The organism is Chryseobacterium gregarium DSM 19109 (genome assembly GCF_000430845.1).
GTDB lineage: Bacteria > Bacteroidota > Bacteroidia > Flavobacteriales > Weeksellaceae > Chryseobacterium > Chryseobacterium gregarium.
This window is the reverse complement of the sequence record NZ_KE387264.1, coordinates 233,435-291,105: the sequence shown is the minus strand read 5'-3', so window position 1 is coordinate 291,105 and position 57,671 is coordinate 233,435. Positions and strand designations below refer to the sequence as shown.

General features: G+C 37.2%; 44 protein-coding genes and 1 tRNA gene (2 of these 45 running past the window's edge). 19 read left to right on the top strand and 26 right to left on the bottom strand.

Annotated features, from left to right (window positions below):
* From H561_RS0121565 to H561_RS0121545, 5 genes are all read left to right on the top strand, one after another.
* Positions 1-1,764, top strand: the 3' portion of a protein-coding gene (locus tag H561_RS0121565) for a glycoside hydrolase family 2 TIM barrel-domain containing protein (protein ID WP_228372328.1). Its footprint begins 1,377 nt before the window's first position; the window shows 1,764 of its 3,141 coding nt (coding positions 1,378-3,141); its start codon lies off the left edge, out of view; it ends in the stop codon at positions 1,762-1,764.
* Positions 1,765-2,024: 260 nt separating this feature from the next.
* Positions 2,025-4,784, top strand: a complete 2,760-nt coding sequence (locus tag H561_RS0121560; RefSeq protein ID WP_034763039.1) for a TonB-dependent receptor — start codon at positions 2,025-2,027, stop codon at positions 4,782-4,784.
* An 18-nt stretch (positions 4,785-4,802) separates the two neighbouring features.
* Positions 4,803-6,038 carry a DUF4876 domain-containing protein gene (locus tag H561_RS0121555; protein WP_027388822.1) on the top strand — a complete coding sequence of 412 codons (1,236 nt, stop codon included), beginning with the start codon at positions 4,803-4,805 and terminating at the stop codon, positions 6,036-6,038.
* 1 nt (position 6,039) lies between these two features.
* Positions 6,040-7,572, top strand: coding sequence for a DUF6850 family outer membrane beta-barrel protein (locus H561_RS23535; RefSeq protein ID WP_051349494.1), 1,533 nt, complete (start codon positions 6,040-6,042; stop codon positions 7,570-7,572).
* 1 nt (position 7,573) lies between these two features.
* Positions 7,574-8,722 carry a cytochrome-c peroxidase gene (locus tag H561_RS0121545; protein WP_027388820.1) on the top strand — a complete coding sequence of 383 codons (1,149 nt, stop codon included), beginning with the start codon at positions 7,574-7,576 and terminating at the stop codon, positions 8,720-8,722.
* 72 nt (positions 8,723-8,794) lie between these two features.
* Here the strand turns inward: H561_RS0121545 and H561_RS23130 are convergent, their stop codons facing one another.
* Both H561_RS23130 and H561_RS23125 read right to left on the bottom strand, forming a co-directional pair.
* On the bottom strand, positions 8,795-9,220 hold the full coding sequence (locus H561_RS23130) for a DUF2141 domain-containing protein (RefSeq protein WP_228372327.1): 426 nt from the start codon (positions 9,218-9,220) through the stop codon (positions 8,795-8,797).
* A 19-nt stretch (positions 9,221-9,239) separates the two neighbouring features.
* Positions 9,240-10,304 (bottom strand): NAD-dependent epimerase/dehydratase family protein, encoded by a 1,065-nt coding sequence (locus H561_RS23125; protein ID WP_034763126.1) that lies wholly within the window; start codon positions 10,302-10,304, stop codon positions 9,240-9,242.
* A 211-nt stretch (positions 10,305-10,515) separates the two neighbouring features.
* On the opposite strand from H561_RS23125, the gene H561_RS0121530 reads away from it, so the two are divergent.
* The gene (locus H561_RS0121530) at positions 10,516-11,067 is read left to right on the top strand and encodes a TetR/AcrR family transcriptional regulator (RefSeq protein WP_027388819.1); all 552 of its coding nucleotides are present in this window, start codon (positions 10,516-10,518) and stop codon (positions 11,065-11,067) included.
* A 279-nt stretch (positions 11,068-11,346) separates the two neighbouring features.
* Here H561_RS0121530 and H561_RS0121525 read toward each other — a convergent pair whose 3' ends face one another.
* The gene (locus H561_RS0121525; RefSeq protein ID WP_081411717.1) at positions 11,347-12,735 is read right to left on the bottom strand and encodes an MAC/perforin domain-containing protein; all 1,389 of its coding nucleotides are present in this window, start codon (positions 12,733-12,735) and stop codon (positions 11,347-11,349) included.
* A gap of 694 nt (positions 12,736-13,429) precedes the next feature.
* Here H561_RS0121525 and H561_RS0121520 point away from each other — a divergent pair.
* From H561_RS0121520 to H561_RS24550, 7 genes are all read left to right on the top strand, one after another.
* Positions 13,430-14,443, top strand: coding sequence for an SDR family NAD(P)-dependent oxidoreductase (locus tag H561_RS0121520; protein WP_027388817.1), 1,014 nt, complete (start codon positions 13,430-13,432; stop codon positions 14,441-14,443).
* Positions 14,444-14,531: 88 nt separating this feature from the next.
* Positions 14,532-15,173, top strand: a complete 642-nt coding sequence (locus H561_RS23120; RefSeq protein ID WP_051349492.1) for a DUF2652 domain-containing protein — start codon at positions 14,532-14,534, stop codon at positions 15,171-15,173.
* A 150-nt stretch (positions 15,174-15,323) separates the two neighbouring features.
* Complete coding sequence (locus H561_RS0121510) at positions 15,324-16,139, top strand: AraC family transcriptional regulator (protein WP_027388816.1); 816 nt, start codon at positions 15,324-15,326, stop codon at positions 16,137-16,139.
* A gap of 154 nt (positions 16,140-16,293) precedes the next feature.
* Positions 16,294-16,863: a Crp/Fnr family transcriptional regulator gene (locus tag H561_RS0121505; RefSeq protein ID WP_027388815.1), complete on the top strand. Its 570-nt coding sequence runs from the start codon at positions 16,294-16,296 to the stop codon at positions 16,861-16,863.
* Between the two features lie 62 nt (positions 16,864-16,925).
* On the top strand, positions 16,926-17,306 hold the full coding sequence (locus tag H561_RS0121500; RefSeq protein WP_051349491.1) for a DUF4260 domain-containing protein: 381 nt from the start codon (positions 16,926-16,928) through the stop codon (positions 17,304-17,306).
* 83 nt (positions 17,307-17,389) lie between these two features.
* Positions 17,390-18,367, top strand: a complete 978-nt coding sequence (locus tag H561_RS0121495; protein ID WP_027388813.1) for a bifunctional helix-turn-helix transcriptional regulator/GNAT family N-acetyltransferase — start codon at positions 17,390-17,392, stop codon at positions 18,365-18,367.
* Complete coding sequence (locus tag H561_RS24550) at positions 18,357-18,587, top strand: DUF2000 family protein (RefSeq protein ID WP_081411715.1); 231 nt, start codon at positions 18,357-18,359, stop codon at positions 18,585-18,587. Before H561_RS0121495 ends, H561_RS24550 begins: the two co-directional genes overlap by 11 nt.
* Positions 18,588-19,160: 573 nt before the next feature.
* On the opposite strand, the gene H561_RS0121490 is transcribed toward H561_RS24550, so the two are convergent.
* The 4 genes from H561_RS0121490 to H561_RS0121470 all read right to left on the bottom strand — a co-directional run bounded on the left by H561_RS0121490 (position 19,161) and on the right by H561_RS0121470 (position 25,922).
* A complete protein-coding gene (locus tag H561_RS0121490; protein WP_027388812.1) occupies positions 19,161-20,270 on the bottom strand; it encodes an NAD(P)/FAD-dependent oxidoreductase in 1,110 nt (369 codons plus the stop codon).
* Complete coding sequence (locus H561_RS0121485) at positions 20,267-22,207, bottom strand: LodA/GoxA family CTQ-dependent oxidase (RefSeq protein WP_027388811.1); 1,941 nt, start codon at positions 22,205-22,207, stop codon at positions 20,267-20,269. The genes H561_RS0121490 and H561_RS0121485 overlap by 4 nt, the downstream gene beginning before the upstream one ends.
* A 174-nt stretch (positions 22,208-22,381) precedes the next feature.
* On the bottom strand, positions 22,382-24,154 hold the full coding sequence (locus tag H561_RS0121480; RefSeq protein ID WP_027388810.1) for an FAD-binding oxidoreductase: 1,773 nt from the start codon (positions 24,152-24,154) through the stop codon (positions 22,382-22,384).
* A 1,120-nt stretch (positions 24,155-25,274) separates the two neighbouring features.
* Positions 25,275-25,922 (bottom strand): hypothetical protein, encoded by a 648-nt coding sequence (locus tag H561_RS0121470; RefSeq protein WP_027388809.1) that lies wholly within the window; start codon positions 25,920-25,922, stop codon positions 25,275-25,277.
* Between the two features lie 2,294 nt (positions 25,923-28,216).
* Between H561_RS0121470 and H561_RS0121440 the strand changes: the two genes are divergently transcribed.
* Both H561_RS0121440 and H561_RS0121435 read left to right on the top strand, forming a co-directional pair.
* Positions 28,217-29,623, top strand: a complete 1,407-nt coding sequence (locus H561_RS0121440) for an aminotransferase-like domain-containing protein (protein WP_027388808.1) — start codon at positions 28,217-28,219, stop codon at positions 29,621-29,623.
* Between the two features lie 164 nt (positions 29,624-29,787).
* Positions 29,788-30,306 (top strand): hypothetical protein, encoded by a 519-nt coding sequence (locus H561_RS0121435; RefSeq protein WP_027388807.1) that lies wholly within the window; start codon positions 29,788-29,790, stop codon positions 30,304-30,306.
* A gap of 679 nt (positions 30,307-30,985) precedes the next feature.
* Here the strand turns inward: H561_RS0121435 and H561_RS0121425 are convergent.
* The 10 genes from H561_RS0121425 to H561_RS0121380 all read right to left on the bottom strand — a co-directional run bounded on the left by H561_RS0121425 (position 30,986) and on the right by H561_RS0121380 (position 44,449).
* The gene (locus H561_RS0121425; protein ID WP_027388806.1) at positions 30,986-31,882 is read right to left on the bottom strand and encodes an HNH endonuclease; all 897 of its coding nucleotides are present in this window, start codon (positions 31,880-31,882) and stop codon (positions 30,986-30,988) included.
* Positions 31,882-34,080 (bottom strand): hypothetical protein, encoded by a 2,199-nt coding sequence (locus H561_RS0121420; RefSeq protein ID WP_027388805.1) that lies wholly within the window; start codon positions 34,078-34,080, stop codon positions 31,882-31,884. Before H561_RS0121420 ends, H561_RS0121425 begins: the two co-directional genes overlap by 1 nt.
* A 26-nt stretch (positions 34,081-34,106) precedes the next feature.
* Positions 34,107-36,242: a DEAD/DEAH box helicase gene (locus tag H561_RS0121415; protein ID WP_027388804.1), complete on the bottom strand. Its 2,136-nt coding sequence runs from the start codon at positions 36,240-36,242 to the stop codon at positions 34,107-34,109.
* A complete protein-coding gene (locus tag H561_RS0121410) occupies positions 36,239-37,555 on the bottom strand; it encodes an ATP-binding protein (RefSeq protein ID WP_027388803.1) in 1,317 nt (438 codons plus the stop codon). The genes H561_RS0121415 and H561_RS0121410 overlap by 4 nt, the downstream gene beginning before the upstream one ends.
* The gene (locus tag H561_RS23115) at positions 37,548-39,644 is read right to left on the bottom strand and encodes a tellurite resistance TerB C-terminal domain-containing protein (RefSeq protein ID WP_051349490.1); all 2,097 of its coding nucleotides are present in this window, start codon (positions 39,642-39,644) and stop codon (positions 37,548-37,550) included. Before H561_RS23115 ends, H561_RS0121410 begins: the two co-directional genes overlap by 8 nt.
* A 3-nt stretch (positions 39,645-39,647) precedes the next feature.
* Positions 39,648-40,544 carry a BRCT domain-containing protein gene (locus H561_RS0121400; RefSeq protein ID WP_027388802.1) on the bottom strand — a complete coding sequence of 299 codons (897 nt, stop codon included), beginning with the start codon at positions 40,542-40,544 and terminating at the stop codon, positions 39,648-39,650.
* A 264-nt stretch (positions 40,545-40,808) separates the two neighbouring features.
* A complete protein-coding gene (locus H561_RS23110) occupies positions 40,809-41,162 on the bottom strand; it encodes a hypothetical protein (RefSeq protein WP_228372326.1) in 354 nt (117 codons plus the stop codon).
* A 15-nt stretch (positions 41,163-41,177) separates the two neighbouring features.
* Entirely contained in the window at positions 41,178-41,438 is a 261-nt protein-coding gene (locus H561_RS0121390) for a helix-turn-helix domain-containing protein (protein WP_034731777.1), read from the bottom strand.
* 1,099 nt (positions 41,439-42,537) lie between these two features.
* A complete protein-coding gene (locus H561_RS0121385; RefSeq protein WP_027388800.1) occupies positions 42,538-43,632 on the bottom strand; it encodes a hypothetical protein in 1,095 nt (364 codons plus the stop codon).
* A 1-nt stretch (position 43,633) separates the two neighbouring features.
* Positions 43,634-44,449: an RNA polymerase sigma factor gene (locus H561_RS0121380; protein WP_027388799.1), complete on the bottom strand. Its 816-nt coding sequence runs from the start codon at positions 44,447-44,449 to the stop codon at positions 43,634-43,636.
* Between the two features lie 378 nt (positions 44,450-44,827).
* Here H561_RS0121380 and H561_RS0121375 point away from each other — a divergent pair, with 378 nt between their 5' ends.
* Positions 44,828-45,109, top strand: coding sequence for a helix-turn-helix domain-containing protein (locus H561_RS0121375; protein WP_027388798.1), 282 nt, complete (start codon positions 44,828-44,830; stop codon positions 45,107-45,109).
* A 137-nt stretch (positions 45,110-45,246) separates the two neighbouring features.
* Positions 45,247-45,519 (top strand): M15 family metallopeptidase, encoded by a 273-nt coding sequence (locus tag H561_RS23105; protein ID WP_228372325.1) that lies wholly within the window; start codon positions 45,247-45,249, stop codon positions 45,517-45,519.
* Positions 45,520-45,569: 50 nt separating this feature from the next.
* Here the strand turns inward: H561_RS23105 and H561_RS0121365 are convergent, their stop codons facing one another.
* The 3 genes from H561_RS0121365 to H561_RS0121355 form a co-directional block, all read right to left on the bottom strand.
* Positions 45,570-46,151 carry a hypothetical protein gene (locus tag H561_RS0121365; protein WP_027388797.1) on the bottom strand — a complete coding sequence of 194 codons (582 nt, stop codon included), beginning with the start codon at positions 46,149-46,151 and terminating at the stop codon, positions 45,570-45,572.
* A gap of 157 nt (positions 46,152-46,308) precedes the next feature.
* The gene (locus H561_RS0121360) at positions 46,309-46,899 is read right to left on the bottom strand and encodes a hypothetical protein (protein WP_027388796.1); all 591 of its coding nucleotides are present in this window, start codon (positions 46,897-46,899) and stop codon (positions 46,309-46,311) included.
* A 19-nt stretch (positions 46,900-46,918) separates the two neighbouring features.
* Positions 46,919-47,608 carry a hypothetical protein gene (locus H561_RS0121355; RefSeq protein ID WP_027388795.1) on the bottom strand — a complete coding sequence of 230 codons (690 nt, stop codon included), beginning with the start codon at positions 47,606-47,608 and terminating at the stop codon, positions 46,919-46,921.
* A 206-nt stretch (positions 47,609-47,814) separates the two neighbouring features.
* Between H561_RS0121355 and H561_RS0121350 the strand changes: the two genes are divergently transcribed.
* The gene (locus tag H561_RS0121350) at positions 47,815-48,717 is read left to right on the top strand and encodes a hypothetical protein (RefSeq protein WP_027388794.1); all 903 of its coding nucleotides are present in this window, start codon (positions 47,815-47,817) and stop codon (positions 48,715-48,717) included.
* A gap of 34 nt (positions 48,718-48,751) precedes the next feature.
* Here H561_RS0121350 and H561_RS0121345 read toward each other — a convergent pair whose 3' ends face one another.
* From H561_RS0121345 to H561_RS0121325, 5 genes are all read right to left on the bottom strand, one after another.
* Complete coding sequence (locus tag H561_RS0121345) at positions 48,752-50,428, bottom strand: response regulator (protein ID WP_027388793.1); 1,677 nt, start codon at positions 50,426-50,428, stop codon at positions 48,752-48,754.
* 5 nt (positions 50,429-50,433) lie between these two features.
* Positions 50,434-51,063, bottom strand: coding sequence for a hypothetical protein (locus H561_RS0121340; protein ID WP_027388792.1), 630 nt, complete (start codon positions 51,061-51,063; stop codon positions 50,434-50,436).
* Positions 51,063-53,135, bottom strand: a complete 2,073-nt coding sequence (locus tag H561_RS23530; protein WP_051349489.1) for a reverse transcriptase domain-containing protein — start codon at positions 53,133-53,135, stop codon at positions 51,063-51,065. The genes H561_RS0121340 and H561_RS23530 overlap by 1 nt, the downstream gene beginning before the upstream one ends.
* Before the next feature lie 952 nt (positions 53,136-54,087).
* The gene (locus tag H561_RS0121330) at positions 54,088-55,326 is read right to left on the bottom strand and encodes a site-specific integrase (protein ID WP_027388791.1); all 1,239 of its coding nucleotides are present in this window, start codon (positions 55,324-55,326) and stop codon (positions 54,088-54,090) included.
* A gap of 252 nt (positions 55,327-55,578) precedes the next feature.
* Positions 55,579-55,663, bottom strand: a tRNA-Ser gene (locus H561_RS0121325).
* Positions 55,664-56,067: 404 nt separating this feature from the next.
* Between H561_RS0121325 and H561_RS23780 the strand changes: the two genes are divergently transcribed.
* A complete protein-coding gene (locus H561_RS23780; protein WP_081411713.1) occupies positions 56,068-56,238 on the top strand; it encodes a DUF4236 domain-containing protein in 171 nt (56 codons plus the stop codon).
* A 61-nt stretch (positions 56,239-56,299) separates the two neighbouring features.
* Here the strand turns inward: H561_RS23780 and H561_RS0121310 are convergent, their stop codons facing one another.
* Positions 56,300-57,671, bottom strand: partial view of a hypothetical protein gene (locus H561_RS0121310; RefSeq protein ID WP_027388790.1) — the 3' portion only. 425 nt of this gene lie beyond the right edge of the window; only the last 1,372 of its 1,797 coding nucleotides appear in the window; its start codon lies beyond the right edge, outside the window; the stop codon is at positions 56,300-56,302.

Here is a 57,671-nt window from a genome sequence, read left to right as displayed (position 1 = left end):
GCACACACGGACAGGATTGTAAGAATGGTGGAGCGTGACAAAAACCACGCCTCCATTATTATCTGGTCCCTGGGCAATGAATGTGGCAACGGACCTGTATTCCACGATAATTACAAATGGATCAAAAGCCGGGACGCTTCCAGGCCGGTACAGTTTGAACAGGCCGGGCAAGACTGGAATACCGATATTGTAGCTCCGATGTACCCGCGTATCGCCGATATGAAAAAGTATGCTGCCGATACCACTAAAACAAGGCCTTACATCATGTGCGAATATTCACACGCCATGGGCAACAGCAATGGTAATATGCAGGCCTATTTTGACATTATGCGGAAAAGCAGGAATATGCAGGGCGGGTTCATCTGGGATTGGGTAGATCAGGGCATTAAAACCAAAGATGCCAACGGTAAGCCATTCTGGGCTTATGGCGGTGATCTGGGTGGATTTTACCGGCAGAATGATGAAAATGGCATTGCCGATGGGATCATCAGTTCCGACCGCACGCCTGACCCCGGTGCTTATGAGGTGAAAAAAATGTATCAGAATGTGATCTTTACGGCAAAAGACCTGAGCAAAGGATTGGTTACTATTGAAAATATCTTCGATTTTACCAACCTGAACCAATATGTATTTAAATGGGAACTGCTGAAGAATGGCGAAAAAGTCAATGAAGGTGCATTTGATGTTCAACTCGCTCCTCATCAGTCAAAAAACCTGAAGCTTAACCTTCCCCGATACAAATCGGCTGCGGGAACGGAGTATTTCCTGAACCTGTATGCCTATACGAAAACCGCGACAGAAATGCTGCCTGCCGGAGCAGAGATCGCCAAAGAGCAGTTCGGTTATGCAGGTTCTTATTTTGATAAAGAGGCTGCTGCAGCTCCAAGATTAGTCATCACAAAGGATGATAAAAAGCTGAGTTTCACTGCGGGTGACGTAAAAGGTGAATTTGATCTGCAAAAAGGAAAATTTACTCGATACAGCAAGAACAACAGCAATTTCAATAATTTCCCGGAACCGTATTTCTGGAGGGCACCTACCGATAATGATTTCGGAAACGGCATGCCTTCAAAATTGGGACTTTGGCGCTCTGCCCATGACCAGAAAAGATTAATAAAGGTTACGGTGGCAGAACAGACTGAAAACGGAATAGGCATCCAGGTCGAATGGCAGCTGGCCGGCATCGATGTGCCTTACCAAATTAATTATTTCATCCGTAACAACGGTGACATACAGCTGACCTCAACAATGGATATGACCGGTAAAGAGCTTCCTGAACTGCCGCGCTTCGGAATGCGCAGCACATTACCCGGCAGCTATCATAACCTGAGCTATTATGGAAGAGGCCCGTACGAAAATTATACCGACCGGAACAGCAGCTCTCTTGTCGGAATCTATCAGGATAAGGTAGAGAACCAGTATTACAAAGGATACATCCGCCCGCAGGAGAGCGGCAATAAAACTGATGTCCGCTGGTTTACGCTGACCGATGAATCGGGCAACGGAATAAAGGTGGAAGGTATCCAGCCTATTGCTTTCACTACCATTAACCATAGTGTAGAAGATCTAGATCCGGGTCTGACCAAAAAGCAGCAGCATCCTACAGATTTGCCGCGAAGGCATCAGGTGTTTTTAAACATTGACCTTAAGCAACGGGGGCTTGGCGGTGATGACAGCTGGGGTGCCTATCCGCATGAGGAATACCGCCTGCTCGACAAAAAATACAGTTACGGCTATACGGTCAGTCTGCTGAGCGAAAAATAAACTTTACCCTGCCTGAAAGCGTTTAGATGTCCAGGTCTTTCGGGCAGATTTTTCAATTTTACCCGTTGTAAATTTTTAACTTATGCTAATTCAAGAAAATATTAAGATTCTCTTGAATTAGCATAAGTTTTTATCAGAATAAGTCTTAAGGCCCATCAACAATGATTTTTATCAGTTATTTTAATTTGTTCTAAATAAAATGTAGATCCATGAATTAAATTTCTATTTTTGCGGCTGATTGGTTTTAGAAAACTAAAATAATGACACTCAGGATTTTATCATTTTTATTCTTATTGCCTTTCGGCACCTTACTTTTATTCTCCCAAAGTGAGAAAATACAGCTCATCATTCATACCTCCGCTGAAAACCAGCAGGAACTCGGCGGTGTTTCTGTAAAAAGCACCGAAAATTCATCAGTCACCAATGAGAAAGGAGATGCTATCCTTTTTTTAAGCAAGGGGAGGCATCACATTATAATCATGCATTCAAATTACCAGGAAAAAGAACTGGATGTGAATGTAGATGTTCCAAAAACGCTGAATGTCCAGCTCCAGGCAATAGACAGACTTGAGGAAGTGGTGATGTTTTCGAAAGAGAGCACAGGACTCACGACAAAGTCTGTAATAGACCGCAAGGCAATGGAGCATTTGCAGCCGTCAAGCTTTTCAGATCTGATGGAGCTTCTTCCGGGAGGATTGGCAAAGACCCCTGCCCTGAGTATTAACAACAGGCCCATCATCCGCGAAAACCGAGGTGACCTGAGCAACGGACCCGGACAGTACGACACCTCATCTCTCGGTGTGCAGTTTATGGTTGACGGGAATGTCATCAATTCCAATGCAGACATGCAGGTTTCTTTAGATAGATCACAGTTCGGCTATTCACCCCAAGCCAGAGAAACGGCAACCACAGGAGTTGACATGAGAACGATCTCAACCAATGACATTGAAAGGGTTGAAATCATCCGCGGGATCCCCTCTGCATCATACGGGGACCTGACTTCAGGCCTGATAAAAATTGAAAGGAAAATCGGAGCCTCCCCTTTGCAGGCAAGGTTTAAAGCAGACGGCTTCAGCAAACAGTATTATGTAGGAAAAGGCTTTAAGATTACCGACAGCTGGCAGATCAGTGCCGGCGCAGACTTTCTGGATTCTAAGGCAAACCCTACGGATGATTTTGAAAATTACAAGCGTGCTACGGCCTCCATCCGTTCAAGAAAAAAGGGTTTTCTCTGGTCTAAACCGTTGGAATGGCGCTCAGGCATCGACTTTTCCACCAATATTGATGTTAAAAAAAATGATCCGGACAACGGCGTTCCCGATATTGACCGCTACAAGCAGACCAGAACGAGAGTCAGCTTTACCAACAACTTCGTGTATAGCTTAGATCCATCCTCCGTCTTCAATAAGGTTATTTTAAACACCGCCATCCGTCAGGGATTCGAAAAAATTGACCAGACCAAACTGGTACAGTTATCCGGGCCGAGATCTTTTTCATTAGCTACCGAACAGGGTGAAAATGTAGGGGTATTCCCGGCACTGCGTTATATTAGCGAGTACAGCACAGAGGGAAAACCACTGGATATCACAGCACTTCTTCAGGCTACAGGAAGCAGGAATATGTTTGGTGTTACGCATGATTATGAAGCCGGTTTAGACTGGCGGTTTTCCAAAAATAATGGCAGAGGCTTAATTTACGATATGAATTCACCGTATGCGGCAACTTTTACCAATTCAAGGCCGAGGCCGTTCAATGACATCCCTGCTTCTAATTTACTGGCAGCATTTTTAGGAGACCAGATGAGTTATGCCGTAGACCAGCACAAATTTACCTTGTATACCGGTTTAAGATTTTCCAGACAATTGGGAATGGATCCGTCTTATGCCATCAGCAAAAAGGTTTTTGTGGAACCGAGATTGAACTTACAGTACAACCTTCCGCACCTGATGATCAACAATTTCCCGATGAAAACGGATGTTACTTTGGGATACGGCCAGTTTTACAAGCAGCCTACCCTTCTGATGCTTTATCCGAACCGGGAATTCTGGGATTATACGCAGCTTAACTATTATCACAATGATGCGCAGTACCGCTATGTGAATTTTATGACCTATGTGCAGAATACGGAAAACAAAGCCATTGAAGCGGCAAAAAGCATCAAGAAAGAAATCAGGCTCGATTTGTCCTACCGGAACCATACCCTGTTCTTCACATATTTTAAAGAAAATATGACGAACGGTTTCCGTAATATGCTCCATACAACACTTCATACCTACAAGCAGTATGATGCCTCGCAGGTAGACCTGTCCCAATGGAACAACGGGCCGGATCTTAATGCTACGCCCTACACCGTAAAGCAGAATATGGGCGAATACACAGTTACGGAAAACGGCAGCGAAACCCTGAAGAGCGGAATTGAATTCGGGTACAGCTCGCCACGTATCAAAGCCATCAATACACGGTTTACCCTGAGCGCTGCTTATTTCAAAACCCAGTACAGGAACTCAGTCCCGTTTCTGTTTAAGCCCACGGCATCAATCGGCCCGGACGGGTTCCCTTATTACGGGATTTACCGGAACGATGACGGATATGTTAATTCCAATATGAATTACAATCTTTTTATCGACACCTACCTTCCGAGCCTTGACCTTACGATTTCGGCATCTTTCCAGGGAAGCGTATTTGACCGTCAGAGAAATGATCAGAGAATTGCAGAACCTATATCCTATTACGGTATTGACGGTATCATCCGTCCTTTCACCGAAGCTGATAAAACAGACACTTACAAGCAGTGGCTGGTCCGGAATGTTTCGGTGACCGATAATATGCCTAAAGACTACACCTTTACGCTTGTCGGGAACCTGAAAATTACGAAAAGCATTTACAAGGCCATCCGGACGTCCATGTTTGTTACCAGGATGTTCAATTACAGCGCTCCGTATGTCTTCAATAACGTAACGGTGTACAGAAGAGGGCTGAATACCCCGTATTTCGGAATGGAACTTAATTATAATTTTTAAATAGATATATAAAACAACATGAAAAAGAGAGTTATACTGCTAAGTTTAGCAGCAGCGATGGCATCAGGATTTACCGTTACCTCATGCTCAAGCGATGATGATTTCGGCGTAACCGCAAAACAAAATGGTGTATTGACGCTGAACATTACCGGAGAGGGCATCACTGCCTATAAAGGTATCAACATCGAGATTACCGAGCTTAATACCGGTGCGGTTATCAGGCAGACACTTGAACCTAACGTAGCTACATTTTCATTTGATGTCCCTTACGGATCTTATAAAATTACAGCTAATGGTGTGGTGATTGCCAACAATGAAGAAGCCAGGGCAGCCGGTGTAGGCCAGACAGACATCACCTCTGCAGTAACCAACCTTACCATTCCTCTGTTTGTAAAAAAATTCCACGAAGATTTTATTATCGAAGAAGTGTTTTTCACAGGAGTAAAAACTTCTGATAATAAGAATTACAACTCCAGCCGCTATTTTAAGATCACCAACAATACAAATAAAGTTCTTTTTGCAGATCAGCTGATCATCGGCCAGTCTGAGTTCCTTACAACAGACGATAAAAGCCCTACTCCATACAACCCCAATATGTCTTTTGCCGTAAAAGGCGTTATGGTATTGCCGGGAACCGGAAACCAATATCCTGTTCAGCCTGGGGACTTTATCGTCATCGCAGACAACGCCATCAACCATAAACAGAATACGAGCACAGCCTATGATCTGCATAATGCAGATTTTGAGTTCCCGTCTACAAACCCGACTTTAGGACAGGTTGATAATCCGAGTGTCCCGAATGCCGAGGTAATTTATACCCAGATGGCATTCAATATGTTTTTTCTTCACAACAGAGGTTTTGAAAGCTATGTAATCGCACGTTTCCCGGCCGGTGAAAATAAAGATTCATTCCTTCAGAAATTCAAGTATGACTACACGTACCAAAACAGCGCCGGTACAGTTACTTCAAAAAGCGCGTACGCAATCCCGAATTCCTGGATTGTTGATGCAGAAAACAATTCTGTACCCACCAAATTCATTCACACCCTGACTTCTGCAAGCATGGATTCCGGATGGGCATCCGTGGGCGCTACAGATAATGACGCAAACCGTTACGGGAAATCAGTAAGGCGTAAAACATCAGGAACAATGTCTAACGGCAAGAACCTGTATATGGATACCAACAATTCCACCAATGATTTCACCAAAGATGCAGTACCGAGTTTAAAAGACGGTATTGACCACAACAAATAACATGATGTTCAATTTAAAAAGTTCTTTACTGCTGATGGTTGCCATTTCCACTTCCTTTTCTGTAAAAGCGCAGGACAGCATTTCATTTTATAAAAAACTGAATAATCAGTACAGTATTGAAAGAAATTTCAGAAGTCAGTTTTACTATAATCCGGCCAATAAACCGGATTATAGTTCTTCCTCATTCTCAGAATTCAGCGTAGACTATCACGATAATCACCGGAAGGTATACCGTGAACAGCTGGGTGCCGGCGACAAAGGGCTTTCCGTAAGCGCATCCTCATTTTTAAAACTCAATACCAACCGCTCTGTGTGGGGGGAAGCCAGCTATCAGAACCTGAAAAAAAGAACATTCCGGTGGAATGAAAACCTGGATTATGAACGTATCGCCCCTTACACCACCGCAGATTCGCTGGGCGGGACACTGAATGTGGAACGTTATTTTTTTGCAGGAGGCCTGTCCCAGAAAATCAACAGATGGACGGTGGGCGGTGACGTAAGCTACCTTGCCCAGCTCGGCTACCGCAGCCGTGACCCCAGACTGAAAAGTACCACGTCTGACCTGTCCGTAAATGCAGGCGTGAACTATAGGGTATTCCGGGAATATGAAGCCGGGGTTTTCGGGACCGTCAATAAATATACCCAAAACAGCTCGCTTAATTTCCAGAGCGTCCTGGGAAAACCTTTTGTGTACCAGATGACAGGTTTGGGCAATTCCAATTACTTTTTCAGCGGCGGGATAAATCCGGCGCAGACTTTTGAGGAATTCGGGTATAAAGGAGGCATCCAGATTTCGAATAAACAGGGAAAAGATTTTTATCTTCGGGCTTCGGCCGGACGTTCAAACAACACCAAAAGCCACAAGGACAAAGGCTCAAATACATCTTTTGAAATTTCAGAACTGGAAAACAAAAATTTTGAACTGGAAGCCGCTAAATTTTTAACGCTGAAAGAAAAGCACAGGATCGGACTTTCTGCAAACTATAAAGCCGTGGTCAGGACAGGTTCAGAATTCGGATATTCCGTCAACACCAATGTTACCGAACAGATATTTAAAAGACAGTCCTACCGCTCAGAAAATTTCATGAGTTCCGTAAAAGCTTTTTACCAGTACAGCCAGGATCATTTTACGGTGAGCGCATCCCCGTTTTTCGGGTATGAAGAGATTAAAGAACGGAATCTTTATCCCAATTCCGGGCAGAAATTTGAATACTCCTACCTCGGCATAACAGCAGATTACCTTCAGTCACTTAACTCAAACCAGGTGATCTCGTTCCGGCCTTATTTTTCAAAACGTACGGTTAACAAATCTATCAATGCTTTAAGCATGACGACGAGTAAGGAAATCAATGAATGGATTCTGCATGATTATCAGTTTCAGGCAAGCGATATTACCACTTTCGGTGCTTCCCTCAGATACGACATCAAACTTGAAAAACTCCCGGCATTCTTTATCTGTGCAGAATACCAGACGCAGAAAATCCAGAAAAAAAACAATAATTTTGCCGGCGCAAGCTTGGGAATTACATTTTAAAATGAAAAAAGGTATTTATTGGGGTTCAGGTTTAATGATCATTTTTCTGTGGAGTTTTACTTCAAAAGTGAGCACAGACCTTTCCAACATTCAGGATCCGTCCATCGAAGATATTGTAAAAAGCTATAAAAAGGCCATTGCAGAGTGGCCGGAACCGAATATTGACAAAGGGGTAAAGTGGCAGGAATTTGCTCCTCTTAAAAATGATTCGGCATATTTTGACGAACAGGAAAAGCCGAATGTCATTTTAGGGAAAATGCTTTTTTTCGATCCTAAATTATCCCAATCCAACCAAATCTCGTGCAGTACCTGCCATGATCCTGAAATGGGCTGGTCAGACAGAAGGCGTGTCGCGCTGGGAAATGACCATCTTCTGGGGAACAGGAATACGATGTCACTCTATAATATCGCGGAAAGAACATCTTTTTTCTGGGACGGAAGGGCTAAAACCCTTGAAGAGCAGGCTTCCGGCCCTTTGGGAGCACACCATGAAATGGCCATGGATGTAAAGACGCTGCCGGCAAAAATCCAGGGCATCGCAGGCTATAGAAAACTTTTCAAAAATGCATACGGCACCGAAAAAGTAACGTATGACAAAATTGTAAAAGCAATTGCCGATTTCCAGAGAACCATTAAAAGCCAGCCGAGCCGTTTCGACAGATTCCTCGAAGGCAAATACAGTTCGCTGTCTGATGAGGAAATTTACGGCATGCATATTTTCCGGACCAAGGCACGCTGCATGAACTGCCATAACGGGCAGTACCTCACCGATGAATCTTTCCATAATATAGGGCTCACTTATTATAAAAGAAAATATGAAGACCTCGGATTGTACAACATTACCCGGAAGCCGGAAGATGTAGGGAAATTCAAAACGCCCCAGCTCAGAGACCTGATGCTTACCCAACCGTGGATGCACAACGGCCTGTTTGACAACCTTGAAGGCGTGGTAAACATTTACAACAGCGGAATGCACCAGCTCGATCCGAATGCAGAAAAAAAATTATCGGATCCGCTTCACCCTTCCGCAGATTCTTTGCTGAAACCCCTGCATCTAAATAAAGATGAGGCTAAGGCTCTGGTTTCTTTTCTTCAGGCACTTTCAGGAACCAAGTACAAGATGAGAAGACCGGAATTTCCTGTGAAATAAAATAATGAAGGTCAAAAAATTACCGTATTCAATGGCTGTTTACCCTGTAGAGAAACTAATTTAAAATCTGATTTAATTTACAATTAAGGAAATACTGGCTTTGGTGGACTGGCGGACAGCAATTTTTACTTCATCAAATGAGGGAGCGGAGAGTTTAGGTCTGTAATTTTTTGAAAAACCAAACCCTTCGGTAGGATAACCGATTATATTGCGGTCGCATTTCCCATTGTTATTCACATCTTGATATACGGCAACAGCATAGTCTCCGGAAGGCAGGTTTTTAAAAGTATAGATGGCCTTATTGCCTGTCGATTTTACTTTGCCGGTGGTAACAGAAGCATCTTCATTCAGAAATCCTTTCTTTTTATCGTAAAGGCCAAGATATACGTGACCTTTACCGGGGATCACGTCCGTCACTTCCACTGTAAAATGGTATTGCGAAAAAAGAGTTGTATTAATGGTAATCAGCAGTATCATGCCTATTATTTTTTGTAACATACATTTTGTTTTTCTAATTTTACTGAAGTATTGTTTTCACCGTTTCACTTTCATTTTTGTTGAAAAAATGATCAGTTTCCGATATATTTCCTTTTAAAAAAGCCTTATAAGGTTCCGATTGCGACAGTAGCCACCGTTTAATCATATTTCTTAGAAGACACGTGAGTTTCTTCTGATACGGTTTAACCTGCTGATCAACCGTTTCGAAATAATCGACTAAATTTTGTCGGCGGAAACGGATGATTTCCTCTAATTTAAAGCCGTCAAGCATGATTCCGCAGTGAAAATTTTTATCGGCAAATGCTTTTTCGGGAAAATCGACCCTGCCTAATCCAAATGCATCAAACATTCTGACAAGAAAAGAATGATATGAAATAATACAGTCTTTACCTCCCCCCAGATTAAAGATTTGATTTTCGAGTTTGTTTTGAAAAGCAACAGCAAGCGTAAAAGCCCGGCCGGTATCTTGTGGTGTACATATTTCCAGTGTTGTATTCAGCGGCATGTGGAACATCAGTTTGGAAATCTTATGGTTGCCCATGATCGCTGCCAGACGAAAAATTGACCAGGACAAATTTGACTGCCGGATTGCCTCTTCACACAACACTTTGGTTTCGCCATACTGATCACCCGGGCTGGGCTTCAGAGGGTCGGTAACTGAAATTTCAGGATCATTGACACGGTCACCATACACCGAAATGCTGGAACTGAACAACAAATAGCACTGCGGGGAATTTTTCTCCAAAGCATCAATCAGATTTTTTGTTCCTTGAACATTGACACGATAAGCCAAGTCGGGATTTACATCCGCAAGCGGCGGAATAATTGCTGCCAAATGTATGACCACATCTTTATTCTGACTTACGCCGTCCAGAGATGAAGCACAGCTGATATCACCATACACAATCTCCACACGACCGCGGAAAGGGGTGAGCTTCTTAACGGATTTTGCAGTTTTCATGTCGAAAACCGTAATTTCATAATTTGGATTCTGTACCAAATGCTGCAAAGTTTCGAAACCAACCGTTCCGGATGCACCGGTGAGAAGAATTCTTTTTTTTGTGTGTATTGTCGTCGTTTCCATTTTTTTTAGATTTAAAAACATGTATTCAATCAGTATTCGTCCGGAATAAACTTTAAATTTGTTGTACCATTTGTTCGTTATCCCGCTCTATGCTTGTTGATGATTGTATGGTAAAACTATTTAATAAGAATGGGACGGACCTCTCAAAATGATAAATTCTGTTCTATAGCGAACAAAAGCGATCGATTTTGTAGCGTAAGAAAAAAAAATTATGATGGATTTAAGAAAAGACCGGAGGGTACAGTACACCAAAAAAGTATTGCGCGAGGCTTTATTTGATTTGCTGAAGGAGAAAGAATTAAGCCAAATTTCTATAACGGAACTGTGTAGATCGGCAGATGTCAACAGAAATTCATTTTACCGGCACTATACGATTCCGATGGATATCCTGCTTGAGCTGGAAGAAGAGGTTTTTGAAAAATTATCGGAGGTACTGCGCAAGAGCCACCGGATGAATGAAGTCATACTGCTCAGCTGCCAGCTGCTGGAAAACGACAAAGAGATGAGCAAAATCGTTTTCACCAAAGCCGATGGAAGCGGAATTCTGGCCCGCATCCTGACCAGTGTCAGAAATCATTTTCCGGTTGAGAATCAAATCGAACTTACTCCGGAAACACAGCCTTTTACAGAAATGGCGTATCAGTTCGGTGAAAAAGGGAGCATCGCTGTCATTAAAAATTGGGTCGAAAATGATTTTTCCCTCCCGGCCGAAAGGATTGCAGAAATAATAAGTTATCTGGTTAATAAACTTAATAAATTGTAGCACTTAAACAAAACATCGTATCCATACCCTGCTTTTCCTTTGAATTTTAATTGTAAAAGCCATAATGGAGAGAAGCAATATCCGAATATATTAAGGTAAGAAATGCTTTGTTGAAACAGCTTTTGACCACTCCTAAAAATACCCTCTTAAAACAGCAACTTTATGATCTCATTCATTACATGGCTGTTGTAAAATATTCTAGGCATTAGAATAAATAACAAGAGCCGCATAGGGTTATATGCAGCTCTAATTTTACTGTCATTAAAAAACAATTATTTTTTAGAGAGAGCCATAAAAAGCAATCTTCTCATAATAATACTTGTTAGGAGTTGCAAATATTGTCGTATAATAATGATCTTTATCAGAGCCGCTATAATACTGATAAACAGGTTTATTGGTAGACGTTGATGAAACAGCCGCATAGAATGCTATTTTTTCATAATGATATTTATTGGGAACAGCAGGTAATGTCGAGTAATAATGATCTTTGTCTGAACCGCTATAAAACTGATAAATGGGCTGTGCGTTAGGAACTTTATAATTATATGCCCTGAAAGCTTCTCCTTCACCAACATAATGAGTAGGAACGGCAGGACTTGTTGATAAATAGTGATCTTTACCGGAACCCGTATAAAATCCGTAAATCGGAACGCTTTTATATTCCAGAACCACTCTGTTATCAATTAAATATTGATCAACATATGCTTTTAACTGGGCTTTTTTAGCAGCATCTTTAACAAACTCATATATTAAAACCAATCCGTTTGTTCCAAAATCCACTAATACTGCATTGCTGATATTGGAACTGTTTTGCCAGTTGGAAATATTAACTTTAGAGTTAGCCTGTTGTAAATCAAGATCTCCTACAAGCCCTTTCGAAGCGTCTCCTCCCCTTGTTCTGTACGATAGCTTTTTACCGTAGTTCATACTGGAAGAAGTGGTGGTAATATCATTATTGATATCAATATCAAAAACATCTTTAATTCCTGCTTTAATTCCTACCCTGGCAGCATTTTCCCTGTTTTCGTTTGTCGTTTCAGACTGAAACATAATGTCCATTTTGGCGCCTGTATAAATATCCATCGCTACATGGGTTCCATAATCCGCGACAATTTGCTGTGGTGTTTTATTCTGCAGATCCTGAGTAAATTCGGGAGTTGCATAATCTGCTAAAAGACTGGTGGTGGCATTGAATCTAAATCGTCTTTGTCTTATGGTCAAATTGTAGCTTCCATAAATATATTTTGCATCAAACTTATAGCTGCTTGTTATAGTACCGTTAACTGCCAGTGAAAGTACTTTTTTAAATAATCCCGAAGCCCCTACTTTTGCAGAAATCATGTTGGAATAGACCTGCGCGTTCTCTCCATATTCTTCTATATAATCCTGAGAAAATGTATTTTCACTGATTAATCTTGGACCCTGTTCAGTTTTAAATTTGTCAACATCAATAACCTGGAATCCTGCCGAATTGGCATTGGCATATTCTCCTGCAGCATTATAGCCATATCCTAAAATATCATATAATCCATCTCCTGCACTTCTGGAAGATGTTGAAGAATGAGATTTTTTAGAATTGATTACTTCATCATTAAGTTCTTCTGTAGAACATGATGATAAAAAAAGCATCAGCATTGAACTAATGCATAATAAAATTTGTTTTTTCATTGGTATTAGATATAAATTTTTGCTAAAAGTACAACTAAATCAATGGATAAAAGAACTATACCGTATGATAATAATCACTAACAGGAGAATTTTAATATGGAAAAATAAAAGTAAATACTTTTATTTACTTGCAACTTTTACCAAAGAAAGAAATTACGTTCCAATGAAACTTTCATATCTGCGTTGAATTTGCAGGATCGTTCTTTTACGGTTGTATTTAATGAAATAACGAAGATTTACAATCAAAAATCAGTTTCCATGCTGAAATTGGCACATTGGTTTAAATAAGCGGAAGAAGCCAGATTTAAATCCTTCAATATCTTAATTGGAACAATCAAATAAATCACAATGGTATTCTCAATTATTTTAATGCATCCGGTATGAATGCCTCAGCAGAATCTTTCAATGCAAAAATAAAAAACTTCAGATGACAACTTCGGGGCAAGAGATCGTTAATTTTCCTATTCGGGATTTCTAAACTTTTTTTAGTCCCCAAATTTAATACTGATCCCTAGAGGTTAAATAAATTATAAATCGGAGGCGCATTATGGCTTCCCGTATCACTGCAATGAGCCATAACTGATACCCGTTCAATTCAGGCCTTTTAAACAAAGTTAATCCGGACGTTTAAACAAAACGGCATGTCAAGATCCCCACTACATTTGTATCAGCAATAACAAATAATAATAAAACAATGGTACAAAACAATGATCAGGGAGCACTACAGCAACCGGCAGGTTCCGGCTTCAACGCAAAATCAACCGCAAGTGATGTGATCAAAGGAATCGATCTGACAGGAAAAACCGCAATTGTAACAGGCGGGAATGCCGGCATCGGCCTGGAGACCACCAAAGTACTTGCAGGAGCGGGTGCCACGGTCGTTGTACCGGCCAGGGATATGGAAAAAGCCATGAAAAATCTGGAAGGGATCAGGAATGTAGAAATTGAGGCCATGGATCTGGCAAAACCCGATACTATTGATGCATTCGCTGAAAAATTCCTTTCTTCAGGACGGCCGTTGCATCTGCTGATCAATAACGCCGGCATTATGTGGGTACCACTGCAGAGAGACAGCCGGGGTATCGAATCCCAACTGGCTACCAATTACCTGGGGCAGTATCATCTGGCTGCAAGATTATGGCCAGCCCTCAAGAAAGCCAACGGTGCAAGAGTGGTTAATGTCTCTTCCTACGGTCACCAGATGGCTCCGTTTAATTTCGATGATCCTAATTTCGGGCACCGGGAATACCAGACCCTTCAGGCATACGGACAGTCAAAAACGGCCAGTAACCTTTTTGCTCTTGAGCTGGATAACCGCGCGAAACCATTCAGCGTAAGGGCCTATTCGCTGCATCCGGGATCAATTGCCGGAACGGAACTGGCCAGAGATGCGGATACGGAACTGTTTAAGCAAATGGGATTCTTTGATGATCATGGAAATATGCGCCCGGAAATCCTTGCCGGATTAAAGACGATCCCCCAGGGCGCTGCCACCACAGTATGGTGTGCCACCAGCCCCCTTCTGAATGATATCGGCGGAGTGTATTGTAAAGATGCGGACATTGCGGAGCTTGACCATGGAAATTTTGGAAATGATAATAGCCTGGGAACGCGTGGCGTACAGCCGTATTCATTAGATGAAGCCAGTGCGAGAAGACTTTGGGATCTCAGCGAAAAAATGACGGGCGTTGCTTTCGAGGTCATTTAGTTTCATTGATGCTCCGTACCCTGTTTATTAAACGGAGCATCTTTAAAACGATCTTCAAATCAACGGTTGAACAGTAAAATAAGTTATTATGAACATCCTTACAAGAAAAAAAGCCTCAGCTACCGGGAACCACAGGTTGGGTGAAGGCAGTAAAAAGGGGCTGGTTTTTATACCCGATATCAGCGGATTTACAGAGCTGGTCCGGAGCACGGACATGGTAACGGGAAAAGCCATTACCTATCAACTGCTCTCTGCCATCATCAGTCAAAACAAACTGGATCTTGAAATTGCAGAAATTGAGGGTGACGCGGTATTGTTCTTCAAATGGCGGGCCATTCCTGATGTTGATGAACTAAAGCAACAGTTTAAGCTGATGAAAAATGCCTTTGATAAAGCGAAAGCAAAGCTGGAAATACAATACTGTTTAACATTAACATTGGAGCTTAAGGCGATAGCCCATTATGGAATGATGACGCGGTTCTGTCTTGGTGGATTTACGAAGCTGTATGGTGAAGTGATCATTGAAGCGCACAGGCTGCTGAAGAATAATGTTCCCGAGCACTCTTATCTTCTGATCACAGATGAACTTTACGCGGCAAGTGTAAGTGCAGCTGCCACAGTCTCAAAAAGCACACATCTGCCAAACAGGATCTGCGAAATCTACCAGGATCTTCGCAACATCTGTTATACCTATACTTCTTTCGGCAGTTCTATCACATGGGTGGTATAAGTATAAGATCGCTTAAGAAAACAATGAGCTTTGATGACATTATAAGTTCGCTATATTGAAGAATTTAATAATTTTAATCACCGGTTTCACTGCCGACGGTTGTGCCGGTCTACACTCACCAATTATTGATAACATTAACAAGTATAAAAAATGGAATACCAGGCCAAATACATCACAGAAGACGTCAAACTTTCCTGTTACGAGGACAAATTTTTCAAATCGGATATCATGTTCGACCACCACATGCTCATCTGGTTTATTTCCGGAGAAACCAAAATTGTTCAGGCCGATGCCACCTATTTTTTCAGGAAAGGGGATATTTTCCTGATCCCCAGAAACCAGCTGGCTACCATCATCAATTATCCGAAAGACGGGCAGCCGCACAAAACCGTGGTCATGCATCTGTCTACAGAAAAGTTAAGAAATTTTTATTCCGGTCTTGATGTAAAACCTAAAGCACCGGAATCACAAAAGATATATACTTTCAGCAACCATCCATTGCTGGAAAGCTGCCTTGCTTCCCTCATCCCCTATTTTGAGATGGCAGAACTTCCTGAAGGTATTGCATCACTGAAAATCACTGAGGCCATCACCATCCTTCGCACTGTTAACAGAGAAATAGACCATGTGCTGGCGAACTTTGAAGAACCCGGGAAAATTGATCTGGCAGATTACATGGAAAAGAATTTTATGTTTAACCTGCCGCTGGAAAAATTCGGGTATCTTACCGGCCGCAGCCTCACCACCTTCAAGCGCGATTTCAGCAAAGCTTTCAATAACACGCCACAGCGATGGCTCACCCAAAAACGCCTGGAACTGGCCCACTACCAGTTTGTGGAAAAGAAAAGAAAGCCCATTGACGTCTGCTATGAGACCGGTTTTGAAAATTTATCCCACTTTTCTTTTGCTTTTAAAAAACAATTCGGATATACACCTACGGAACTGCTAAGCAGGTTGAATGCTTAATTTTAAATATCATTGAATATGCCCTGGAAAGCGGGACAGGTGAACAAACATTCATTCTGTCTGAAAAATTTGAAAAGGCTTTTTGACATATAACATAATTCACTGTTGATCCTGGCTCATATTGCCGATCTTTATCATCGCTTAAAACAAATAAATGAACGAACTTGAAAGTTATATCCATCACCATTTCGGCATTAGTGCTGACGAATGTCAAAAAGTGAGCGGGTTATTTAAACCGGAAGTGGTGGAAAAGGGAAGCTATTTTTTAAAAACAGGAAAGCCCTGCAATAAGCTCAGCTTTATAGAAAGCGGCATCTTAAGGGTTTCTGTAAACCTGCCGGACAGAGAAGTTACCCAGTGGATAGGCACAGCCGGATATTTTATGACCGATCTCCGGGGTTTCATGTTCCGCGAAACGTCACGCTTTGACATCCGGGCACTGACGGAAACGCACTTATTCACCATCGATTATGAAGCCTACCTTACTATGGGAAGACGGGTACCCAAATGGCATGAATTTGAAAAACTGTTCATGGGTAAATGCTTTGTAATGATGGAGAATCGTATTTTAGACCTTATCTCCATGACTGCCGAGGAGCGTTATCAAAAATTCTTCAGTGAAAATCGCGAGCTTTTTAATCAGGTGCCGCTTCAATACCTGGCGTCCATGCTCGGCATGACGCCCGAAACCTTTAGCCGTATACGCAGAAAAACGGTTTCTTGATTTTTGTCAAGCGCAGTGCCGGAGTTTCAGTTGTACCTTTGAGGCAATCAAAAATCATTGTCATGAACCAGGAAAAAACGATGGCTATCGCTATCAAAATTGAAGAGGCAGCTATAACTGCAATTGCTATTTATTTCCTGACGAAATATAATCTCGGATTATCTGTTTGGCTGTGGGTATTGCTGTTTTTTGCGCCTGACCTTTCCATGACAGGTTACCTGGTGAACACCCGCATAGGTGCTCTCACGTATAACTTAGTTCATCATCGGGCGATAGCAATAGCCCTTCTAGCGGCTGGCTTTCTGATGCATGTGGATATCCTTATTTCAATAGGATTACTGCTGGCCGCGCATTCATCTTTTGACCGTATGCTGGGTTACGGATTGAAATTTCCGGATCATTTCAAGCATACCAGTTCAGGCTGGATGGGAAAAAACCTATAAAATTTCTTAAGTCTAAATCAGCCTCTTGTCTGTTATAACTTTGTTTCCTATATTTGCGTAACTGATTACGTAATTAAAAATATATGGAGTTTTATAAAAATGCAGGCATTAAATCAATAGGCAGCAGATTAAGGATGCTGACCAACAGGATTACAGATGATGCGGCCCGGATCTATCAATTATACAATATTGAAATGCAGCCCAAATGGTTTCCTGTTTTCTATTCCCTGTCAGAAGGTGAAGAAAAAACAATTACCGGCATTGCGCAGGAAATTGGCCATTCACACCCTTCAGTCAGTAAGATCATCAGTGAGATGATTAAAGAAGGCCTGATCGAGAAGAAAGACAACAGTGACGGCAGGCGGAGCATGGTGGGACTTTCTGAAAAAGGCATGGGCTATAAGGAAAGGATCCAGGATCAGTATACAGATGTGGAAGAGGCAATTAAAACCCTTAACATGCAGGCGACCAACGATCTGTGGAAGGCCATTGAAGAATGGGAATTTTTGCTTGAACAGAAAACATTGCTGCGCCGGGTCACCGAGCAGAAGAAACAACGGGAAAGCAGCACGGTCCGGATTGCAGACTATCAACCCGGGCATGCCGGTGCTTTCAGACTGCTGAACGAAGAGTGGATCTCTTCTTATTTTAAGATGGAAGAAGCCGACTATCGTTCGTTGGATCATCCGCAGGAATATATTCTGGATCAGGGAGGCCACATTTTAGTAGCCCTTTTAAATGATGAAGTTGTCGGGGTATGTGCTTTGATGAAAATGAATGACGGGGAACATGATTTTGAACTGGCGAAGATGGCGGTTTCTCCTTCCGCACAGGGAAAGAGTATCGGCTGGCTTTTAGGACAGGCGGCATTAAATAAGGCGGCTTCACTCGGTGCCAAAAAAGTTTACCTGGAGAGCAATACGATATTGAAGCCGGCCATCAATCTGTACCACAAGCTGGGATTTCAGAAAATAGCGGGTCATCCAACCCCTTATGAGCGATGCAACATTCAGATGGCTGTAGATATCAGCGAATTTCCCCTAACAATAAATAACGATTAATAGGTACGATAAAAAAATAGCCGTCGTTATTTTAAACAGTTTAGAAGACTGGCAGAAATTGGATGTGACCTCTTTCCTGGCGGGTTCAGTAGCAATAGCTTTTCCGGAAACCCATGGTGCACCACTCGTAAGTGCATCCGGTACTTCTTACCTCCCTTTTATAAAACATACCATACTCATCTATGCCGCTGAATCGGATGAACAATTGAAGCGCTTTTAACCGCGCATCAGAAAAAGGCTTACCGATCGGTATTTATACCAAAGAACTGTTTGCCACTAAAAATGAATAAGGCAATATCAACGAGATCGTAAAACATGCAGATGAGGTATTAAACCTGGCTGGAATGATCATATACGGGGAGAATAAAAAAGTTGATAAAGCGGTTGATAAACTGAAATTCCATTCATAAAACATTGAATTCACCATTACAGTCAGTATTCAAATAAATGTATTCTCCGTTGCTCATTAACATTCCATGCTTTTATACCTCAAAGATAAAACAACATTTAATGTCTTTTGTCCAATAAAGCAAGACAATAGATAGATTTTTTGATTGCGAATCAGGACGGGGAACCGAACTCTGCGTTAAAATCACTTCAGAAATCGTTTTTTTAACTTCAAATTAGAAGTGCCACTTGTTTGATCTATTTCTGAAATCAATTTCCGGCTTTCTTTTGAATCTTACTAGAGAGCGATAAATTCACACTGAAGATTTAATATGAATAATCATATATTCAGAATCACGGTACCACTTTGATAAAATTAATAGCTGACCCTTTTACTTTTTTTATTCTATACCATACCGCCTTTAGCAACGGCAGGTTTTTGCCCTTCTTGTCTTCTTACCCAATAAGGCTGGTCTGTCCAACGCGTCTCCTTTCGGTAGAGGTCTGCACGTTGCTCTCCGTACAAACGGAAGGCAAGCTGGATTTTCTGATCATAATCATTTGCGGCTGCTGAAATGCCCGCCAGCTCATCTTTAGCAGCAAGGCCCGCATCAATGCCGCTGCGCAGCGCAAAAGCAATACCGTGGGATGACAATGGGTCAAACGCACAGGCTGCATCGCCAGCTGCCAGCCAGCCTTCGCCGGCATAAGATTCCAGATGATGGCTCCCTGCTGAAGTATATTGAATAGGCAATATATCGCTGTAACGATTTACCGGTACCCGATGCTTTACAAAGCGCGTCTGCATGCTCTTCCGGCACCAATACAAGGGATCCAGCCAGTCTGCGCGTTCATGCAGGTCAGGATCTGTAAAAAAAATACGCACTACCTTTCCTCCCCCGCCCTCCGAAACATACCACCAGCCATCGGGTACTGCTTCAATAAGACTTTGTTGACTCCTTAAGGGATTAGGGGAGGCCAGCAAGCTGACCACCGCTATCTGATTATCCCCGCGAATACGTTTTATACCAAGTTGCCTGCTCAGCCAGCTGTTCCTGCCACTGGCATCGATTATTACAGCGGCGTTGATGTGCGAATGCCCTTCCGTGTATTTCCAGCATACGCCTTCCCTTACGAGTCCGAAAGCCCGGCTCGTTTCAATGAAGCTGACTCCGGCTGCTACAGCTTTTTGGACCAGCATAGACTGAAAAGCCGTACGATCCGCATACCAGCCCTCTCCGGACGATGACTGGATAAAATCATAGAAGAACAGCCGGTCATCACCCCAGCAAGAGGAATTGCCATAACAGGGAGGGTGCTCTGCAGCTAAAAAGTCATCCCATAGGTCAAGTTCCATAAGAGAGTGCCGGGCGGAAGCAGCGAGGCTTTCTCCCACCCGGACAGCATCCACAGCGGGCCGGTGCACCACCGTTACCGATGCACCGTGCTGCCGTAAAGTGATTGCTGAGGCCAATCCGGCAGGACCGTTGCCTATAATCAGCACATCTGTTATCATCTTCTTTTTCTCTTTTCAGCCCGCTCTACCATCCATAGGTAACCTGAATCCTCCGATGGTAGCCCCTGCTCTGGCGCAGCCTTCAGCATTGCGTCTGCAGTAACCTGCTCTTCTCCTATGGTTCGTCCATTCTCTACCCACATCTTATCGGGGAAGTTGGCATCACCCGTACCTTCTTTCTGGATCAAAATACCTACATCGGGCCATTGGGTGATAAAATCATTAATGCCTTTGGTATAAGGGCTTACCTTTACCGATGGATAACCATACTCATATACCACACCGCGCAGCCACTTCACCCGGTTGCCAAAGGCAGAATTCTTCTCTTCCAGGCTGCTGCTGCCACTTATCATTACTTCATAATCCGCTTCCGTAAGCACATCGTTCGGCACCCTAACCGGCCAGAAAGTCGGTACATACTGACCCATAATTTCTACATAGCCGCTTAAACAGCTGGAAGTATCGGTTTGCCAGGGCACGGCCATCCATTTGGTAATATCGCCGGCCGCGGAGCCATCCAAAGGGCCTCCCGGTGCCAGCGCAATTTTGGAATTGAGCACGGGTCCGAAAGTAAGCGGATCATCCAACCTGCGTTTGATCCGAAACGGTGCCGAATACAGGATAGGTTGCCGCATGGGCCAGGTATATTCGCATCCCGGGTGAAAAGGCCCGCCAATGGTTTCATCAAGCGTGGTGCGGTCCAGCTGGCTGGCCTGTTCGGCAGGAGAAAGGTCATCATAATCAACCGTTCCAGACTTTTCGCCCAAAGTAAAGTTGCCGTTGGCCCACTGCTGAAGATAGTCATACTGAAAAGGCATCACCGCCATGAAATTACGCGGATCGGTATCGCTGCTTTTGAAACTCTGCAGTCCATCGCCGTAAACCGGCGGGAAAAGCTCTGCCTGCATGGTTGCGTAATCAGGATTACGGAATTGGCGGAAAATGGCCTGCCGCAGCTCAAAGTACTGATCGGATGCATCAGAAAGCTTCGCCACCATTTCGGGAGTGGAAAGATTCCCCGGGCTGCCCCAGCCATACTGCTTAAAAATACCTGCATTCACCCACCCGTTGAGCGGCATGCGTTGCAGCATCGGATAGATGTGCGCCCAGAACTCCGGCGTTTCCGGTAACACCGACTGTCCCATTTCGCTGGCCGTTTGTGCCAGCAGGTCGTAACCGGTTACAAATGCCTGTATCCCTGGTGAATAATCTGGCGGAGCAGTGAGCACCCATGCGCCGGTCGCCTCGAACACTTCTCCTGTATTCAATTTAATTTTTGCATCAACCGGACCGTCAGAGGTATCATCATGCCAGGTATTGTTATTGGCAAAAGTAGTGGCCATCTTCCCATCGTATGATGCAGATACGCCACGGCCACCCAGGAAAAGCAAGCTGCCATTCTGGTCTGTACGCAGTTCGCCCAGGTAAACCGGCGTATCCGTACCATGCGGAGAATAAAATGTGCCTTTATCGAAAGCGAATTCGGGATCATTGCCACCAGAATTGGTATTGATGCCGGAAATCGTTACTGCACCGCCATCAATCACCAGCCTCGGGCGATGCGAATCGGCGACGTTAACATTGCGTAACTTGCTTTCTACCGGCGGATATTTCGGATAAACACCGGTGGCCTGGGGAATATCCAGTGCAAGATCGAAATCGTACCAGGCGGCTTTTTTGTTGGCCACGTGTACGGTCCAGGTGATATCGCCATCTTCCGCAGTAAGTTCCCGGATGATATGGCCTTGCTCATCGGCACCGAAAAGCCGGAAACGGGCCGCCTGCCTTTTAATACGCCCTTGGCTATCCCTGAAATTTCCGGGATCGGTTATGGGTTCGTTAATGAGATCAGGCAGGAGAAAATATTCATCCGGACTATTGCCTACCCGGGCAACACCGATGGCCGGGTGAATGATTACTTGTTTAATGTCAGACATGTTGTATAGGTTTTTGATTGTAAATGGATTTTATCGTGTATTATAGAAGATCAATCGATCTGGTGGTTAGCAGAGGATAAACCATCGCCCTGAAAGCGTTGGTGTGCCTGAATTTTGTGATGGTTACCAGAAAAATGCATGTTGTACCGAGTTTATCAGGGGGGATTTATTCCATCAGATGATCGTTTTGCGGCTGCTGAGCAAATTGTCAGGGTCATTGCAATACGTTTCTTTTATTTCTTTAAGCTGGTCATAACTTTCCTGAAAATAAACACGGGTTGGAATGCTGCTGTCTTTGAAACTGATGAAGGCTCCGTAAGTAGCAGGGATCTCATAATCCCGGCAGGCCTCCAGCCAATCCAAAGCCCGGTTTACATAAGGTTGCACTTTCGGGTTTTCACGACCGTCATTGTTCCACCAGGCTTGATATTGCACCGTGTAAAAGCATTTTTTATAGGCAAAAGAACTTCCCTCCGGAAATTGGTTCGCATTAAATTCATAATCCCGGTAATATGCCCCGGTGATAGCACCCAATGTAAAATACGTATTCATTCCCTGATAAGTTCCTTCAGTATCCAGGAGATTGGATTCCAGGCTTTCAATCAGTTTTTTTCTCCGCTCCGAAGCAATATTTTCATCAGCCGTAACCATGGCAAACCTCGATGTTATTTTATGAGGGGCCGGTTTGTCTAATTCGGGCGGAATGGCCTGGAAATGGGGAGGTAAGGCAGCAGTATCATATACACTTTCGAGTAATGGGTTTTTATCCTGATCGGTATCCCATCTTACCACCCGGTCCCAGGCTGAAAAGGTACTCCACTGGCGCCTGTCGTTATCCGGTACAGCAGTCAGCTTGCCGGATGGGCTGGTAACGTTATTGGATAATACGGCCTCGATGGTATCTTCAAAATTGATACTGTACGTTCCGAACTGATACTTTGGAAACCACTTTTCCCGGATAATTTTTTCGAGGTTGTCTTCAAAATCCTTTTGGTTGTTAAAGTGTGCTTTGCTGCCCTTATAATATCCGTAGAAGTAACAGTCATGCAGAGTTTGCTCCACCGGAGTCGTATCCTGTTCAGATTTGAATTTGCCAACTATTTTTAAATTCGTACCCAGCAAATCTTTATTTTCTTTATAGCCTATAAGCGCTTCCCAGCGTTTGAGTATATCAACGGCAGGGGCAAAATTCCATCCAAACTTTTGCTCAAAGGAAACCGAAAATTTCGTGGTAAAATCAGGTAAGGTAAATGTTTTGTAAATGAGTGCTGTGATGATGCCGTAACTCATCCCGCCGCCGCCACGCAATGCCCATAAAAGTTTACGGTCTTCGTTGTTAAGATCAGGCACGGTTTTGCCTTCATACTCCGGTACAAGCTTGTTGTCTATAATCGTCCGGTACGAACCATCACCCAATACGATGGTAACACCGGCAAGGCTTTCACAGCCCATCCCTTTGTCACGGGTCCAGGGGCCCCATCCCCCGCCAAACGTAAATCCTGCAATGCGTACGGAATAGCACGTACCATGCGGCAATCCCACTTTCCTGGCATTCATCTGTTTAATCAGGTCAATGAACATTATGCCGGGCTGGATGGTTGCATAATTGAGATCGGCGTCAATATCGACCGTTGTCATTTTTGAAAGGTCTATTACCAGGGCATCAGTTGCCGAGCATTCCCCTTCATGATCATGACCGCCGGACCGGATTCTCAGGAGCCCGGTGTAATTGTACTGTCTGATGCATTTAATGATTTCCGAGACCTGTTCCGTGTTGGTGCAGAATACAATGGCCGTCGGCCGGAATTGGAAGTAGGTATTAAATATTTGTCTTTCGTCGTTGTACTCTTTATTTGTTAAAGGTGAATCAAATAATATCTCCGGCATATTGTCCTTTGGAAGATATTCCTTTAAGATCCCGATGATATTGAGCAGCGTTGCTTTCATGAAATGTTGGTTTAACGGTTATTAGTTTTAATAGTCTACGACAGTAGCATACTTATAAAAAATATACATTTTAAATTATACATTAACTAAATATTATAATGAATTACATCATTAACGTATGCCATATTTAAATGGTTTTTAATTAAATCAAATCTAGGAGAATTAATAAACAGTTCATTAAGTATTTTTACGGATTTTTATGTGAAACCAACAATCCCTGTATACAAATTTTATGACCATATCATTGGGTTCGAATTCGATATTCGAGCCCTACTTCACAAAAATAATTTCCATTTCAGAAATGCCTTTGATAGCACTGTTGCAAATTTTATATATTAATACAATTCGTAAATTTGGGTGTTAGTGGATCTCAGTCACCGGCAATGAATAATTAATGACTAGAAAATGGATCAATGAAAAATGATTATTAGAAAGGTTAAAAAACGAAAACAATACTATAAAGGATGGTCTGATCGGATTGATTAATATCAAGAGATAGTTGATGATGCCGGATCCTTCTATTGTGTAATTGCATTTTTAAATTCACACTATTTTCAACATATTTTTAAATTTATCTCAATCATAACCCATGGGATATCCGTAAAATCCGGCATGGCCACCATGAGCTGTAAAAATATTTTTTGGGAATCATTTTACACAAATTCGGTTATGAGAACCCCTATTCCCTATTCCTGGCTCCTGATCCGCTTCAAAACGGTAATAAATTTGTGATGAAAATCATGGATGTTTGGGAATTTAAGCGTGAAAACCGGACTCCTTAAAGAGCGTGCCTCTAAAAAATCGATGACAGAATGGAGCGTCAGCGTGGACAGGAAATGAAAAAAATTAGTTTCACGTTTGCCCAGGCAGACGCCTTATGATTCTGCCAAGGTAATCCTCATCACCGGATGCTGTAAAGCCATTGTATTGCTGCCTATCCTGTTAAATCCTCTCATCCCTCATAAGGAATCCAAAAGGGCTGAAATCCGGCGCAACTGAGCGTTTAAGAGCCTGACAGCCTTTCTCAAATGACCGGCATCCCTGAATCCGGGGCCGCACAAAAAATCCCCATCCTTGCGGATGGAGATCAAACTAAATCAGGATCTGTATTAAATCAGGTTCAGGGCACCGAAGTACGCGCTGTGGGAAGCCGGTGCCTGTACGACACTGCTGAAGTACACCTTGGCCAGCCCCGGATTTTCCTGCCGGCATCCTCATCCGGCAGCGTACGGTCTGCCGTTAAGCCTGTCCCTGCCACGCCGGACTGATGATGTATCCTTGTCTGTGGGGCCACTGTGATGTTCTTCACCTGCCGGGAAAATCCGGTCGTCCGTCTGGACTTCACCTGCCGGAGCAGCGGCTTCCCCACAGCCCGGCGGCGCCTGGCCCTGCTCCGGATGAGGTCCTGCCCAGGCCGTTTGGTACCTGCTGCCGTTCCTGCTTTTGCTGTGATCTGCCGGGATCGCTTTTGTGATTGGTGCCATGGGGTTGCTTTTTTGGGGTTTAACGGAACAAAGGTATCACCGGTTTTTGAATTGGCCATGGCCTGAGCATGTTTTGGCAGCTTGTGTCCGGTTTTGGCAGGTTTTGGCAGCCTATGACCGGTACTAACCTGCATTTCTTCGGGTCCGCTTCGGGTCTTCTTCGGATCGGCTTCGGAAAACAGGGGGTTTTTCCGAAGAACTCCCGAAGAATAGTCGAAGAAGGGTCGAAGAATGTCCGGAAAATAGGGCCTTTCCGGCAGGTTATTCCTGCCGGGAAATATCAATTTTACCTTTTGAATAATTGATAAATTTTAGTACATTTATTTGAATATTTTGCAAATGAATAATTTCCTATTATAAGTGTCGTTTTACCTTGATGAAAGAACAAAAGATTTCTCCATGGTCACCAGATTTTTGGGAAAAGATTTTTTATTTTTATTTGTTCTTTTACCTTGATGTAAAAGAACCAAAAGATCAAGACTTAAAACTTTGCCTCAGTATTTTATATTTTATTTCTGAATCGGCGAATCTCTTCGAGATTTCTTGACGCTACAAATTGAGCCAACGCTGAAAAGTTTAAAACTTGACTCCCGTTGGTCGTCGAACCGCTCCGTTAGATTTGCGCGGATTCACTGTAGGTCTGTTGATCAATATTACCGCCGCGCTTCGGACATAAAACTTTTTTCTGTGGCCTACCCTTTTCAATTTGCTTAACGCTAAAAGTTTAAGGTCATAGTGTGGTTAACAGTTAGAATGGTCAGTTTCATAAAGGAATACTCTCATATTGTTTATAGGTTTTATTAAACTTATTAAACCATGCTTTTTCCCATAGTCACCAGAATTTTGGAAAAGTTTTTATTTGTTCTTTTGCCTTGATGCAAAAGAACCAAAAGATCAAGACTGGGATTCTTCCGCTAAAAATGAACCCTATTCGCTAAAAATTCTAAAACTTGTGCGATATGATCTATTGGGTGATTATAGTATTGTTGGACTCGCACTTCGGACAGTAGAATTTTTTTAACGTTCACAGGCTCCATTTTCTTCACGCTCCAGACTCCTAGGTCGTTTTTTACTCGCAGTCGGTGTTGTTATTCTGTATGAATCATTTTATGAAGGCATTTTTCGTTGTTCTGGGTTTTCATTAAACTTTTTTAACCATGCTTTTCCCCTTTGTCAATGAACTTTTGGGAAAGTTTTTTTATTTGTTCTTTTGCCTTGATGCAAAAGAACCAAAAGATCAAGACTTAAAACTTTCTTGACGCTACAAATTGAGCCAACGCTGAAAAGTTTAAAACTTGCGCGGATGGTCTGTTTGTTTTCATTTCAATCTTGTAGCCGCGCTTCGGACATAAAACTTTTTTCTGTGGCCTACCCTTTTCAATTTGCTTAACGCTAAAAGTTTTTAGGTCGTTTTTACTTCCGGTCGGTGTTGTTATTCTGTATGAATCATTTTATGAAGGTATTTTTCATTGTTCTGGGTTTCATTAAACTTTTTTTAAACTATGCGATTTTCCCGGTGGTCGCTGAACTCTAGGGAAGGGCTTTTTATGTTTATGTTTATTCGTTCATTTTGTCTTGATACAAAACGAACCAAAAGATCAAGACTTAAAACTTTTTACGCTACAAATTGAGCCAACGCTGAAAAGTTTAAACTTGCGCGGATGGTCTGTTTGTTTTCATTTCAATCTTGTAGCCGCGCTTCGGACATAAAACTTTTTTCTGTGGCCTATCCTTTTCAATTTTCTTAACGCTAAAAGTTTTTAGGTCGTTTTTTACTCGCAGTCGGTGTTGTTATTGTGTATGAATCATTTTATGAAGGCCTTTTTCATTGTTCTGGGTTTTCATTAAACTTTCTTTAAATTATGCGATTTTCCCGTGGTCACCAAACTTTTGAGAAAAGGCTTTTATCTTATGAACGCCTTTACAAAAACAAAATGCAGGAATCTAAAATTGTTGAAAACCCTTTTTTAGCAGGGTCAATCAAGATTCTGACACTGAGATAAAAATCATTAGATGCTTATCTAATAGTTTGCATTACATCTATTTTCGCTATTTCCCTCAGACCCTTTAAACAAACTTAAAACCCTGATGGATAATTTGAAATCCTGTATTTCCAATACCCATAAACATCTATTTCAGGTTCTTTTAACAAGACAACGGCTTGCCAATATGACAAGGTTAGGAATTGAAACGGTTGTTCGCACCGTTAAAAGATAGGAAACGGACAACACCTTAAAAAGCATAAACGGCAAAATATTATATTGATATAGGATGATTACAAAATTTGAAATCCCGTATCTTAAAATGGCTTTACATTCCTGTTGTTTTATACTTCGAAATATTCAGTAAATTGTGGATGAAAGCGAATGGCATATCTTTAAGCTTTCTGAAAACAAAAGAAATGTTCTTAACGATGATAAACAGCTTACCTGATCATATACAAAGTCTGAATAAAGTTAAGCCGGCAGGAAAAAGATATGGTCGCTGAATCGTTTAAATCCAGGACGTACAAACAAGGGACATCTTCTTATTGGATCTGCAAAGCGGTATTTGCTGTGGAATTATAAAAAAAGTACAGGTGAAAACGTATAAATTTGAAGTGTTTACAACAGTCATAGAAAAAAACATAAAGGAAGGAATTTTTCAACCAGGGCATAAATTGCCTTCTGTTCGTGAAATCAAGGACAAGTATCAGGTAAGTATCAGTACCATACAGAACGGATATGAATATCTTATCCTCAGCGGACTGGTGGAAAGCATACCGAAATCAGGGTATTACGTTAGCAACAGGCTTGAATTAACGGCACCACAGGTAAAAACTAAATACCGGCCCGTAGTGAGAGATGCCGTTTTCAAGCACCACCTTAGCCTTACCACCTCATCAAGGGCGGGAAGGAAAGTTTCCGAATTTAATGTAGCAGCTCCTGATGATCTTTTAATCCCACAAAAACTATTGTTGCGTACCATGCAACAGGTAATCCGGGAACAAGGTACTGAACTGCTGCGATATTACCCTTCTGACGGCTCAGTGGAACTGAAAAACAATATTATTCAAAGGGCTGCCGCTTACGAGACCATTATAAATCCCGATGAACTCATCATTACAGATGGAGCGTTGCAGGCATTATATATATCATTAGCGGCAGTATGTAATGCGGGAGATATAGTAGCCGTTGAAAGCCCATGCGTATTTTCCGTACTTGAAGTGATACGGGTACTAAAGCTCAAAGTCATTGAAATCCCTGTTGACTCAGGCATAGGATTCGATATTGATTTTTTTAAAAAAGCCTGTCATTACAATGACGTAAAAGCAGCCGTTTTAACGCCTAATTTTCATAACCCGACAGGCTTAATGCTATCAGACCAACAAAAAATGGCACTGCTATCCATTGCCCACCAGTATAATGTTGCACTTATCGAAAACGATATTTACGGTGATTTGAATTTTCATGGACAAAGGCCCACTACTATTAAAAAATTTGATGATAGCGGGCTGGTACTGTCGTACTCATCTTATGCAAAAACCTTGGCTCCCGGTATTCGTCTGGGTTGGTTAAGTGCCGGCAAATTCATGCATCGGGCAGAACAGATCAAATTTGCTTTGGGGAGTACCGTCTCTCCAATCTATCAGGAGACCGTCAGCCGGTTACTGTCATGCAGGAGCTATGAGAAGCATATTCGTGCATTCAGAATGCAACTGGCAAAAAATGCTTATTTCGCCATCAACCTGATATCTGCTCATTTCCCGGAAAAAACCGCTCTTACCACACCATCAGGCGGTTACAATATTTGGGTAAAGATGCCTGACGACACCAAAATGGTTGATTTTTATGATCAATGCAATAAGGCCGGAATACGGTTTACGCCAGGCTCTACCTTCTCCTTTTCAGGGGCTTTCGATAAATATTTCAGAGTGGTAATTGCCAATAAATTTTCTCCGGAAAGGATCGAAGCTTTTAAGCTCGCAGGACAAGGGTCATCATAAAACAGTTACATCATGCGCTTTACTATGAGTCCCAGGCAGTTTTAAATCTGTCTGTCTCCGTTGCATCGCGTTGAAGAAAACTGTACTGGTTATTTATACGAAATCTGTATCGTGTATTATTCTGAAAATGCCCTTACATTTGCCGGTATATACAACATTAAGAGATGGATATAACTGTAAAATTTACCATAGCAACAGAACAGGGAACTGATACTTTAATGATGCTGACAGAGCAAATCGCCTTAGAGAAATTCTCACAACTTGTTGATGCCAAAATATTGGCTGGTTACATAGAAGAAAATTTTTCTGAAAAGGTCCTGATATCAGAACTCAACAGCCTGTCTAACCAATGGCTGGTTGTTTATGTGGATGAAAAACCTGCCGGATATGCCAGAATCACCTCCAAAGGCAAAATGCCGGAAAGCTTATATCAAAAGCGAAGCATACGGATAGCAGATTTTGGGATCCGAAGCCGGTATTCATCAGATCCTGCTATTAGAAAATCATTAATTGATAAATGCCTGGAGGTCTGTAAATCCCACGATGCCATCTGGATCAATGAATATTCCGACAGCCCTTTGTTGCCTTTTTTTGAATCTGAAGGGTTTTTAAGAGATAAAATAATTTATGGGTATGATGACCTGCCTCTGCGGTCCGTCGTGCTGATCAAAAACCAGGAATAAACAGTTGGTGTATCAATGGCCATGATTTTGCCACAGAAATTATGAGTACTTTTGAAAATTTCAGCAATTGCCATCATAAAATAAATCCTGCAAATCAATGATTTGCAGGATTTATTTATTTTTAAGTGCTTTTTAAAAAACTTTCGTTTTCGCATTTTGCGGAGAGAGAGGGTTTTTGTAAATTCTTCTCGTCCTTTTATTGATAAGCATTTCGCTGTAGCATCTTGTGAAAGGCCTTAAATAGGGCATTTGCAAAAAAGTGGTAAAATCCTAATTTAAATTTTACGTAGTAAAGGTAAAAATTTCTGCTCAAATTTGCAAGTAAAAAGTCCAAAATTTGAACATGTTTTTTAGAGTTCAAATCGAGAATTTAGTTATTCTCTTTGCGCTTGAAATTTCTCAGTTGAAATATTTCTAAAAGAAAACGAAGAAAAAAAAATTAAAAAAAAAAGAAAACCTTTTTGAAAATGAGCGTGGCATTCTGTCAAGGTTCTTCGGAAAAAGTTTTTGTTTACATTTTTATAGACAAAAACTTTTTTCAAAAATCCGGAGGACTTGACCTTGACAGAATTTAGCTGTTGGACTGGAAAGTGAATTATCTTTGGTTTGTTTTTTAACTTTTTATCAAATAAGATATGCCTCGCATTAATAAAAAGGCTGAAATTTAAGAAAAACTAGATTATCCAATACCCAATAATTCTTCAATAATATCTTTTTTAAATTTAGAAAATGGTCTTTTGTGATAATCTTTCTTTTTAGACTCAATGCCAAACAATAATCTAGATATTTCGCTTTCTGATATTGATAAATTAAAAGTGTCTTCGAATAAAATCTTTAGATAATTATCACTATACTTATATCTTAAATCTAATAAATCTTTCAGTTCTCTCTTTGAACTACTATCATAAATTTCTTTCAACCTACTATACTCTAGGCTAGCTTCAGCCTTTGAATCAGTATTAATAAATTTTACAGTTGGATTTGTAATTCTTGTATCATAATCATATGAAAAAGAAAATATTAATTCTTCTTCATATGGATGAAAAATATTATCTAAAGCCTTATCCCATCCACATTTTGGCGAGTTATTGTGCTTAATATGATTGCATGATTGGCAACTAGGAATTAAATTATAAAAGCTCAAAGACAATACTGGATGACTTTCTTTTGGAAACCAATGATCTAATTGAGCTCGAGCTCTATCTTTTACTAATTGCACTGTGTAGTTTCTATTACAATAAACACAAGTGTCAATATTAAGCTTTTCTAAAAATTCTTGGTTATTAAAATTGCCATATCCTGTGTCAATAAAAAAACTTTTAATGAGTTTTCTGTGATTAGAAGACAATGGTAAAGATTCATATTTCTCATGCAATTTTAAAAGCTCATTTGGTTTGCTACTAATCAGCTCTTTATAATGCTCCTTTAGGAATTTTAAGAAGCTAAAATGCAAGTATTTTCTTTCTCTACTTTTTCCTCTTATTACAAACTTGTCGGTAAGTATTTTCTCGAATATTCTAGTAACTTCTTGTTTATGAAATTTTACCGCACTTTCAGATGGATTTATTGTTAGCATTATAAATTAAATTTTTTGTTCAAATAATCAATTTGTTTTCTTGCTACCTCCTTTTGTACTTCGCTTTTCCCTGAAAGCTCGTCTAGCATTTCTGCCAATTTCAATCTTAATATTGGTTCATCAATAATTTTGATAATCTGCCTATGGTAATCAAAATCATCTTTATTTTGATTAAAAGATTTTTCACTTTTTTTAGCTTCGCTGATCCACTGAATTGTTTTATTTATTGTTTCTTCTGCAAACTCCCCCATTAATAAGCCACTTTTGATTTCATCACTGAAAAAGAAGCTATTAACTAATAAATCAGAAATGTTTGCAGCAAAAGTACTTGCTCTATCAAAAGTATCTACACCTCCATCTTTTAAAAAGAGTACGTTCTGTTTTGGAATATCTGATAATATAAACGGCGAATGAGTAATAAACAGAATATTGAGATTATCATATCGTTGATAAACGGAATTTATCGCTTTCAACAAATCATTTAGGAAAGTTCTTTGAAAGTCAGGATGCGAGTATAATTCTATTTCATCAAAAATTATATTAACATTCTTATAATAAATCATTTTTTCATTTGGATCGTTCTCATCAATTATTAACTCTTGAACAGATTTTAGATTTCTCAAATGATAAATTACTGAATGAATGCTATACAATTTTTGCTTCTCTCCAGAGCTAAAATTATTAAAATTATGATTTGAATAATTCTCTTCAAAAAAGTAATTTACTTTAAAGATAGAAGGAAGCGACTGTGCAATAGAGAACTTATTCATTAAATAATGTTCTTTGGGATCTATTCTAGACTTAAATGCTGTATCAATCACCTCATATAGATCATCAATCTTAATCAATTTTTCGTTTAGTTTTTCTATAAAAATTTCATCCATTTTTACATATTGATGCTTCAATAAAAAGATTGCTTGGCATAGTTTGTCTGTGATGTGACTTCCATCATCTTTTAATTGTTCGAAATATTCCCTTAGATTATCTGGACTAATTAATGTGAAATATAAGGGATTATCATTTTTCATAATAATGCAATGTTTCCCTTTTCGATATTTCTGATATTTTTTATAGAATGTAATTTTGTATAGCTTTAGAAGAATATAATCTCTCAAGTAAGGGTAAAAACTTTTGTTGATAACGTTTTTGATTTCTATTTTTTCAATATAAAATATTTCAAGTAACAATTCGAGATATTCAATTTTTTCTTCATCTCTATTATTTATCCGAAGATCTTTTTTTTCACTCTCATCCCAATGACTAAATTTCTTATAATCAATTTCTATGGATATATGGGAAACATCTTTACCTTTGGCAATACTTCTAAGTTTTTCTTCTTGCAAAATATTCACGAGAAAACGCGAGGACGCTAAATACTTTTCAGAATTTACATCTATGTTACCATCTTCACGAAATGGATTTATTACAATAGGTAATTGATAACTGTCGTTTTTGTGAAAAACGCCTTTCAACCATTCACCTGTTTCACTTGTATTATAACCATAATGTGAGTAATTTATAACCATTGTGTAAAAAAAATCTTTAAAGAAAAGAAGTTCTGATTTTGAAAGCTCTTTTTCACCTTCTGGTTTATGACTTTTGATATGTACTTCGGTATTCTTTTGAAGTGAAAAAGTTTTTGGATTAGAATTGAAATCTTTATCAAAATCTAATAATGTAATTTCATTATTTTGAATTTTAAGTTTCCTAATCTTTTCCCTATTATTTTCTTGAAATTGGTTATAATAAAAATAAATTTCAACATTTATTGAATTTAAATCTTTAACAATACTTTCATTATATTTCGTAACAAGCTCCTTTTTCTTCTCTTCATCTTTACTATCATATAAGTTTTCAGGGTTAATAAAATCATCCTTAATTTGCAAAGATATTTTTACAATTGACGCCACGAGTAACTCGATTAAAGCGCTTTTGCCAGACCCATTCTTACCTACAATTGCTGAAACATTTATATTCGTCTTTGCATCATCTGTGCCTTGAGAAAACAAATCGTCAGGAATAGTTGCTAGGTAATCAATCTTAATTACATCATTTTTTGAATCGATTATCTCTTGATTATTGTTATCATAAAAAATATAATCATTGTAAAACTTATACAATTGATTAGTTTTTAAATTTTTGAGATAATTTGGATTACACTCTTTTAGCGGTCTTATCGCAATTAATTTGAAGCTCATAGTTTTAGTTGTTTATAATTTAATTCTCAATTGGTTATCAATTCTAAATCGTTTAAAAACTTTTTACAATTATAAAAATCATAGTAAGAATTTTTTAATATTTCAAGTTTAAACTTTACTGGTAAGAACTTACCATATTTAGAGAAATCTAGAATTTCAGGGGTATTTTCTATGAGAGTTGTTAAAACCAGATCTAAATTAATATTGGAAGATTCTAAATTTTTCATTTTTGAAACAAATTCTTCCTGTGAAGTTTTTATTTCAAAAGAGGAATCTAGTTCAGAGTAAATATTATGAATTTTTAAAGTATCAAAAAAAAGTTTCAGTGTTCTGTTGATTTTTGATCCTGTGAATGAATAAAATATAAGGTTTTTATTTGTTGAAAGTAAGGGTCTATCCTTCGCAATATCTGTAAAATTAAAGACTGAAAATTCTTTTTGCATTTCTGTTATTACATCTTGACTTGGTTCATCAAGAAAATCATATTCTCTTTTTGAGACTAAAACTTCCAGCATTTTTGTTCTTATTTTGTCTGCGACATTTGCCCCGTTGCCTTCAAAAATAGGTCTCTTACCATCTTTTGCAGGAATAACTTCTATTTTTTTTGATTTTAAATCAACATTCGTAATTTTCCAAATTCTTGCAGACAAATAGATATTTTCATCTTCCCGAATCTGAAGTGTTAGTGGGACTTCTCCGACTTTATTTCCTTTATGTGATACTTTAAATAAATTTTCGGTTTGGAAAACACTATAAAATTCTTTGTTATTGACAATTTTCTCACCTCCAATTCCTAAAATCAGCTCTATACCGAGTTTTTCAATAAGATCTTTTCCAACTAAGAAATCAATTATTTCCTCTATTTCTGATGTACCGATATTCTTAAAAGCAGCATTTTGTAACAATTCTGCGATTAACTGCTTTTTTGAAATTCCTGATGTCCCTTTTACAACAGACAATATTTGATGAACCAAAATATCATAAGATTTTTTATTCAAAGAAATTGGCTCGATGTACTTTTCTTCATATAATAGCCAACAAGCTACTGATTGTAACAAAGTCCATCGATTGGTAGCATATAAGAATAAATTACTCGCTTTATCATCTCTTCTCCCACTTCTTCCAACTCTTTGTATCAAAGAAGCAATACTATGTGTCGCATCAATCTGAACAACCTGATCTACACTTCCTATGTCTATTCCCAATTCTAAGGTAGATGTACAGGCAATACTAAAATTTTGGTAAGTGTTATTCTTTGCAAAAAATTCTACGTATTCCCGAACTTCCTTATCTACAGAAGAATGATGAGAAAAATAGTTTTGATGTCCTCCAACTTTATCTGAAATCTTTCTTAGTTTTACGGCAACTTCTTCAACTCTCCCTCTTGCGTTGGGGAAAATCAATGATTTATTATTTCTTGTCTGAATATATAAATCCTTTAGTAAATTAACAGGTAGTTCAGCTCCGCTACCTTCGAAATATCTAAAGACAGCATTAATGGGTTTAGGAGTAGTATCTCTTATAACTTTTGTATTTTCAATATCTCCTATGAAGTTCTTTAGCTCGATATATTGATTTGCATCACTTACGGTTGCAGAAAGAGCAATAGTTTTAAAATTTAACTTGTTTATTTTTTGTAATCTCGATAAAATGGATTGTAACTGAATCCCTCTATCTGAACCTAAAAAAGAATGAATTTCATCGATAACCACATAGTCTAATGTTGAAAATAGATGTTTAAGATTATAAGGTTTATTCACAAACATTGCTTCCATGGATTCCGGAGTAATTAAAACAATTCCGTTTGGCTTTCTCAGCAATCTATCTTTCTGGCTTTTGCTTGCTTCACCGTGCCATTTGGTTACACTAATGTCCAAATATTCACATAATTCTTCCACACGTCGAAATTGATCGTTAATTAGAGCAATCAAAGGAGAAATATAAAGAACCTTGACACCCTCCTCATTAAAATTTGTCCTTGATAATATAGGTAAAAATGCAGCTTCAGTTTTTCCAGAAGCCGTTCTTGATATTAGAACATAATTATTTTCAGTTGATAAAATGCGAGGAATTGCTGCCTCTTGAATTGGGCGAAGAGAAGCCCAACCCTTATCTCTAATATATTTTCTGATAGGCTCCGAAAGTAAATCAAAGGAGGTCATAATTCTTCAATGCTATCCAGTACATTTAAATCATTCGGTCTTTCGTCTTCAATTTCAATATCCCCAAAAAGTTTGGTTTTATCAACTTCTGGGTTTTGGCGAATAATATTTAAGATGTTGAGAAAATCACGGATAACCTCTCTCGGAGTTAAAAACTCTGAAGCTCCTGGTTTATTGAAAATCTCCTCCATGAAGGCTGAGATTTCCTCATCTGAAATTTTAATATCTGTTTTATAATTAAAATCAAAAATCAACTTCAATTTCTTTAATAAAACAAATATCTCATTATGATCTAGCGGTGTGAGTTTAATTACTGGTTGAGCATAATCCCGGATTTCCAGAGATTCAAACTTATTAGTTTGTAATCTTGACTTCAGTGCCTGATAACTGAATAAACCTCTTCTTTCATTTTCCAAGAATTCTTTTGTCCCAGCAAAATTAATCAATAAGTTTGAAATCTTGCCTTGAAAGCAATCATTATAAATAGACAAGATCTTTTCGTAATTTTTTTCTCTCATTACAGAAGTTGAAATCTTATAAAGATTAATAGCTTCATCAAGATTGATCATAAAACCACTATATCCCATACTTACAAATAGCTTACAAAAATTTTTAAGCATATCATAAAAATTCTGGTCATTGACGATTTCTCTGACACCGAGATCCTGTCTGGCTTCTGTTTTAGTTTTGTATTCACCTTTGAGCCATTTCAAAGCATTTCTTCTCAGGTATTCGTCATTTTTTATATAACCCTCGTAATATTTTACTATGACCGAACCAAAGTCAAAGCCGCCAACCTCCGTGATTTCGTTGATGGTTTTCATTATGGCATTTTGAATGAGAGCCAAATTTTCTTCTTTGCGGATGTCAACCAAAGAGATATGATGTTCTTCAGCAGTTTTAGTGATAACCTGTTCGATCCATTTTTCCAACAGTGTCTGTAAAGCACCACCTTCAGGTTTGGTCTGAATTGCAATATTGTCCATAATAGCAGAGTACAATAAAACGCTTTTCCCATCATTTGCATACAGACGATTGTCTGGCGTAAAATCAGCATTAGCTACAACGAATTTTTGTTTTAAGGCAACAGTATTTAGTAGGTGAAGCATAAATGATTTACCACTTCCAAAATCTCCAATCCAGAACTTCGCTAAGCTGTGTCCATTTTTAACATCATTCAGGGAACTTATAAAAGCTTCAATCTCTTCTGATCTGCCCACTGTAATATGCTGTACACCTATTTTAGGAACGATGCCACCTATCAGGGAATTGATAATTGAGGTAGCTTCTTTTGGTTTAATATTGTCAATCATTGTTTAATAGTTTTTTATAGTAATCAGTATTTATAGTGAAATAATCATTGTCCTCTTCAATCAAAACATCGTCTAAAACATCAAAGCAAATTTCGTTAATCGCATCAACAGTAGAGCTCATCAATAAATTTTGATCTTTCAGATATTCCTCTAAATCACTTTGAGAAATATTGAAACTGTTCTTTTCAAAAACGCCTAACACATCTTTTTGTACACTTGTTAAGCTGATTTCGTTCAGGTACTTAGAATGAAGATGCTCAACATTCTTATGAATGATATTGATTTGTACTTCGTCTTTATTTGCAATTTCCTCAGATACAATCACAATGTTATCATCTTCATACTCATCCTGAAGGTATTCGTTTAATAGGTCTACTGTACCGGAGTGTTGCTTTTTTACCTCCTCGATGGTATCTTTATCTATAAAAATCTTCTTTCTCTTGGGTAGGTAAATGGAGTTTATTTTTTCCAGCGTTGTATCAAGATTTTTATTCGTTATGAAATCGCTCAGTATCTGTTCAAAATCATTCAGCTGTTCATTGGTCTTAAAAAGGCTTTTCTGAATGGTTTTATTCATCTGTTTGTTATCAAACTTTGCAGAGCTCAGATCTTTATCAATGTAATAAATGTAAAGTCTTAAGGCGGTAACCTTATTGATTTTAGCGACGAACTTTGAGGCTTCGTAAAAAATATTCTCCACCGACGGATTTTTAATATTTTCTTCAGCCAATTGTATTATTTGCTGTTCTAAATTTTCAGAGTCAGAATATTGTGCTACTATCTTGTCATATTTGGTCTTCCACCGTGTTGTATTGCTTTCGTTGAGGCGCTTTTCCGTTTCGAGATCTGGGGTAGTAATTTGTTTTTGATCTTCGGGAAAGAACACATCTAATTTCGTAATGACTTTTTCAAAATAAACATTGTAAATCTCAGGGTTACTATAGTTAAATTCCGCTGTTAATTTTCGTTTGTTGGAATAAGATTCTCGGACATTGTTTTCACTCAATTTTAAGATGTGCCCATAAATCTGTCCCTGAACGGTTTCGAAACTGTATTTGTAGTTTTGACTTCCCTTCCGGTAGCGGTAATACTTCCTTACAATTAGATCTGTTAATTCATCTATTAGATTATCGAGTGAATTATCAACAGAAGTAAAGTTTTGCTGAAGATGTTCAGTGGCTCTTAGAAATTGTTTAAGTACTTCAAGTTTACAAAATTCTATTTCAGTAAAAACATTGTTTTGAAACCATATCTTGTTAAGTGTATTTTCTTGCTCATTAGAAAGGTCAAGTATCTTTTTATATCTTTTCCCTAATTTCCAGTAATCATAATCATAAACGTTGTTTTTTTCTCTATATTCTTGTGCCTCATCGTTCATATTGTAATCGTCAAGTCTTTGAATAAGAAATGAGACACAATAGGATTTTGTGATTGGATAATTGTTGCCAAGATCTTCCAATTGCTCTTCGATTTTTTGGAAATCCTTATGGACTGCAAATTCATTCAGCAGATCAAACATTAGAATGAAGGAATAGTTGGCATTACCATTTAAAAAAAGAAAATTTCCTTTTAAGAATTCTGTTTTGAATACGTTGTAGAATTTACGTTGCTCCGCGTTTGCCGTGTTGAGATCAGAATATGAATATACATAGCGATGAGGCCAGTAAGGAGCGGAAATATTTGCAGATCTGTTTTCTGAAGTAACTTTAATATTGCCTAATAATGACGTTACAATGTTTGACACATCAATTATAGAATCGTCTGTTTTAGTTATATTCTCTTCCATACTGACAGATGCTTTTACTGGACTACTGTAGCGTATTGTGATCTGCTCTTCTTTTTGTATTTTTGAAACAGGTTCAACATTGATCACAGGTTTAATGGTGGGAATAGATGTTTTTATTGATTTGTCAAAACTTGTAGTGATTTGAGTTTCTTTTTGAACTTTTTCAACATGTTTAACAATGGCCTTAGGTCTATCAGTACGTGAACGTGAAGTTTTTAAGACAACTTTTTTACTATTTTTCTTGTTCTGATTGACTAACGCAAAAAATAAAATAACGAAAACTAAGATTATAAAAATAGTCATATCTTAATTTTCTATGGCGTCAAACACATCATATTCATGAACTAGGATGATGGTATGGCCTGACTTTCTCAGGTCTAAAGCTTTCTCAACTTTTCTGCCATAGCAGGCATAGCTCCAGCAAGCATTGTTGGTATCACCAATCACAAGGTAATCTGCTTTTTTAGATATGGTGTTCACTGGAATGCCGCCTTTGCTTTTGATTGCAGTTTGCAGTTCGTTTCGGGTTCCTCGGCTTAAAATGCCAGTTATACAGAATGTTTTGTTTTCAAAAACTATTTCTGGATCTACTGCGCAAATTCCTGAGATGTTTACATCGGTCGTCAATTGGTCAATCGATTCTTTTATCTGATCATTTTTGAGCTCTACGAATTGTTTTATAAAAGCTATTAATACCAACCTTTCTTCTTCATCGATCTTCTTGTCAGAGACGATAGACAAAACTAGACTTCTTATTTCGTCATAAGGATAATAGGAATTAAGATGTTCGTTGTCAGACAGCCATTTGTGAAGGTTGAAAATCTCGTCATCGTTAAGGTTACCGTCTGCAAGTAATCCATGGAAAATTCCTTGCAATTGCTGTAGGTCTGAAGTTATACCGTTATAATAGATACTGTCGTGCTCGTATTTTTGGCAGAGCCAATACAGATCTTCAATAGATTCTTTCGGTGGAATGTCATTGGACGCAGTATTTTCAATTAGAAGCATAAATTCCTTGAAGGGATTTCTGTTGATCAATGCGTGATTTTCTTTTGCCCACAATTGCAATTCCTTCATTTCGTAAGAATCTATTTTTTCATCTGATAGTATGCCTAATAAAATTCCTTTTAAAGAATTGATTGCTTTATCTGCTCGTGCCTTCACAGTAACAATTTGCTGTGTTGTATTTTCAAAAGTGGTCATAGTTGTGATTGAATTTTCGATATTGTTATTAGTTGATCTTATTTTTATAATGGAAATTATAAAGTTAAGTATTTATATAACAATTTTCATCATATAAGATTAAAACGTTGCAATCTACATAATATCATACAGATTATTTTACGGTTTTCCGTAAATACGTAAATCCTACGATCAACAAAATAAATATTGACAATATTTTATTGAAAAAATAAGAATCACAACCGATAATTATTACAAGTTAAAATGTCTTAGTGGAATTACAAATCAGCTCAGTTTCTTGGATAGATTAATTTTTTTTCTTTCTTGTTTATGGGAAGGTTTCAATTCCCCCGCAAAATCCAGCATAACAACCTGACTTCCTATAAACGGATTATAAGACGGCTGATAATCAATATAGCCCGAAGAATGCAGATTCTTCAGGCATTTGTGGTAGGTGGCTCTTGAGTGGATTTTACTGATTCGCATCACTTCATCACGAGAAATACTGACCGGATTTCGGAAACGGTTGAAATTCCAGAATTGGAATAATGCTAAGTAGAGGCTGATGTGTGTGGGATTAAGTGTATTATCCTGAGCCACCTTTTCATAGAAGCCTGTAAGATGTTTAATGTAATTCATTTTGTTAATAATAAATTATCCTTTGCCATTTAACATTTTCTCGATGTCTTTGTAATTGTAATATATTGTTCCTCCAACACGAGTGTAGGATAAGGTTCCACTGACACGGAGGTTCTGTAATGTTCCGGTAGAAATTTTCAGAAGCTCTTTGACCTCTGATGAACGCAGCCATAGTTTCTGCTCTGAAATTTTGATATTAAACAGATTTTTAATGTCTTCAAGCAATTCGGTTTTGAACTCCTGAAGGTCTTCTTTGGTAACAAGGTTTACTCTCATAGTTTCTTCATTTTTGTTTTTGATAAAATTTCTTTTGCAAAATTGGAATATCAAAATCGTTAAAACAATAGTGTTAAAGGGAGTTGGATTGAATAAGAACAATCTGGAATAATTTGGAAATAGGTGGAGATTAAAAAAGAATAAATAAGAATGATTTGGAATCTTTAAACCAATTTCAAGGAAAACAAAAAAAACAAGTTCCGCAGTTTTTTCCCCTTTTTGCAAAAAAGGCAAGAGAGTCTTTGGATATCAAACTTGAAAAGTTTGTATATACAAAGACACATCTTGCCGTTAAAATCAACGAATGTTATTTCAGAGCTCTAAAAAAAAGAAACAGAACCATAATTATTGTGTAATTAATTGAAAACCAGTATCTATTTTTTGTAAATCTGTTTTGAGAGATGACAAATGATGAAAATAATACCTAGCCTCTTTTTACGCAGTTTGACCTTGTATTATTTTACATACGTCAGCCAAGAACCTGTGTCTAATTTACGCAGGTCAATGGAATACCTGTATCTCTTTTACTCAGGTTGCTATTGTAAAGGAAAAATACCAACCTATATCTTTTTTACACAGGTCAGCTAAGAACCTGTATCTTTTTTACGCAGGTCGATTGAGTACCTGTATCTATTCTACACACCTATGAATTTTTAAAAGGTTTGCTGTTGTTGTGAAAACTTTGTTGGAATGTGGGAAACTCTAGGGAAAAGCAGTGGTGAGTTTTCCATATTTCAATAAACTCATTTACTATTTTACATCAAATATAGCAGATAGAAAATGATGAAAGCTCGGGCTAAATTTCCAAATATTTAAACCAATTCTTAATGTAAATGATTTGATAATAAAACTTTTTGTCTGTCAATTATTCAATTTCAGTTTACCAGATTTTTAATACCTCAGAAATGCTTTTCAGCATTGATCTTCAATAATTGTTCGAACAATTGAATTTTATTTCTAAACATATCTCTAATAATGTTTTGCCTTTAATATAGGTAAAAAAAAGAAGCCCACGCCGTTGTATATACTAGTTAGTATTTAGTGAGTGTTCAAGACCTCACCCTGCGGGTTTACAAGCACCCTCGTTATTTTTTTTAAGCTATCCAATGATCAATTCGATACCAGCTTTTTCTGCCTTGTACTTTATTTTGGTCTGTAATTCATAGTAACTCCAATTGCGCAGCACAAATTCCTGTTCTTTCGCAATGCCAATTTTGTCTTCCTGATCTTTAAGAATAAGCGTGCCCGCCTGTTGTTGGATGCAGAAATCGATAAGTTTCCGGCTATATAGGTGAAGCCGATGGCTTACATAACGGCTTTCCAGATTTTCTGTTTTATATAGTGCCTTTTGTTTCCGTTTGGCTCCATTTCCTGAACGGGCATATTCGACGCCCGCTTGAATTCTTTTTTGACTTGCCTGAATTGCGAGCCTGCGATATAAAAACTCCTCTTTCGAGCCAATATTGATTCGCACTTTGTTAGCTTTTACTACGATAGGATGTTCCAGAGACAGGGAAGCTTCTGCGATGACTTCGGGTTTTAAAAGGTGCTCTTCTTTTTCAAACTCAAATACTGCAAGCCAGTAGATTTTCCCTGCTTTCAGCTGGATCTGCGATGTACAAAGCTTGATCTCTTCTCTTAAGAGGCGTTCCATGATCAGACGCTTATCAGTGAAGTCTTTTCCTAAATACGTTTTAACCGGAATAGCAAACATATTGAAGCAAAATGCTTTCTTTTCGAGATCATACTTCATTTTGCTGATGCATTTTACCGGAAGCGGAATAGGAATGTCTTTTTTAAAGTTCCTCAAAGATTTTAACCCCTGCCAGTAATCCGCTTTGTTTTTAGAAAAGGTTGACTGGATCGTATTGTTCAGGCTTCCCAGAATATCGGTAGGGATTTCTCCTTTAAAACGGTCAGAGACCAGGCGTGCCGTTGTATTTGTTTTCGAACGGGTGAATATTCCCATTTCATCTTTGCTCGCATCAGCAAGCTTATATTGGACTTCTTCTGTGAAGTAAAAAAAATCCTTGATCATTTCCTGAACATATAGATGGGAAACGATAAAATTAGCCGCTCGGAAGCAGCGGTTTTGATACCGATACAGTTTTTCCCACATCTCTTTTTGTTCATTTGCCGGAAGATCGATCCGCAGCTGAATTCTTCGGGTCAATGTTATCGTGGATTTTTCCATTTCAAAAAGGTATTTCAGAAGTGTTTTGATTTTGTATATGTTGATATGCATACACAAATTCCCGATGGACTTCCTTTTCAGGTAATTTGAGTTCTTGGGCGATAACTGCAAAAGAAGATTTCTGATCAAACCTTCTTTTCAAAATATCAAGTTGTTGACTACTGAGTTTTTCTGACTGCTCCTTGTTATCGAAAGCTTTTTCCTGTGGCTGTTCAAAAGAACTTTTATTAAGAATTTTCCTAAGGTCATTTATAGCTCTGCTCACCTCATTGCTGATGTCTTTAACACTGCTTCCCATTGCTTCTGCGATTGGCTTGTGTTGAAAGCCATATTTAAGGCAAAGTTCAATCAGGTATTTTCTTTTGGGATCCAGAACGGGTAACACCTTTTTGACTTCATCGAAATTTTTCTGATCCGATTCGTGACTGAGGAGATTCTCTTTATCATTCAGGGGATCATAACCCACAAGATAATCCTGATAATTCTCAAAACTGTCAAGAGAAGCCATTAAGCAGGTGAATTTATTTCTTGGAGCAGTAACATACGATATACAATCCCTTTTCATCACAAACCGTAAAAATCCTGTAATATGATCAGGCGTTTCAATCGTATCGCGGTGCAGCCACAATTTAAGGAAGGTATCCTGAACGATAGTGTCCACTACAAAATCATCTTTAAGCACCTGCCATCGAACCCAGAAAAGAAGTCTTTTGTAACGCAGATGAATGTGTTCTAGAGCGGTCGGATTGCCTTTTTTCAGAAGTTCGTACAACTGAAGATTGCTTAACTTCCGGGGTAAAGAGTCTGTTCTTTTCATAAGCAGCGTATTTTAGCAAATTTTTGCTGGAAGGAACTGCTTAGATTTTATATGAATTCTACGCAACACTCAAAACACTATCTCACTACATTTTACCCAAAATAAAGACGTGGAACTCAACATATCCGAACTGGGGCACTGGTATACCTTATATGCAGATAAGTGAGCTCACGCCTAGGTCGTGAGCTACCTTACTTATCCTCTCGCATATTAAAAATTACCAGTTTTCAGTTCGAGATTCTAAGCAATAGCTTCTATTTTTCTTTGAAGTATCGCAAAGTTACATTTCAATAACTTATTTTACAAATCTATGAAAGTTTATTGAAATATGTACTATAGTACATAATATTTTTTAATGTTTTTCATTCACTTTGATTTATGAATGAATCATTAGACGAAATAGAGAGATACGTTATAAAACGTGTTAAAGAAATACGAGAATCTAAGGGTATTACCCAAGAGGAGCTCTCTCTTTCTATTGGAAAGAATATTGGATTTATTTCACAAATAGAAGCTCCATCCAAAAAAGCGAAATATAATATAATACACTTAAATTTAATTGCAATAGTGTTAGGATGCTCCATTAAGGATTTCATTCCTGATGAACCGATTCGAGATAAGAAATACGATATTAAAGAAATTAAAAGTAAAAAATCCTGACGAGAGTTGGGATTTTTTATTTATGTTAATGTATATCGTTTGGAACGAAAAAAAATTAAGTAAAAAAAATAACTTGGTAACAAAGATATTGAGGAGTCGTTGAAAAAAGCGTTTGCTGAATCACGAAAGTGAATAGATTGGCAAAAATTAAAGAACTTGGAATTGATTTATTTGGTGGATGTTTCAATTTTAGACAACAAAGGGGTGGATCCAGTTATTCGGTTCATGCTTGGGGTTTGGCAATAGATCTTGATCCGGAAAGAAATCAGTTAAAAGAAACATCAAAAACAGCACGCTTTGCACGTCTTGAATACAAACTAGTGATTGATATTTATTACAAATATGGATTTGTTTCATTAGGACGTGAAAAAAATTACGATTGGATGCACTTTCAATGGGAGAAATTTTGATAATATTTTAAGATAAAAGCCACATTTAATGTGGCTTTTGATTTACTTTTTTACGAATAAAATTTCGTTATTTCGTCAGCTTTTTTGTTAAACCTTTCTTCAATTGTATTTACAAAAGTTTTGTTATAATCAGAAATCCATTTATTATTACTTTCAATAAAAGACTTAGTAAGTGTTAAGGTTTTGTTTGCTTCATTTAATACAGTGAGTTTATCAAATTTTTTAGATCGAACCTCAAGTGTTATTTTATTGTTTATAGGTTCGTACACATTTTGATCCATTGAGGAAGTAAATGATACTGCAACGGGAGAATATCCAAATAATTCAGGGCTTCCAGTTGTTTCAGCTTCAACAGTTACTATATAAATTTCTTCTTCTTCACCCATAGGATAAGGATTCTCCCAAGATTGTTTTACTTTTACTTTTTCTGTTCTATGATCTAAAATTTTAACTTCACTGATTTCAACTTCATTCCATACTAATTTTTGTTGAATCTGTTTTAGTTTTTCATCTCTTTTTTCAGGAGTATCAATTTCTACATATTTGATGTTGTTTAATTCATTTTCTAACAAATCAAATAAATGTCCTGGTAAGTCATAAGCAATAGTTGGCAATAATGTTCTTGGTTTCATGGTATTTTTTTTAAAAATTAATTATGCTAATTTAAGAATCATTTTGAATTGGTATCGAAAAAGATATCATTTTTGAAGTTAGTTTCTTTCAAACTTCGAAAAATAAAGATTATATGAAATTTGGAAATTTTCAAACTTGAAGAGTTGCTACAATTTTTTAATCTTTGTTTAATTTCGCTTTCATTTCACAAACTACTTTCAATAAAAGTTCCCGTCCTTCATCTGTTTTACTACTTTCTAAAACAAAGGAATTCAATAAATCTTCTTTAGTATCATGTGTTCCTTTTTCATAACCTTTATCATGCTGGTATTTAGCAATAATATCTTCTAAGTATTTTATTAAATCTTGTGCTAATCGAATGAAACACAATTGAAAAACGAATTCGAGATCTTTTTCTTCCATGTCTTCTACGCCTTCAATATCTTTAGTGTAAGTATCAATAAGTTTTTCACCTTTTTTCTTGTATTCACTATTTATAGAGCAAAATTTTTCATAGGAATTTACTTCAAATATGTGTGCAAACTTGTTTCTAATTTCGGCAAATAGTTGAAATTTATTTTGAATATCCTTTTCTGCAACTGTCAAATCGCTCATCAAAGTAAATTTGTTATTGAAAGATAACGCATAAGATGTCATTCCAAAACTTTTACTTTCACCTATTTTCAAGCCAAGTAAATGGCTAAGTGCTGATGAGGTTCCTGATTCTAATATTGTTCCATATTCTATAATAAGAGCACGTGTTGTCATTGTTTTATTATTTTGTTTTTCAAGTTTTCAGAACACCGTTATCATAAACATATATTTCTTCATCAAAAATATCAGAATAATTTATCTTTATTTTGGTTTTTTGTAAAAGATTAGTTAAATCGTTAAAATTCTTTATAGCCTCATCACGGTTCTCGTATTTAATGACTTCCCTTAGTTTTACAGTTATTATGCAAGACTCTGTATTTATGGGGATCACGCTATTTGACAAGTCAATCCCTGCTATTTCAAAATATTCTGTCATATTCATATGTGGTAGGGTGCTCATGTAATTTCCTAGGCTAGAATATTTCTTGCCTTCCCCAGTTATTACGGATAGGCTTTTAATCAGGACTGGTCCTAATCCAAAACTGTGTATTATTATTTTGAATTCATCAGGAGATTGACTTCGTATTAAATTAAAAGCAGGGAATACACTATTTTTATAGTTCTTATTATTTCTTTCATCTTCAATTTTCACCAACTGAAAAGTTATATAAGTTAGGATTATTAAATTGGCTATGCCAACAATTGAATTTAACGTTCCACCAATATAATCCCCAAAAACACCCCACATTGAGGGATCATTAGAAACACTGTAGTCTTTGAATTTGTAATAATATATTCCTACAATGAAAATTACCATTAATAGTACTAGAAATAAGAGAATGTAGATTAATGATTGTGGATTAGAAGTTTTTTTCTTAGCCATAATTAATAGTTTTGCAATAAAAATTTAAAATATTTGAGACGGTTTAAACCTAATATGATAAGTACTAAGTATCTATTACAAAAGTAATAATATTCCGAACGATGAATTTCAGTATTTCGGTTTTATATTTGATCGGTAAATTATGTTGTTGAGTTAATTAATTATTTTAGAATACTACTATGCTTATATTTGTACAAAACTAAACAATGAAATCTTTTATTCCCGAAATTATGAATGCAAGTGATTTTAAATTAAATTTTGGTATGATGTCGCATGATATTGACGTTAATACTTTAATTGGAAGCCTTGTCTACACATCAACTTTAATTCAAGAGATCAACAAAGAATTGAATACTGACAGAAAGATTGAAATTAAAATTAAAGCACTTGACAAAGGAAGTTTTGAAGTTCACATCCAGTTAATTGAAAGTGTTTTAGAATCCCTTTTTAATCGTAATAATATTGAGTATGGAGCTGCCTTAATAGGTACTTTAGGAGGATTGTATGAGTTCGTAAAATTTCTTAAGGGTAAGAAACCGAAAAGTGTTGTAGAAAATACTGGAAATGAAATCACAATTATAAATGATGAAGGTCAAACATTGGTTTTGAGTCAAAGTATTGTAAATATTTACAATAATAATAGTAACGTCCGTAATACAATAGCAAAACAGTTCAATACTTTGGAAAAAAGTGAAGACATACAAAGTTTTGAAATTAAGAACTGGAAGGATGAAACTATTGCAAAAATTCCAAGCTCTGAATTTCGAGAATTAGCAATAAATTTTGTAGATGAAGTTCGTGAACTTACAGAGGTTGAAACATTAACTGGAGAAAAACTGTCGATTATAAGACCAAGCTTTTCTAAAGATTTAAAATGGGATTTGGTTTATAAAGGAATTAAAATTTCAGCCTTTTTAAAGGATGAAGCTTTGCTCAAAATGGTGGATAATGGGGATAATTTTGCCAAAGGTGATTTGATGGTAGCTGATCTTGAAGTAACCAAATTTTATGATCCAGATTTAAAAACTTATATGATTACAAAAGATAGTTACAAAATTTCAAGGTTTATTGAACACATAAAGATAGGGAAAATAGGTAGTATTTTTTAGATTTTTATAGATACAGAAAAGAAATTCTTCTTAATTAATTTTTCAAATCAGAACAGATCAATTCAGACAATTTAACTATTTGTTTAAGTTCAGTTGATGAAAAGTGTGTTATTTCTTTATGAATAAAATTATCTCTCTTTTCTTTCAATTTAAATAATAACACGATATTAGGATTGTTCATCTCCAATATTTCAAAGTATTCTATAAATAAAAATGCAATGCAAGACGTCCATGTATATTTTATAGATTGATTTTTGTACACACGCTCCCTTTCTGAAGAATAACAAACAAAGTCAACAGCATCAAAACCAATTGTTTTTGGCTCGTGTTTGTAAAAATAATTTTTAAATGTTTCAATAAAATTAAAAAAAGATAGAAAAGCAATATCTATAGTATTCTGAATTTCTAGATTAATATTAGCTAAATTAAAGATATTAATTTTATTTTTTGCTTCAAGCTCTAATATAAAATCATTGTACTCATAATCTCTGTAATCATTATTTTTTGCTTCAACAAGCAATTTTTCAATATTGTAACATTTTTCAATCAAAGTTTTTATAAATACTTTTTTTTGTAAAAATTCTATTGAAGATTTAAAGTTTATTATTACATCACTGTATGTACTACTCTCAGAAGGAAATTTAAAGAGGAATCCATCGGCTCCCTTATTTTGCAATTCTAGTAAATTCCAAATCTTATTTGTAGCACTAAAAATAGCAACCTGAATGCCTGGATTTTTATTCTTAATTAAATTTAGGATTTTTAAACCAGAAAGCTCTTCAGTTTTTGTATTTTTATCAAAATCATTATCACATAGTCGTAAGTCTAAAATAACTAAATCTGGATCAAAACTTTCTAATATTTTAGTAAAATTATTCTCGATATCCAAATACTCTAATTTCTTATAGGGTAGTTCCATTGTTTTAAAATCAGAACTATCATTTCTATTTAATATTTTATTTAATATCGTTTTCCACCCCTTGTCCCATTCATCATCAATATATAAGATTTTACTTTTCAGTTGAGGGAGAATATAGGAATTAGAATCTTTAATAATACTATTTTTTGAATATTCATATTTTGTTGCTAAATATTTATAATAAAGCATTGCTGTAATATCCTCTGAAACTTTATCAATTTCACTAACTTCAGATAATTCTAAAATATTAGCCCAATTTAAAATACTCCATTCATTATCTACTGAATGATTTGATAGATAATTTGCAGGAGGTAAAACTTTAATTTTTTCAATAAAAGATGTAGTATTGTTAATTGATTTAATTTGCTTAGATTCTAATCTTTGTGTCATTTTACCCAAATCTTTTTTAGTATCTCTCATAAGATAGATACCATCAGTAAAAAGGATTTCAGGTAATTCAGCCGTAATACCTATGAACTGAAATGATTCCTCTCCAATAATGACAATTGGAAGTAATGATTTTTCTTCTAAAAAATTACTTAGACGTATATGATAAGCTATTCTTAAACCATAATATTCAAGATAATTATCACTAAGCCCTAATTTAATAAAAATTATATCTGCCTTTAATAATTTTTGTCGTATAACTTCATTTAATAAACTATTGCTAATATATTTATCAATATCATCTATTTCGCTATTCTGCTCGAATAAAACGATTTGTTCTGATATATCAAAACAATCATTATCACTTAAAGCTGTATTTTGGCTGTGAATTAAAATTTTATTCATCGTTATTACATTGATTCAAAAATTAATAAGTCAATTTTATTTTTCAATTCTTTCATTTCTAATTCATTAAGAGACTTACCTTTATCGCTTAACCAATCAATATTAATTTTTTCAGAAGTGTAATCATTTATTTTTAATTCATTTACCAAAATTTTTCCACTTTCTTCTTGTGTCTTGATTAAATTATTGCGTAAATTAAGTAATGAGCTCAGTAACCAACGCTCACCATATTGCAAAATTAATAGATTAATCTGACCATTAATTTGATTTTCATTTAAGAATTTTTTTAAATTATGAGAATAGAAAATTTTAGAATTAATACTTAAGAAAGGATATAAATTGTCATTATAGTAAGATGTACTAATCCCTCCCGAAAAAAACACTAGGCTCTTCTTATTTTTCTGACAAAAAGCTTTCAAATTTGACTTTTGAATGTTTGAAAGTGCAGATGCATGGAAAATAAGACATTTGTATTGTTCTAATTGAAGGAAATTTTTATGTGTAATATCATTTAAGATATTAGTAAGATTCTCTCCAGTAGTTAGGTCAACATTTGTATACTCATCAAGGTCAAATTTAATATACTGCTCTTTTCTATTAATTCTATCTTCAATTAATAATATATCACTATTCATTATTTATAAAATTTAAATATATATTTAAAACCCTCTGAAGAACTTTTCAATTTATAAGGTGAAATATTTTTTGATGATAAGAAATTGACTTGGTAAGTGCCTTCCGAAAAGGATGATTCTATACTCCAGTCGCATAAATTTTTTAGATAATTTGAAATTGTACCAAAATCTCCTTCTTTTAAAGTGAATTTCGAATCTTTAAATGATTTACCTTTTGCATTTGATTCAAAATGCATTATTTCTAAACAAAAATAATCTTCAAAATCATACCCTATATATCCAACGTTTGGATATTGTGGTCTTTTTTGAATATTATGAAATACTAATTCTAATGCTTTATAGAGATAATCTACATCGGTATAAAAATTTTTATTAGCTAAATTCTCAATTTTCAAAATATTAAAGCCATTTAAATATGTTTTATGAAGTGAAATAACTATGTCTTCCAAGGTCGAATTTTCATCCCTAATTTCAATTTCATTTTTAAATAAATCAATTACATTTTTGAAACTTTGAATAAGAAAACTCTTACCATATTTTTTTATATTTTGTTGGAATTCTTCTGGTAGAATATAACTTTCTGGTTTATTATTTGGATTACCATTTAAATATTTGTGGAGCTCCATAGAATTCCATCCAAATCTAACATTAAACATACCCCATCCATTTTTAGAAAAATTATCTGAAAATAAAAAAGTCCAAATTTTTGCATTTAGTGGCTTGCTTAATATACTTAAATCGTAGCTGATAGTTTTATATTCTCTCTCTGCCATTATTAAAAAATCCTCGATATTTGCAAATATTTCGGTATCTTTCCCACCATCCCAGGTATGTGTTGAATACTTTAATGCTGTATTATTTGTTGTAAACTTTTTTAAGATTGCAACTAATTTTTGAGGTTGATGGATTACTGGTATTGCTGGTTTAGTTATTTTAATTAATGAACTTTTTTGATCAATAGAACCATTTAATAATTTATCAAATTTAGAATTTAGATTTAGATATAATGAATCTTTATCACCCTTTAACATTTTTAAATAATTAAGTTTTCCTCTTAAAACACTTACTAAAGAAGGGGTTGTCTTAAAATTTAATTTATCTGCTTCATATTCAGATTTAAAAAAAATGCTTGCTCGCTCATATCCATAATTTTCCCACAGATAAATCCATTTTTTCAGTCTTTTGACAAAATGCTTATTAGTATTAACTTTTTCGTTGACTATAACTCCGGTCACTTCTTGTCTAAAGCCTCTTTTTTGTAATCTTGTTTTATTTACGTTAAAATAAAACCCCTCTTGCTGTACTATTTTTTCTAATTCTTTTCTAAAATCTCCATCTACCTGATAAACATTTTGATCTGAACTGAAAGTAATATCATCAACATATCTAGTATATTTTAATCCAAATCTTTTAGCTACTGCAGAAAGATAATAATCTAACCTCTCGCAAATTATATTACTAATTACTGGGGATGTAGGAGCACCTTGTGGTAGAACATTTTTTTGATTTTTAATCCAAGTTCCTTCGACAAATCTTTCTACTTCAATAGAATGACAACACAATGATGCTACAATATTTGCTAATTCTAACTTATTCTCTTTTTTAGAAAAATTAAATGGTTGAACTTGTAATCTGCCCCAAACTCTTGCCTGATCAATCGAATAAAAAAAATCTTTTAAATCAATATTGAAAACATAATTTCTGTTAACATGAATTTTAGCATTATCAACAATACTCCGTCCGGAAATAAAACCAGTCGCATATTTTGAGGGATTCTTGTAAACAACTTGGAGAATTAGGTTTAAGCATTTTTGTATAACCTTTAATCCATTATTAGGAGAAAAGATAATTCTGTCACCTCCAGATTTTTTTTTAACAATAAAAGAGTTGTATCGAAAGTTATTGTAGAGTGGATTAATATGATAGTTAAATTGCTTAAGAGAAATAGGATGAGCTTCTTCTCCATAAATTTTCTTTTTACAGAAATTAATAAGTTGTAGCAAATCCAACTTATTATTCATTTTATAAAAAGAATTATAAATATATATTTTATCTTTTGAATCTAACTCCATAAATTAAAAATGAGTCTGCAATATTTTCTTTGTTTATGAGATAAAATTAAAATTAGAAAAATATAGTAAAAACAGTTAAATAGTAAATCTAGTAAGAATAACTTAAAATAACATTCAGTTCTAGACTTTCATCTAAAACAGACCAATCATATAATTATAAATAAAAATTTATAACAACTGGCAAAATCAAAATTTCGTGCAAACTCATTTTATTAAATATATACAAAGTTAATCATTCTTTTTACAAAATTATATTTATTTCTAAATTAACATTCTAACTAATTATTAGATATTTTACATTTCGTTTTTCATAAAACTACTAACCGTTAGTCAATGAATACTCAAAATTCTTCCGATTAACGAGTATGAAACGTTTTTATCCAAAAGATCCTGAATCTTCTTTTCCTGCCAAGTAAGTTTTGTCCTTTCAGATTTGCATCCTTTTTTACGACTTAAAATCACATCTTCTGCCCTTATTCTCGCTTAAGGCTATTTAGTTCTTAAAGGTATAAATTCCTTTGTAATTCTGCCTAGAATCTAAAGGCAAGCACTAATACTTTGGAGCTAATATCACTTCTCAAACGGTAATTAACCTTGATTGTCCAAACAACCTTAATGTGTCCGTCTGCCTGTCTTTGCTATAATGTATCAGTAATCATTGTTTTATTTTAATCATATCGTTTAAATTCTATAACAATTAAATAATATGAACAAAGACCTTCTTTTTTTTAAATCTTCAGACAAGAAGATGGGACACTAGACAATATACCAAGAGTAAATCAAGAAATAAAACCTAAAAATCAAGACTGTAAATCTCACAATCATAAGCTTGGAGATTCAAAATAAGTTTTGGTTGCATTTAAAATCCCAACTTTAAGTTGGGATTTTTTACTTTTTGGATATTAATTAAAATTAGAGTAACGCTTTAAAGCTCATCTTTGATTACCAGTTCTTATCCTAAACGTTTTATTTCCTCTTTACTTTGAATTTTTCCCCTCAAAATTGACATATCATCACTCACTTTCTTATCCAAAATCTTCGCATAATGCTGAGTGGTCTTTATATTTGTATGCCCAAGCATTTTGCTTACGCTTTCAATCGGAACACCATTTGACAACGTAACTGTCGTGGCGAATGTATGTCTTGCGATGTGAAATGTCAGCTCTCTATTGATTCCACAGACGTTCACAATTTCTTTGAGATATGAATTCATTTTTTGATTACTGAGAACGGGAAACAAAACATTTGAATTTACACATTCTGGGTGGTCTTCATATTTTAAAATCAGTTCCTGTGCTAAAGGTAATAATGGAACCCTAGTTGAGGTGTCGGTTTTCTGACGATGCGTGAATATCCATTTGTCACCATCTATTCCAATGTTGACGTTAGATTTCGTCAATTTCTTTACATCTACATAGGCCAAACCGGTATAGCAGCTGAAAAGGAAAATATCACGTACCTGGCTCAATCTGTCTGATGCAAATTCCTTTTCATAAATTGTCTGAATTTCCTCTTTTGTAAGATATGGACGTTCTACTACCTTAAGCTTTGCTTTGTAGCTTAGAAAAGGGTCTTTTGAGAGCCATCCATTTGCCATACATAACCGAATGATCTTTTTGAAATTCTTGATATACTTTACTGCCGTATTGTTAGCACATTTACGTACACTGCGAAGCCAGAAGTCATAATCCATAATAAAAGCGTGGTCGATCTTTGTAATGTCAATATCAGAAGTTTTATATTTCCAGATTAGGAATTCCTGCGTATGCTTTAACGATGTTTTATAACGCTCCAATGTTCCGGGCGCAAAATCCTGACCAACCAGTGCTTCTACTTTATCATTGTGATCCTGAAAAATAGGAATGAGCATTCGTGTAGAAACATCAGTTCCAAGCAGTTTAGATTTTAAACCTTCTGATGTTACAAAGTCTTCTTCTTTCAGCATCAAATAATGAGAATCGTAAACTTGTTGTTCCAAAGTTTTAAGATAGACATTAAGCGTTTTCGCCTCCTGAGAGTTGCCAACTGCTTTATGTGCTTTAACATCCCATTTCTGTGGGTCGATGTACCTTTTAGCGGCAATGTCCGCTGCCTTGCCATCTATCGTGATTCTTAAGTAGATGGGAGCAGTTCCGTTTGTTCTGATTTTATTCTTTTTTATAAAGAATAACAGGTTGAATGTTTTGTTCATAGTGTGGTAACTTTAATTGTTAATAATTTAGTTTTTGTTACCACTTTCTGCAAGATGTACAATCGTTAGACTGCCTATTGGTCGGGTTTCCCTGAATTTTTCGTGACCCATTTTCAAATTTTCAGGATGGGTCACGGAATAGGTCATAAAAATCGTGACCTTTTTTGATTTTTTTTGACTCTAGCGTAAAACAAAAAACGCTGTAAACATTGATGTTTACAGCGTTTTAGCTTATTTTAGTTTCTCAACCAGCGGAGAGAGAGGGATTCGAACCCCCGGACCTGTTACAGTCAATAGTTTTCAAGACTATCGCAATCGACCACTCTGCCATCTCTCCCTAAACTCCGATGGTAATGGTATCGTCGTTTTCAGTGGTGCAAATATAGAAACATTTTTAATTCTGACAAAATATTTTTAAACAAACATCTGAAAAAGTAATCAGGGCCTGTTTTACTGATAATTTTAAAACTGTATAAAAATTCTAAAAGCTGATTTTAGCTCTATTATTACCGGTTTTCAGATTCAGGAGATTAACATCCCTCTGCAAATGTGTGTGATCACTATAACCTTATCTGAAATAAATTATTTTTGAAAAAGTCAGCCGGGCTTTCATCATCTTACATTTCAGAATACCATTTCATTAACCGTTTTTTATTCCGTTTTACGGAAACCCGTAACGGTATGACAGGAAGCATGAGTAATTTTGGAAATCATAAATAATTAACAAAAAAACTTTCAATTATGGGCTGGAGCTACAGAAAAAGAATAAAAGTAATCCCGGGAGTTCATCTCAACATCAGCAAAAGCGGAGTATCCACCACCGTCGGTAAACGGGGCGCCAGTGTCAATTTCAGTTCGAGGGGTACGCGGATCAATAATAATTGGGTGAGCCTCTTTAAAAAACTGTTCTAGCTGGCAGTTTCATAACAGGGCCTTTGTCACGGTTTGTGAGGCGGCCCTGTAAGATTTTCCTCTAATGTTGGGGGATTTCAATTTCCGATATGATCAGTCTGCTCTGTTCCAGCTGCTGAATGACTCTGGAATCTGTACTGAAGAAATCAGTTTTTCGGAAAAGGTTTTCATAATAACCGATTCCCTGCAGAAGGTTATCTTTAAAATTCTTCCATTTTTTGATCTGGGCATTGGTAAGTGCTCCCGAAAAGTTCTGTATTTCTTTTTTAAGGTGTTCGACATACATTTTCAGTTCATTGACAAACATATTCGGACGGTTATTGTCCGGGAGGATATTTTTATTTCCGTAAATATGCCGCACCATGTCCGAAAGGGAAACTTCTTTATCAAAAAAAGCCAGGTTAGGCCCCGGACAAATCACCACCCCCTGTTTTTCACCTTTGACCGGGAGGCCCTGTTCGAGATAAGCGGCATTGACCAACCCTACACAAAGGCAGGCTTTTTCAGTAATGGATTCCTTTCTTTTCTGAAATGCCTCTTCAGTCAAGCCTTCCTTTTCAGCGTCGAGCTCCCGGAACTTGATATCCTGGTATTTTTTCGATGCCGTGCACATGCCTTCCGGTGAATATTCCCTGCTTAAGGCCAGGAATTTTTTAGGGCATGAACTTCCGTACCGGTTTTTTTTCTCCTTTTCATGCCGGATGATTTCATTGGATGTCCCTTTTACGGTATTAAAGGGCACCCCTAAAGGCGAGAGGTTGCTGAGGTAAAAGTCTTCTTCTTTTGACCGTATAAGCAGTTCCCTCGTCTCACGGTCAACGGAAGTAGCTTCCGGAACCAGCAGGAACGGAGAACCCCAGCCCACACTTTCGATATTATACGTTTTTAAAAGGAACTCATGTTCTTCAGAAGTCCCCACCCCGCCCTGAACGGTAATTTTCATTTCCGGAGGCACGGAAACAGAATATTTCTGCTTCTGTTCCAAAGCTTCGGACATCAAAGCGTAAGCGGACTCAATCAGTTCATTTTTCTTCTGCGTGAATTCTTCCAGGATCGTTCCCAGCAGAAGCCCTTCCGTAGCAAAAGCATGCCCGCCGCAGTTCAGCCCGGATTCTATCCTGTATTCGGAAACCCAAAGCCCTTTTTTAGCCAGGAAGTTTCCCTGGACCATGGCGGAACGGAAATCACTGACCTTCAGGATAATCTTTTTCTTAAGAATCCCTTTGTTATCCGGGAAAAAATCATCAAACTCTTCGAGATAACCGTATAACCTGGGATTCATTCCGGCAGAAAGCACCACGGATGAAGAGAGCCTGCTGTTGGCAAACCCCCGTAAGGAGGCATGGGCATCGTTATAGAGGACTGGCAACGGCTCATTGTTCTTAAAATTATCTTTATCCACTTTCGTCATGATATTGACGTCGATATTCCCG

What these genes read in the sequence shown, in the direction of transcription:
- H561_RS0121560 (WP_034763039.1), top strand. Translation starts at nt 2,025, where the DNA reads ATGACACTCAGGATTTTATCATTTTTATTCTTATTGCCTTTCGGCACC.
- H561_RS0121555 (WP_027388822.1), top strand. Translation starts at nt 4,803, where the DNA reads ATGAAAAAGAGAGTTATACTGCTAAGTTTAGCAGCAGCGATGGCATCA.
- H561_RS23535 (WP_051349494.1), top strand. Translation starts at nt 6,040, where the DNA reads ATGATGTTCAATTTAAAAAGTTCTTTACTGCTGATGGTTGCCATTTCC.
- H561_RS0121545 (WP_027388820.1), top strand. Translation starts at nt 7,574, where the DNA reads ATGAAAAAAGGTATTTATTGGGGTTCAGGTTTAATGATCATTTTTCTG.
- H561_RS23130 (WP_228372327.1), bottom strand. Translation starts at nt 9,220, where the DNA reads ATGTTACAAAAAATAATAGGCATGATACTGCTGATTACCATTAATACA.
- H561_RS23125 (WP_034763126.1), bottom strand. Translation starts at nt 10,304, where the DNA reads ATGGAAACGACGACAATACACACAAAAAAAAGAATTCTTCTCACCGGT.
- H561_RS0121530 (WP_027388819.1), top strand. Translation starts at nt 10,516, where the DNA reads ATGATGGATTTAAGAAAAGACCGGAGGGTACAGTACACCAAAAAAGTA.
- H561_RS0121525 (WP_081411717.1), bottom strand. Translation starts at nt 12,735, where the DNA reads ATGAAAAAACAAATTTTATTATGCATTAGTTCAATGCTGATGCTTTTT.
- H561_RS0121520 (WP_027388817.1), top strand. Translation starts at nt 13,430, where the DNA reads ATGGTACAAAACAATGATCAGGGAGCACTACAGCAACCGGCAGGTTCC.
- H561_RS23120 (WP_051349492.1), top strand. Translation starts at nt 14,532, where the DNA reads ATGAACATCCTTACAAGAAAAAAAGCCTCAGCTACCGGGAACCACAGG.
- H561_RS0121510 (WP_027388816.1), top strand. Translation starts at nt 15,324, where the DNA reads ATGGAATACCAGGCCAAATACATCACAGAAGACGTCAAACTTTCCTGT.
- H561_RS0121505 (WP_027388815.1), top strand. Translation starts at nt 16,294, where the DNA reads ATGAACGAACTTGAAAGTTATATCCATCACCATTTCGGCATTAGTGCT.
- H561_RS0121500 (WP_051349491.1), top strand. Translation starts at nt 16,926, where the DNA reads ATGAACCAGGAAAAAACGATGGCTATCGCTATCAAAATTGAAGAGGCA.
- H561_RS0121495 (WP_027388813.1), top strand. Translation starts at nt 17,390, where the DNA reads ATGGAGTTTTATAAAAATGCAGGCATTAAATCAATAGGCAGCAGATTA.
- H561_RS0121490 (WP_027388812.1), bottom strand. Translation starts at nt 20,270, where the DNA reads ATGATAACAGATGTGCTGATTATAGGCAACGGTCCTGCCGGATTGGCC.
- H561_RS0121485 (WP_027388811.1), bottom strand. Translation starts at nt 22,207, where the DNA reads ATGTCTGACATTAAACAAGTAATCATTCACCCGGCCATCGGTGTTGCC.
- H561_RS0121480 (WP_027388810.1), bottom strand. Translation starts at nt 24,154, where the DNA reads ATGAAAGCAACGCTGCTCAATATCATCGGGATCTTAAAGGAATATCTT.
- H561_RS0121435 (WP_027388807.1), top strand. Translation starts at nt 29,788, where the DNA reads ATGGATATAACTGTAAAATTTACCATAGCAACAGAACAGGGAACTGAT.
- H561_RS0121425 (WP_027388806.1), bottom strand. Translation starts at nt 31,882, where the DNA reads ATGCTAACAATAAATCCATCTGAAAGTGCGGTAAAATTTCATAAACAA.
- H561_RS0121420 (WP_027388805.1), bottom strand. Translation starts at nt 34,080, where the DNA reads ATGAGCTTCAAATTAATTGCGATAAGACCGCTAAAAGAGTGTAATCCA.
- H561_RS0121415 (WP_027388804.1), bottom strand. Translation starts at nt 36,242, where the DNA reads ATGACCTCCTTTGATTTACTTTCGGAGCCTATCAGAAAATATATTAGA.
- H561_RS0121410 (WP_027388803.1), bottom strand. Translation starts at nt 37,555, where the DNA reads ATGATTGACAATATTAAACCAAAAGAAGCTACCTCAATTATCAATTCC.
- H561_RS23115 (WP_051349490.1), bottom strand. Translation starts at nt 39,644, where the DNA reads ATGACTATTTTTATAATCTTAGTTTTCGTTATTTTATTTTTTGCGTTA.
- H561_RS0121400 (WP_027388802.1), bottom strand. Translation starts at nt 40,544, where the DNA reads ATGACCACTTTTGAAAATACAACACAGCAAATTGTTACTGTGAAGGCA.
- H561_RS23110 (WP_228372326.1), bottom strand. Translation starts at nt 41,162, where the DNA reads ATGAATTACATTAAACATCTTACAGGCTTCTATGAAAAGGTGGCTCAG.
- H561_RS0121390 (WP_034731777.1), bottom strand. Translation starts at nt 41,438, where the DNA reads ATGAGAGTAAACCTTGTTACCAAAGAAGACCTTCAGGAGTTCAAAACC.
- H561_RS0121385 (WP_027388800.1), bottom strand. Translation starts at nt 43,632, where the DNA reads ATGGAAAAATCCACGATAACATTGACCCGAAGAATTCAGCTGCGGATC.
- H561_RS0121380 (WP_027388799.1), bottom strand. Translation starts at nt 44,449, where the DNA reads ATGAAAAGAACAGACTCTTTACCCCGGAAGTTAAGCAATCTTCAGTTG.
- H561_RS0121375 (WP_027388798.1), top strand. Translation starts at nt 44,828, where the DNA reads ATGAATGAATCATTAGACGAAATAGAGAGATACGTTATAAAACGTGTT.
- H561_RS0121365 (WP_027388797.1), bottom strand. Translation starts at nt 46,151, where the DNA reads ATGAAACCAAGAACATTATTGCCAACTATTGCTTATGACTTACCAGGA.
- H561_RS0121360 (WP_027388796.1), bottom strand. Translation starts at nt 46,899, where the DNA reads ATGACAACACGTGCTCTTATTATAGAATATGGAACAATATTAGAATCA.
- H561_RS0121355 (WP_027388795.1), bottom strand. Translation starts at nt 47,608, where the DNA reads ATGGCTAAGAAAAAAACTTCTAATCCACAATCATTAATCTACATTCTC.
- H561_RS0121350 (WP_027388794.1), top strand. Translation starts at nt 47,815, where the DNA reads ATGAAATCTTTTATTCCCGAAATTATGAATGCAAGTGATTTTAAATTA.
- H561_RS0121345 (WP_027388793.1), bottom strand. Translation starts at nt 50,428, where the DNA reads ATGAATAAAATTTTAATTCACAGCCAAAATACAGCTTTAAGTGATAAT.
- H561_RS0121340 (WP_027388792.1), bottom strand. Translation starts at nt 51,063, where the DNA reads ATGAATAGTGATATATTATTAATTGAAGATAGAATTAATAGAAAAGAG.
- H561_RS23530 (WP_051349489.1), bottom strand. Translation starts at nt 53,135, where the DNA reads ATGGAGTTAGATTCAAAAGATAAAATATATATTTATAATTCTTTTTAT.
- H561_RS0121330 (WP_027388791.1), bottom strand. Translation starts at nt 55,326, where the DNA reads ATGAACAAAACATTCAACCTGTTATTCTTTATAAAAAAGAATAAAATC.
- H561_RS23780 (WP_081411713.1), top strand. Translation starts at nt 56,068, where the DNA reads ATGGGCTGGAGCTACAGAAAAAGAATAAAAGTAATCCCGGGAGTTCAT.